We start from the raw sequence: 57671 nt of genomic DNA, 5'->3' as shown, positions 1-57671 counted from the left end.
GTCTTCCTGGACGAACACGTCCACGCGGCCTAGACCCTCGCAGCCGAGTGCGGTGAACGTACGGACCGCGAGGTCTCGGACCTGGGCGGCAACATCGTCGGAAAGCTCGGCTGGACAGGACAACTCGGCCGCAGCATCATCGACGTACTTGGCCTCGAAGTCGTAGAAGTCGTACTCGCCCGAGGCAATCGCGATCTCGCCGGGGAACGAGGTGCGGGCTGGTGCACCCGCCCGGCCACCGAGCACAGCACATTCGATTTCACGTCCGGAGATGCCGGTTTCGATGAGGACTTTGGGGTCGTGCTTGTGGGCCTCCGCAAGCGCTGCGTCAAGCCCGTCAAGACTGTCCACCTTGGAGACGCCAAGCGAGGACCCGGCGCGTGCAGGCTTCACGAACAGCGGGAACTCGAGTTCGCTGATCCGCGCCAAGACTCCGGCGCGGTCGGACTCCCATTGCCCCGGGAACACGGTCACGAACGGTGTGACAGGGATGCCGTGACCCTCAAGAACGACCTTCATGTAGTGCTTGTCCATGCCCACGGCGGACGCGATCACGCCAGCGCCGACGTAACGTTGGTCGATGAGGTCGAGCAGCCCCTGCAGGGTTCCATCCTCACCGAACGGGCCATGCACGAGCGGGAACACCACATCAACGTGGCCGAGTCCGCGGACCTGGCCGTTGTTTTCCAGCACCCGGAAGTTTGAGTTGCCCTGCGCGAGTGGCAGCAGTATCTCGGTGCCGTTGTCGGCGACAAAGGGCAGGCCAGTGTCGTCGGTCTGCACATCGGTAAGGTCATCGTCCAGGAGCACCCATTGGCCCTGTTGGGTGATGCCCACGGGAATCACGTCGAAGCGCGAACGGTCGATCTCCTTCAGAACCGAGGACGCGGTGATGCAGGAAATCGGGTGTTCGCCCGAACGTCCTCCGAAGAGGACCATGACGGTAGCTCGCTGAGACACTTGTCGCAGCCTTTCTCGGTGTCGTCGACGCGCGGCGATGTGAATATTACAACGTGGACATCTAAGCCATCGGGTGAGACTTTACCGGAGCTGCAGGCGTAATCTCATGTGTATGACTGCCGATAAGCAAAATCTCACAAGCTCCACCCATATTTCCGACGAGTCGGTTACGCCCATCCCCGCGTCTCAGGTTGGCAGTCCCCACAGTTCAGGCAGTTCCAGCGATGTTGACGCTGGTGCGTATCAAGGGCCTAGTATCGCTGGACAGGCTGCTGCGGGCAGTAACGAGCAGGGCGGGCACAGTCACCCTGAAGGGCTCTCCCCAGCAACTCTCGCGGTGGTCTCTGGGCGCCCTGACAAAGTACAGGGCGGTCCGGTCAACCCGCCGATCGTCATGTCCTCAACCTACGTGTCCCAGGGTGTGGCCGCTCCCGGTGAACTCCTGTACACCCGCATGGACACCGAGACGTGGCAACCGTTCGAGCAGGCAGTCGCTGACCTCGAACAGTCCACCAACCCCGGAATCGTGTTTGGCTCTGGCATGGCCGCGATCGCTTCAGTGCTCTCGCTTGTGCCGCACGGCGGAAAGCTGGTCGTGCCGCGCCACGCCTACCAGGTGACCCTGGGATTCGCACAGGATCTTGCGGACCGGAACAACGTCGAGGTTGTGAAGGTGGATATCGCGGAGACCGAGGCAACCATCTCAGCCTTTGACGGTGCGGACCTGGTGCTCCTCGAGTCCCCCACGAATCCAATGCTTGAGGTCGCAGACCTTCCCAGGCTCATTGATGCGGCTCACTCCGCAGGCGCACTCGTCGCGGTGGACAACACCTTTGCCACCCCTCTGCTACAGCGCCCGCTCACGCTCGGAGCGGACCTGGTGCTCCACTCGGCCACCAAATACCTGGCGGGCCACTCGGACGTGGTTCTCGGCATTGTCCTGACCGATTCTGAGCACCTGCACCAGACCATTCGCGCCTATCGCACGCTGCACGGTGCGATCGCTGGTCCGTTCGAGGTATGGCTGGCCCTGCGGGGCTTGCGCACGCTCGCTCTGCGCGTGGAACGGGCGCAGTCCAATGCAATGGAACTCGCGCGACGGCTACAGAAGCACCCGCAAGTTGCCGAGGTGCGCTACCCAGGGCTAGCCAACGACCCGGGGTTCATCACCGCCACCCGCGTCATGGACGGCTACGGAGCGATTCTCGGTGTGGTGCCTACGGGAGGTGCCGACGAGGCCGATCAGGTTGTTGCCCGTTTGCGGGTCTGGACTCCTGCAACCTCTCTGGGCGGGGTAGAGTCCACTCTTGAGCGCCGCCGACGTTTCGCTTCCGAATCCCTCACCGTTCCCGAGAACCTGCTGCGCATGAGCGTTGGAGTCGAGGACGTTGAGGACCTGTGGACGGACCTCGACCAGGCGCTTGCCTCGTTAGCCGTTTGAGAGTGCTGAGATCAGCACTCTCAGTTAGTCAGTTAGTGCGAGTGCAGGTTTAAGCATCTTTCGATGCGGCAAATTTCGAACGCCCAGCACATCTCGAAGTGCACTCTCGTCAAACTAGGGTGCATAGATTCGCACTCTCGTTGACGGGGCTTAACTACGCACGACCTGTTGAGGAGCACCTCTAGCGCCGAGGTTAAAGGCGCTTACCGCAATGATCGCGAACAGAACGACACTGCACGCCACGCCGAGCGAAGTGCGAGCAGACGATGCCTCAGCAGCCACCACATAGTCGGGGAAGAAGGCGATTGCGACGAGTAGGACACTTACGAGCGTGAAGTCTCTCGTCGAAAAAACAATCACAAGCATGCCTACAACCGTAGCTTGGAATGGCCCAAACCCTAGCGGTATCAACACCAACGTAACTGCCGCCATCCCAATCATTGAGCGGGACATGAACCAGCACAACTCGCGACCAAACAGCGCGCCGACAACAGTGGCGACAACTCCGCTCGCTAGTGGGATCACGAACTGAAACATGTACGGGTGCGTAGTCGCATATGCAGCCATCGACAAACACATAGCGGTAAATACGCCACTGAACGTTGATACGCGAACAGCCATGTTCGAGGTCATCTCAGTTTTCTTCATCCTCCACACACTACTCCCGCTGCTGACTGCGTTCAATCCCTAATCTCGGACATTCAAGACGGGACCTTGGTCCCATTTACGGCAGACGACGATCCCATATAACGTTTATTTATCCAAGCGAAAGGAAATACATGAAACGCATCACTGCACTAATCAGTGCACTAACATTCACGGCCGCAAGTTCTTTGTTTCTTAGTACATCAGCGCTCGCACAAGAAAACTCACAATTTGATGAAGTCATTTCGCGTCTACAGGATAACGATGTTCCTGAAAGCCAGATCAGCATTCTCATTGAGAAACTCGAATCTGGCGAAGACTGGGATATGTTTTCTGGAGCGGATCCTGTATCAACTGAGGTTCGCACCGTAAATGGATTCAATGAAACAATTGAGCGCTATGCCGACGGATCGTACGTCATTCATGGCATCGAGAACGCAATCCCGGGAAATTCAGAATGGGCTTCAATTTTTGCAGTTGGTAACTGTCGATCCCACGCTTCAGGGAGTGGTTTCCGGACGGCATATGATTGCCAGGCTTACGAGAGCACTCCGCTATTCGCGCTCGGATTTTACATCTCCTACACGCTCGGACAGGGGGGATTCGACTACATTATTGAGGCTTACGCCCCTTACGGGCAGGCGTACGCTGGCACGCTGAATCCTCAACCTCCGAAACTCAAAATCGGACAAAAGAAAGAAACAACCACTAGTCCCGCTTGGGCACAGATCAGCACGCAGTTCACTGCCAGTAATAACTCAAAAACAAGGCCGCTAAGCATGACCGCTACGGTCGGAAAAGACAAGGCAACCACGTACTGGACACAAAAATGAAAATTCACGTTACGACTAGGTTATTTGGTGCATTAATTATCGCTTGCACTCTTGCGCTCTCACCGATTACAGCATCCGCAGAGCAATCAACTCGCACCATCTTGTCCGAGAAAGAAGAGGATCAAATTAGGGAGTTCTGGACAAAGTATGATGTTCCAGAACAAACTCAAGAACTCCTTCTTACGAAATACTCGGAAACAGGTGCTCTTGATTCTTTCAAAGAATCTAACCCTGTCGCCACTCGGACAAAAACAATAAACGGTTCGGTCACACAGGTCGAAGAATTCAACGATGGGTCAATCAGGGTAACATCCGTTGAAATTCCATCAACCAATCTCGGAGTGTTCTCGCAACTGATCGCAGGATGCACTAACACATCCGGTAGCGGTTATGCGATTGCTAAAGGTTGCACGATCCAAACAGGGGATGGCGTCCGATACCTTAACTTCAAAGCAGATTGGGCTTCATACAGTGGAGGCAACGCTGAGATCCTCAGAACCTACAATCCGAGTGCATACGGCACCGGTGGGTCAATAACCAGTCCGAAGCGTTCATACTGGCGACCAAAGTCCACGAAGACTCAGAGCGCCCGTGCTACTTACACTTCTATCTGGACAGGCAAAGACAACCGCAGTAGCGAGACAATGCACGCAACATTGTGGCTAACTAACCGAGGGGTACCATCCGTAGGGTCTAGTTAGTTTTCTCCTCGCGATATCGTTGCACCCTAACGGATTTTCCGTTGTCTACGAATCTCGTGGGACACAGGGCAATAGGTGAGGTAAAACCGTTTCGCCACTGCCCCACCCCGCCGTTCCGGAGAACCTAATACGCACTCTTATTGACGGGGTTCAGACCCAAACCGGAGCGTACTGGAGCACGAGAGGCCTGACTAACTGAACCGGTTCGTCGGCAATCAGCCAATACAAAACGGGCTGTGCCCTGCTGGAATTCCAGCAGGGCACAGCCCATGACTATGAGACGCGAGGTCACAGATTCTCGATGACGTTCCCGCCAATCTCCGATTTCTTCGGTCTCGACAGGAGTTCTCGTGTCATGTCGTCCACAGGCAACCCCTTGTGGAGCACTGCCACCACTGCGTTCGTGATCGGCATGTCCACACCGGTTGCGACACCCAGTTCCGACACGGACCGGCACGATTTCGCACCCTCCGCGGTACCTCCGGTCACGGAGATTGCCTCGTCAAGGGTAAGCCCGCGACCGATGTGCTGCCCGAGCGTGTTGTTACGGGACAGCGGTGAGGCACACGTCGCCATGAGGTCCCCCATGCCAGCGAGTCCCGGGAACGTTGCGGGATCAGCACCGAGTTTCAGTCCAAGCCGCGTGATCTCAGCCAACCCACGGGTGATGATCGTAGCCGTGGTGTTGTGGCCGAAGCCCTTCCCCTGAGCCATGCCAACAGCCACCGCGATCACGTTCTTGACCGCTCCGCACAGTTCGACGCCCACCAGATCGGCATTGGTATAGGGACGGAAGTACGGGTTCGAGCAGGCCTGGGCAACAGTCTGGGTGTTTGCCTCATCAATACCGGAGACAACCGTTGCGGTCGGCTGCTTGGCAGCGATCTCTGCTGCCAGGTTCGGTCCCGAGACCACCACCACGCGTTCCAGTGGGATGTCCAAGACCTCGCACAGCACCTGACTCATACGCAGATCCGTGTCGAGTTCGACACCCTTCATGAGGGACACCACGATCGAGTCCCGGGGTACCGCTGGGGCGAGTGGCGCCAGAATCGTCCGGGCGCTCTGGGAGGGCACCGCCACGACAACGATCTCGGCGCCGGTAAGCGCCTCCTCGGCGTCAGTGGTAGCCGTGATGAGTGGCGATAGGGTCACGCCCTTCAACCGCTTGGAGTTCGTGTGTTCCTGGGTGATCTCCCGCGCGGTGTCCGAATCACGGCCCCAGACAACCACGGCATTGCCGGCATCCGCCAAGACCTGTGCGAAGGTGGTACCCCAGGCACCCATGCCCAAAACTACGGTCTTCATAGACTCTCATTCACTCTTCGTTGCACGCGGGTTAAAGAACTCAGCAGGTGGCGTCTCCCCGCGAGCCTCAGCAACGATGTCGGTGATTGCCCGCATGATGCGGTCCGTTGCCTCGCGTAGGACCGCAGCATCAGGTTCCTTGTCGTACAGGTCTGAGAGGTCCACCGGCTGACCCGCATGGACAGACACGGTCTGACGCGGGAACAACGTGAAGAACTTCTTACCGCGTGGCCACAAACCAAGTTGCCCCCACTGCCCTACCGGGATAACGGGAGCCTGGGTGGCGAGTGCCAGGCGTGCCACACCTGTGCGGCCCTGCATCGGCCAGCCATCGGGGTCCTTGGTCAGCGTGCCCTCCGGGTAAACGCCAACACAGTAGCCCTCCTTGAGAAGTTGATCCGCGATCTGGATGCTCTCTCCTGCACGCGAGGTACCACGAAACACCGGAATCATGCGTAGGTTACGCATGAAGTACCCGAGCACAGGCACCCGGAACAGGGATTCCTTGGCCATGAAGCGGGCCGGACGGTCAGCGTTGAACAGGTAGTGCGCGAGCGTCAACGGGTCGATTGGACTGGCGTGGTTTGAGGCAACGATGAACCCTCGGTCGTACGGCAGGTTCTCCAGGCCGGTCCATCGATAGTTTCCAACGGCGCGCATCACTGGGCGCACGATCACTCCGGCAACCCGGTACAGGCCAGTCTTACCGGTCTTGGGGTTGGTGGCGCTGAGTGCGCGGGGTGTTTCAGCGGGATTGTTCACCGGATTAGACTACCGCAGAACAGGTCGCCGCTCACCGACGATACACACTGTGATGCGCCGACTGGGTTTCCCCACCCTCATTGAGGAATCGACCGCGGAACAAGCGAACAGAAGCCACAGGTCTGGACGCCGCCAACTCGTCGCCAGGCAAGCAGCCAACCTCGCCGCGAGTGGGCTACATCCCACCCGCGGCGGACGCACATCGAGAATTAAGCCATCTCGAACTTCGCGCCGAGCGCTTCAAGTTTGCCCATGAAGTTCTCGTAACCCCGGTCGATCAACTGGATTCCCTTCACCGAGGACCGTCCCTCTGCCGCGAGCGCAGCAATGAGGTGGGAGAATCCACCACGCAGGTCAGGAACCTCGATGTCGGCGGCCTTGAGCGGGGTTGGACCCGCGATCACTGCGGAGTGGTGGAAATTACGCTGCCCAAAGCGGCATTCGGTTCCGCCCAGGCATTCCTTGTACACCTGGATCTGGGCTCCCATGCCATTGAGTGCCTCGGTGAATCCGAACCGATTCTCGTACACGGTCTCGTGGACGATGGACAGGCCGTTTGCCTGTGTCAGAGCGACCACGAGAGGCTGCTGCCAATCGGTCATGAAGCCTGGGTGAACATCCGTTTCCAGCACAATCGAGTTGAGTTCACCGCCAGGGTGATAGAAGCGGATGCCGTGATCCTTGATCTCGAACTCGCCGCCCACCTTGCGGAAGGTGTTCAGGAATGCGGTCATCTCAGGCTGGGATGCGCCCTCAACGAAGATGTCGCCCTTGGTCGCGAGTGCGGCGGAAGCCCACGAGGCTGCCTCGATACGGTCCGACAGTGCGGTGTGCGAGTAACCCTTGAGGGTTGGAACACCCTCGATGCGGATGACGCGGTCGGTACGCACCGTAATGATTGCGCCCATCTTCTGGAGCACGTTGATGAGGTCGAGGATTTCCGGTTCAACCGCTGCGTTGGAGAGCTCCGTGATGCCTTCGGCACGAACGGCGGTCATGAGCAACTGCTCGGTGGCGCCGACTGATGGGTAAGGGAGCTCGATCTTTGCGCCTTTGAGCCCATTGGGCGCGGCGAGGACGATGCCGTTCGCCTGCTTGTCCACAACGGCGCCGAACTGGCGCAGGATGTTGAGGTGGAAATCGATGGGACGATCCCCGATACGGCAGCCGCCAAGGTCAGGGATAAACGCTTCACCCAAACGGTGCAGCAACGGACCACAGAACAGGATCGGGATGCGGCTCGCACCAGCGTGAGCGTCGATATCCGCGACGTGAGCGGATTCGACGTTGCTTGGATCGAGTTTGAGGATGCCAGCTTTGATGTCGTAGTCGACCTTGACGCCATGCAGTTCGAGCAGCCCCGAGACCACTTGAACGTCGCGAATGTCTGGGACGTTGCGCAATTCGGATGCTGTCTCTCCGAGGAGTGCCGCCACCATTGCCTTGGAAACGAAGTTCTTAGCGCCGCGAACGGTGATCGTACCGTTGAGCGGGGACCCGCCGTCGACGTAAATCAAATCTGCCATGTCTTAATCGTCGCCTATCTCTGGGCTGATTACCTAACTCGAATCGGTGTGATGATCGAGCCTTCGCTGAATCAACACAAAAGTGGGGCCACGCATTCCGCGCGACCCCACTTCGCTGCAAACTTCCACCAGTCTAAACCCTCGATTGAGCCGAAAATGACCGGTTTGGCGAGGGTGGTGATTCCAGCCCATTCATCGGTTGGACCTCAGCGGATCATGGCGACCGATAGAGTGGAGTCTGCATACCGCCACCATTTGTTACGGACAAAGTAGTGCAGCGGAGCGGAGGGGTCTCGCGGAGCGCACCCCTACCGGAGCGCAACGTAAGAAAGTTCGTAACCAAACAAGCATGTGAGGGAGCCCCAATTGGGCCTGTTGAAGATTTCGGTAAAGAACGCCCGATACCAGCAAATCGAGGCGCTTCTGACCAACCGGAACAAGCGCACTCGAGCAGGTGAGTTCGTGGTGCAGGGTGTCCGCCCCATCAACATGGCGCTCGAACACGGGTGGGACATCACGACCCTGATCTATCCATCTGACCGCAAACTGTCCGAGTGGGCCCATGACATCACCCAGATTGAGTGCGACAAGATCGCGATGACATCGGAGCTCATGAACGAGCTCAGCGGCAAGGAGGATGGTTCGACCGAGGCGATCGCCCTGGTATCGCTCCCCGCGGACGACCTATCTCGCATCCCCGTGCCTCAGGACTTCCTCGGCGTGGTGTTCGACCGCCCCACACAGCCTGGGAACATCGGGACCATCGTGCGTTCAGCAGACGCCCTGGGAGCCAACGGCCTGATAGTGACCGGGCATGCGGCAGACCCTTACGACCCAAAGGCGGTGCGGGCCACGACCGGTTCGCTCTTTTCCCTCCCGGTGGTCCGGGAGAACTCCCAGGAGGTCGTGAGCACCTGGGTGGAGCAACAGCGTGCGGCAGGTGTTCCCATCGTCGTTGCCGCGACGGATGAACACGGTGACACCGATGTGTGGGACTTCGACTTTACTGTGCCCGTGCTGCTGCTCGTGGGAAACGAGACCTCTGGACTGTCCAAGGCCTGGCGGGAAGCAGCGGACGTGACCCTGTCGATCCCCATGACGGGGTCTGCCAGTTCGTTGAACGCCGGTAACGCCGCAACGTTGCTCATGTATGAGGCGCTGCGGCAGCGCTCAGCCCGCGCCTAACGCCCAGGACACAGCAAAGCGCGGCCCCTCACTCCCCGCCACAGGGAGGGTGAGGGGCCGCGCTCTATATTCAGCGTTAAGGCGACCTACGCGTTGGCTTCCTCGTCAACCGGGCGTGCAGCCTCGACGTGGAACTTCGGCTCGTGCTTCGCTGGGAGTGTCTTGGGGCGCCACGATGCACGGCTCTCCTCGAACTCGGCGATGTCAGCCTCGTTCTGGAGGGTCAGGCCGATGTCGTCCAGGCCTTCCATGAGCCGCCAGCGGGTGTAGTCGTCGATCTGGAACTGAACGGTGACATCACCTGCGGTTGCAGTGCGGTTCTCCAGGTCCACGGTGATCTCGGTGCCGGGGTTGGTCTCGATGATCTTCCACAGCAGTTCGATGTCCTCCTGCGCGCAGATACCCGCCACGAGACCCTGCTTGCCCGAGTTGCCGCGGAAGATGTCTGCGAAGCGAGCAGACAGGACGACGCGGAAACCGTAGTCCTTGAGCGCCCACACCGCGTGTTCACGGGAAGAACCGGTTCCGAAGTCGGGGCCTGCCACGAGGACCGAGCCGCTGCGGTAGGCATCCTGGTTCAGCACGAACTCAGGGTCGTTGCGCCATGCGGAGAACAGTGCGTCCTCAAACCCCGTACGGGTGACTCGCTTGAGGTAGACGGCTGGGATGATCTGGTCGGTGTCCACGTTCGAACGACGCAGTGGGACGCCGATACCGGTGTGCTTGATGAACTTTTCCATGATTCTTGTTTCTCTTTCCGGATCGGCTATCAGGCGTGTGCGAGCTCAGCGTCGCTTGCGAGGTCTGCTGGCGAGGACAGGGTTCCGCGGATCGCGGTTGCCGCCGCAACGAGTGGGGACACGAGGTGAGTGCGTCCGCCCTTGCCCTGACGGCCTTCGAAGTTACGGTTCGAGGTTGATGCCGCACGCTCGCCTGGCTTGAGCTGGTCTGGGTTCATGCCAAGGCACATGGAGCATCCGGCGTTACGCCATTCGGCACCGAAGTCCTTGAACACCTGGTCGAGACCTTCCTGCTCGGCTTGGAGGCGAACGCGAGCGGAGCCTGGCACAACCATGACGCGAACATCATCGTGCTTCTTTTGGCCCTTGATGACGTCTACGACGGCGCGGAGGTCCTCGATGCGTCCGTTGGTGCATGAACCGATGAACACCGTGTCAACCTTGATGTCGCGCAGTGGCATGCCGGCTTCGAGTCCCATGTACTCGAGTGCACGTTCAGCGGCAACGCGGTCGGTCTCATCTGCGATGTCGGCTGGGTTTGGCACGTTTGCGGACAGTGGCAGGCCCTGTCCCGGGTTGGTTCCCCAGGTGACGAATGGCTCGATGTCCTTGGCCTCGAGGTTGACCTCTACGTCGAACACTGCGTCGTCGTCGGTCTTGAGGGTCTTCCAGTACTCAACAGCTGCATCCCAGTCGGCACCCTCTGGCGCGTGTGGGCGGCCCTTGATGTAGTCGAAAGTGGTCTGGTCTGGCGCGATCATTCCTGCGCGCGCACCTGCTTCGATCGACATGTTGCAGATGGTCATGCGACCTTCCATCGACAGGTTGCGGATCGCCTCACCGCGGTATTCGAGGACGTAGCCCTGTCCACCACCGGTTCCGATCTTCGCGATGATCGCGAGGATGATGTCCTTCGCGGTCGATCCCTCAGGGAGTTCACCGTTGATGTTGATGGCCATGGTCTTGAATGGCTGCAGCGGAAGGGTCTGGGTGGCAAGCACATGCTCTACCTCAGAGGTTCCGATACCAAATGCGAGGGCCCCGAAGGCACCGTGCGTCGAAGTGTGAGAATCACCACACACAACCGTCAGGCCGGGCATGGTCAGACCGAGTTGCGGACCGACAACGTGAACGATTCCCTGGTCTGCATCGCCGAGCGAGTGGATGCGAACACCGAATTCCTTGGCGTTGTTGCGCAGGGTGTCGATCTGCGTGCGCGAGGTCAGATCGGCGATCGGACGGTCAATGTTGAGCGTCGGAGTGTTGTGGTCTTCGGTGGCAATCGTGAGGTCAGGGCGGCGAACGGGGCGTCCTGCAAGGCGCAGGCCCTCGAAAGCCTGCGGGCTCGTAACCTCGTGAACAAGGTGTAGGTCGATGTAGAGCAGGTCGGGCTCACCATTCGTGCCACGGCGCACGAGGTGTGCATCCCATACTTTCTCAGCCAAGGTGCCGGCCATGATTTCTTCCTCTCTCGTCCGCGTCGAACTTTGGGGTTGCGGAGTTTTTTGGGGGCTCTAAACGGAGAGTCTACTTGCATTCTCGCGCCTTGAGATTGCAATATCATTCTATGGACAATTCAAGTGGAGTCGGAGTACTCGATAAAGCAGCGGCTGTGCTCGGCGCTCTCGAGGCAGGGCCGGCCACCCTCGCCCAGTTGGTAGCAGCTACACAACTAGCGCGCCCTACCGCGCACCGCTTGGCGGTTGCGCTCGAACACCACCGTCTGGTCACTCGCGACATGCAAGGCCGTTTCATCCTCGGCCCACGCCTGAACGAGCTGGCAACGGCAGCTGGTGAAGACCGTCTCCTCGCGGCAGCCAACCCTGTGCTCGCGGCTCTGCGAGACCACACGGGCGAGTCCGCCCAACTGTATCGTCGCCAAGGCGATCAACGCATCTGCGTGGCAGCCGCTGAACGTCCTGTCGGTTTACGTGATTCTATCCCCGTGGGTGCCACTTTGACCATGCAGGCAGGCTCCGCCGCACAGATTCTGCTCGCGTGGGAGGAACCAGATCGTCTACACCGCGGTCTCCAGGGCGCCAAGTTCACCGCGACCATTCTGTCGGGAGTGCGCCGCCGCGGTTGGGCGCAGTCCGTTTCGGAGCGTGAGGTCGGCGTGGCTTCTGTGTCCGCCCCGGTGCGTGGACCATCCGGTCGCATCGTCGCGGCAGTGTCGATCTCCGGTCCGGTCGAGCGTCTGAGCCGCCAGCCAGGTCGCCTGCACGCAGGCTCGGTCGTCGCCGCAGCCAACCGCCTCACCGAGGTGTTGCGTCGCGCAGGGGAGGACTCGCGTAACTCCTGATCTACCGCTGAGGGCTGGCTCGTGCTGTTGCACGGGCCAGCCCTTTTGCATGCGCACTAGCCGATAGAATCCGCTGAATGTGTAGGTTTTTACTTCACTGTGCATCAGCGATCTCTGCGCAGTGAAGTAAAAGCCTACAGATTGACGACGATACGGCAGCCACATCCCGACTCGCCTCCCAGCGTGAGCGGCGGGGAGAAGGCGACCGCTCGTCGCCAAGCAAGAACGCCCCGACCAAATACCCAAATCTCCCCAATCAGCACGGGTAAGGTGCTGCCATGACCATTGCCTCCATGCCGCGCCTTCGCACGCGCGAACTCATCTCTCTACGGCTCAGTGCACTCGGGTTACACCGTCCGCCACGTGGTAGCGGGATCGAACACAGCCTTGCACAAACGCACCGCATGCTCGCGGTGCAGGGGCAGGATCTTCCTGGCACGCTCTGGGCTATAGCGGCGCGCAGCGATACCGCGACGAGAGCCCAGGTTGAGGACCTATTCAACAGCGGACAACTCATTCGCACCTGGGTATTCCGTGGCACCTTGCACGTACTCACCCGCGAGCAGGCAGTTCGCGTCATGTCCCTCATGGGACCACGCGCGCTGAAGACCAGCACCCGCCGCCGCGCAGATCTCGGCTTGACAGAGGCCGTGATTGACCGCGCCCGGGAAACTCTCATCGAAGCGCTGCGGGACCAAGACGGACTGACCCGCGCCGAGGTCCGGCAACTATGGTCCCATGCAGGGCTGGCCCTTGAGGACGGCAGGCTTTATCACCTCATCGTCACGTGCTGCATGCACGGGGACGTTGTATGGGGCGCCATTGATGGAACCGATCAAAAGCTCTCACTCGCTCCTTGGCACACCGGTTCCGAGGGCTCTGCGCTGAAGTTCCCGCACGACGTCGACGAAACCTACGACCACATCATTCGAGGAATCATCGCCGGACGCGGGCCGCTGAGCGCAGAGGACATCTCCTATTGGTCAACCTTTGGGAAATCAGTTGTCGCACGCTCTCTGGAGCGTCTCGCTACCGACCTCACCTGGGTGACGGTCCCGCATTCGACAGTGCCGTTTGTGGCTCCCACCGAGCAGTTGGACGCGGCCCTGCCATCAAAACTTCCGGGTGCGCACCTGAACGCGGGGTTCGATGAACTTTTGCTCGGCTACCGTGACCGGTCCCCACAACTGGTTCCCGGAGACATCGACCGGATCGTTCCAGGCCGTAACGGCATGTTCAAGGCACACGTTGTGCGCAATGGTGTCGTCGCCGGAACCTGGACGCGCAAGGACCGGAGTAAAGACTCAGCCGTGTTGGTGAGCCTGTTCGATGGCCAGGCTCCAAATGCGGCGTTTGAGAAGGCCCTTGCGAGACAGGCGATTCGTTATGGTCGTTATCTTGAGCGCCCGGTATCGTTTTCTCTGGTCTAGGGACCATCCCGGCACAGACGCCTTCGCGCATACAGGTAAAGCCACCCGGTCCTCGGATGGCTTTGCTCTTGTACCCCCAACGGGATTCGAACCCGTGTTACCGCCGTGAAAGGGCGGCGTCCTAGGCCACTAGACGATGGGGGCCTTGGCACCTCAACGGTGCCGGTCACAAGAAAAGCCACTCGGTAATCCGAGTGGCTCCCTCGTATGAGTACCCCCAACGGGATTTGAACCCGTGATACCGCCGTGAGAGGGCGGCGTACTAGGCCGCTATACTATGGGGGCTTGTCAATCAGCGTTTCCGCGTTTTCGACTCCGTAATCTTACACAGAACCAGCGGGGTGCCCGCAACTCAAATGCCCGTGATGTAGCACACGGCCACGCACTCGTTGCGAGCCCATGCATTCGATCCGGCCAGGCAACCCCGCTCGCATCTGCACGCTCACGGCTGTCTAGTGCACCGGCCACCATGACGGCATCAAACCCTGCATGTGGGTTGCCCACGTCTCCACATCGGTCTCATCGCTGAGCGCCCACTCCAAGATTGCCCCGATGATGCCACCGCTGACAAAGGCCACGACGAACTCCCTGTGCTCCGGGACCTGGGTGTTCGTGCGCGTGGCGAACACATCAAGTGCGATTCTCACCCGATGCTGCATGCGTTCATCAAGGGCTAGACGCAATGCACCCGCCCACGTTGAACTCAGTACCGCCCGTAACTATCGTCAAGCACAACATGGTGATTTTCCGGGATCACCAACCAAGAAAAAACACCTTAATCCCGGAAAACCACCATGTGGCCTCTAGCCCAGCGTTTGTGTGTGGTGAAGAAGCAGGTTAGCGGCAGGGGGTTGGCAGAGTCAACGAAGCGACTCCAAGAACGAGAAAAGCCACTCAGTTTCCTGAGTGGCTTTTCTTAAACGTACCCCCAACGGGATTTGAACCCGTGATACCGCCGTGAGAGGGCGGCGTACTAGGCCGCTATACTATGGGGGCTTTGCGTTTCCGCGGTGATAACTCGTGAAGAGTTAATCGCTGGGCTACCAGGACTCGAACCTAGAATGACGGTACCAGAAACCGTTGTGTTGCCAATTACACCATAGCCCATCAGAATCGGCTTGATTCCAATGTTTTGCCAACTTTGCAGGGTTTCCCCTCGCTGCCAACAACGAAAACATTACCTGAGTTCAGGTTTAGTTTCCAAATCAAAACAACGTGGCCTGCGTTACGTTAGATGTGAACGCTTACCAACCCTGAGGTCTTCCATGTCTTTCCAGCCAGAACGCGCCCTGTCCTTCGGCTCCGCGGCCAAACTCTACGACGAGGCCCGGCCCACCTACCCCGCACAGTTCGTACAGTGGGCGCTGACCGATCTCCCGGACAATCCAAAGGTCCTTGATCTCGCGGCGGGTACCGGCAAGCTCACCCGCGTACTCCATGAGTATGTGACCGATGTCGTTGCGGTGGAGCCCGATCCGGGTATGCGGGAGCAATTTGCCGCAGCCTCCCCGAACATCCCGATTCTGGAGGGCAAGGACACCTCGATCCCGCTGCCGGATTCGAGCGTGGATGCCGCGTTTGTGGCTCAGGCCTGGCACTGGTTCGATGCCGCCGCCGCGAGCGCTGAGATACTTCGGGTGCTGCGTCCAGGTGGTGTGCTCGTGATTGCGTGGAATGTGAAGGATGATTCCATTGGTTGGGTGCGTGACTATTGCGATCTGTTTGAAATAGGTGCGCGGGCATCGCTCCCCCGCAGAACCCCTGAGGTGGCGTGGGGCGTTGCGCAGCAGAGGGATTTCCCGTGGTCACAACAGCGCACGGTCGAGCAGTTGGTTGATTTGGCCTTGTCGACGAGTTGGTCGTTGTCTCTACCCCAGTCGGCTCGGCGAGTAGTTGCGGAGAAGATCCGCGAACAGTTGCGTGCTCTCCCTGGTGCCGAATCTGAACTTGAACTCCCCTACATCACGCAGGCAAGTCGGTTCGTGGCCCCTGTCTAAGTTGTCCGAGTCGCAGAGGCACGGTGGAGTCACAACGCAGACGGTGCTGAATGGGTTCTGTTACAGGAGTTCAGTGAGCGAGGTGATCGTTGAGATTCCAGCACGGGCTACCGCGGCAGGGTCCTCGGTGTGTGCGCCTCCACGCCGCGCACCGGGGCGGTCCACCCAGATACCGGCTCCGAGTCCGGCACCCAGTGCTGCGAGTGCGTCAATGTCGGGTTCGTCGCCCACGTATGCGGTGACGCCCGGTTCGGTGCCCAGCAGACGTGTTGCCTCCTGGAAGACCCGCGGGTCAGGTTTGCCCACACCAAAGGTATCGAGCGTGACCAAAACGTCCACATCGGACAGCCCACACACGCGCATCTTCTCGGTTTGCAACGCCAGCCCTGCGTTGGTCAGAGCACCGACCCGATACCCGCGCGAACGCAACGTGTCGATCACGGTGCGAGACTCGTCGAAAGGCTTCCAGCCAGCCCGGAACGCAGCCATGAACTCGGCGTCCCAGACCTCGAAGTCATCATCGGACAGGTTGCGCCCACCGAAGGTTTCATGCAGCTGATTGGCGCGAGCCATGCGCTGTTCGCGTGCCGTCATCTCGCCGCGCGTGTATGCACGGTAGTAGCCGCTCGGGTCGGCCCGCCACAGTTCTAGCACCTTCGGCTGTTCGGCCACTCCCACACCCGGCAGGTACTTCCCGGCGATAACGTTCATGGCATGCGCGAAGGCGCCCCGCGTGTCAACGAGTGTGTCGTCGATATCGAACAGGACGCCTTCAACGGTGTTGCTGAGGATCATGAAGCGCTGGTCAGGAATTCGCGGAAACGCTTGAGGCGAACGAGTGAGGATTCGAGGCCAAGAATCTCCATGGACTCGAACAGCGGCGGCGATACCCGGCGTCCGGTCACTGCCACGCGCAGCGGCGTGAACGCGAGGCGAGGCTTGACACCCATCTCGTCAACGAGCACGCCGCGCAACGCCTGCTGTACCTCGTGCGGGTCCGAGAGGGATTCAAGGCCGGAGAGCAGCTCGATTGAGCGGTCGAGGATGTCCACGCGCTCAGCGATCTTGTCCACCTGCTTGAGCGACTCTTCGTCGTACGTGATGTCCTCATCAGCGGTGAACAGGAAACCCAGCATGCCCTTTGCCTCGCCGAGCAGGGTCATGCGCTCCTGCACGAGTGGCCCAGCCTCGGTGAGGATGCTCTGCTCGCGTTCGGTCAACGAGTCGTACGAGTCCGCCGACACGAGTCCAGCCTCGCGCAGGTATGGCGCCAGGCGGGCACGGAAGTCCTCGGCCTCAAGCAAACGCATGTGGGTTGCATTGATCGATTCGGCCTTCTTCAGATCGAATCGCGCAGGGTTGGACAGCACGTCCTTGACGTCGAACGCAGCAACCATCTCCTCCATGGAGAAGATGTCGTTGTCTGGCGCGATGGACCAGCCAAGCAGTGCAAGGTAGTTGAGGAGTCCCTCTGGGATGAAACCGCGGTCACGGTGGTGGAACAGGTTCGACTCGGGGTCGCGCTTGGACAACTTCTTGTTGCCCTCACCCATCACGTATGGGAGGTGACCGAACTGTGGCATAACCTTTGCAACGCCCAGTTCAAGGAGCGCCCGGTAGAGCACAACCTGGCGTGGAGTCGATGAGAGCAGGTCCTCGCCACGCAGCACGTGGGTGATCTCCATGAGCGCGTCATCCACGGGGTTCACGAGCGTGTACAGCGGCTGACCATTCGCGCGCACCACCACGTAGTCCGGCACGGTTCCAACCTTGAACGTCACGTCCTCGCCGCGCACGACATCGAAGAATGACACGTCCTCATCAGGCATGCGCATGCGCAGAACCGGCTCGCGGCCCTCGGCACGGAAAGCAGCCTTCTGCTCGTCGGTCAGGTGGCGGTCGTATCCGTCATAGCCCATCGCCTTCGGACGACCAGCAGCGGTGTTGCGCGCCTCGATCTCCTCCGGGGTCGAGAACGACTCGTACACATAGCCGCCCTCAACGAGTTTGGCAATAACGTCCTGATACAGATCGGAACGCTGCGACTGGCGGTATGGACCGTGCGGCCCACCCACGTTGATGCCTTCGTCCCAGTCGAGACCCAGCCAGTTCAGCGCCTCAATGATTTGCTGGTAGCTTTCCTCGGAGTCACGTTCCGCGTCAGTGTCCTCGATGCGGAAAATCAGTTTTCCGCCCGTGTGACGGGCATACGCCCAGTTGAACAGCGCGGTACGGATCAGTCCCACATGTGGGGTGCCGGTTGGTGAAGGGCAGAACCGAACGCGAACGTCGCTGCCTGTTGCCGGGGAAACGGTTGACTCGGACAAAACACACCTTTTGGTTTACGGATTTGTGTACGCGTGCGCGCTGTCGCGCACGCCGTTTAAGTTTACTGCGGGCCGCGTGCAGCCCACACGCCTGTGCCAGGTATGGCTGAGGCGTTGGATTTGCGACGAACCGGCCGGTTCGTCGGAAATCTTACGTATCAGCGGGCTACTTAGTCGTCCCAGCTGCGGCGGACGACCGGGTTGGACAGCACGCCCAAACCTTCGATCTCGCATTCGACGCGGTCGCCGTGCGTGATCGTGCCCACGCCCGCCGGAGTGCCGGTCAGAATGACGTCGCCGGGAAGCAGCGTGAACGCCTCGGAAATGTAGGAGACCAGGAACGCGGGGTCGAAAATCATGTCCTGCGTGGTGCCATCCTGCTTGAGTTCGCCGTTCACGCGGGAGCGGATCTGCACGTCCTCAGTTTTCAGGTCGGTGTCGATCCATGGGCCGAGCGGGCACGATGAATCGAATCCCTTTGCCCGCGCCCACTGGCCGTCGTTGCGTTGAGCGTCACGCGCTGTGACGTCGTTGGCAACCGTGTAGCCGAGGATATGCGAGCGGGCCTGTTCAGGCGAAACGTCCTTTGTGAGGCGTCCGATCACAATCGCTAACTCTGCCTCATAACTGACCTCTTGGGAGAAGTCAGGCAGCACGATGGGGTCGTCTGGGCCGATCACCGCGGTGTTCGGCTTGAAGAACAGCAGCGGGCTGGACGGGATCTCGTTGCCCATTTCTTTGGCGTGGTCAGCGAAGTTACGTCCCACACCGACCACCTTGGAGCGTGGGATGACGGGAGCGAGCAGGCGCACGCCGTCGCCCAGTTCGATGCGCTCACCGGTTGGCGCGATCGGGGTGTAAAGCGGGTCACCGCTCAGAACCGCAATGTATTCCTTGCCGTTCTCTGACTGAATGAATCCGTACCGGGGGTCGTCACCGGTTGTAAATCTCGCAATACGCACGCACACAAGTCTAGTTGGTCCCACTGACACTTGATACCGGACCAACCCCATCGACGCTCCCGTACACACCAGCCCAACGCCATCGAACTCAGGCATTTACCCTCGAACTCAGGCCGGAGCAGCCTGAGTTCGAGGGTAAATGCCTGAGTTCGATTACCGCAAGACCCCTATTTACGACGATTCCCTCCTGCCAGCGCGACGTGCGCAGCGTTCATTGCCGAGGGACTACATCCGCTTAGCTTTCGGTAGCGGCCAGCTTCGCGGGCCCGCTACACTCCACCCCGCTACTTTGTCCCCGGCTGAGGAGGGAATCGTCGTCAAGTTCCTATGGGCACCTGAGTGGTCTCAGACCCGCACGATGATTTCGCCGTGCGGAACCGTGAACCAGCCATCGGGCTGCTCGGCCCAGTTGCGCCATTCGTGTGCGAGTTCCTCGAGTGCGACATCGTCAGCGAGTCCGGCTTCCTTGGCCTGTACTGCGAAGTTTGACTCAACGCACCGTTCGGCCCATAGACCACCCCACCACTGGCGGGTCTCAGGCGTTGCATAGCACCACGAGGATGCGGATGGAGAGAGTTGATCGATGTTCGCTCCGGCGGCGATGAACCAGTTCAAAAGGTACCGACCAGCATCCGCCTGGTAGCCGTATGCATTGGTGACCTCGTGATAGAGGGTGTTCCACTCGTCAAGGCCCGGGCTTGAGGGGAACCAGGACATGGCGGCGTAGTCGGATTCGCGCACGGCGATGATCCCACCTGGCTTGACCACGCGAAGCATCTCGCGGATTGCGGCAACAGGGTCGGACAGGTGTTGCAGCACCTGGTGCGCATGCACGATATCGAATGCGCCATCTTCGAAGGGCAGTTCATAGGCGTTGGCCTGCTGGAACTCCACGTTGGTCACGCCCAGTTCGGTGGCATGAGCACGTGCGTCTCCAAGAACTATCTCGGCCGCGTCAACGCCGATGACCTTTCCGGGGGCCACCAACTGTGCAAGGTCAGCGGTAAGGGTGCCTGGGCCGCAACCCACGTCCAGGATGCTGAGGTTTTCGCGCAGCAGCGGGGCAAGGTAGGCGGCAGAGTTCGCCACGTTACGCCAACGGTGCGAACGCAGGACTGATTCATGGTGTCCATGTGTGTAGGACTCGGACTCGCGCTCTTGCTCGCTATGGTCTGCGCTGGGGGCGCTATGCACGTCGTTGTGCGTCTGGTCCGCATGTGACATGTGGTGGGTGTCAAGTTCAGTCATAGTTCGACGTTAGAAGCCTTCGCCAAAATATGAACCTCCCTTCTCACTATTCGGTCACAAAACGATAACTTTCATCCAAAATCTTGAGAACATCTTACCTAGTGAGGCAATGTTTCACCGGTTGATGTGAAGCATCACACCCGATCACATCGTGAAGACAGAACTGTCCACTTGTTCACATTGTGAGCATCGCCGTCGCAGTAGAGTTACTACATGAGCACTTATCTGAGCCACCCTTTGTTCACGCACGCCCCATCTGACGCTCCTGAGCAGCGCCGCCTTGGAAAATCCGGTCTGACGGTTTCCGCAATCGGCTTGGGCTGCAACAACCTTGGCCGCCCACAGACCGCAACCGAGGACCTTGAGGTTTCGTCAACCGTGGTCAACGCCGCAATCGATGCGGGGATCACGTTCTTTGACGTCGCCGACGTGTACGGCAGTGAGCCGGGTGTTTCCGAGGAATTCCTTGGCAAGGCGCTCGGCTCCCGACGCGATCAGGTCATAGTGGCCACGAAGTTCGGCATGGACGCGGCAGGCAAGAATGGGCTGGACCTCAAGGCTCGGGGATCACGCAAGTACATCATGCAGTCGGTGGAGGCATCCTTGCGCCGACTCGGCACGGACTACATCGACCTGTATCAGTTCCACACGCCGGACCCCCTGACCCCCATCGACGAGACACTGCGCGCGCTGGACGATCTAATTACCGCCGGGAAGGTCCGCTACATCGGCCACTCCAATCGTGCGGGCTGGCAGATCGCCCAGGCGGAGTACGTGGCCCGGGAACTGGGCACGCACCGGTTCGTGTCCACCCAGAACCACTACAACCTGATTGACCGACGTGCGGAACTCGAGGTCACTCCGGCTGCTCGCGAGTTCAGCCTCGGTGTACTCCCCTACTTCCCGCTCGCGAACGGTCTACTCACCGGAAAGTACACGAGCGGTCACGCACCAGAGGATGGACGTCTCACGCGCATCAAGCCGGGCATGCTCGAGACCGCCCCATGGGAAGCACTCGGGCAACTCGCAGACTTCGCCCGTGAACGCGACCTTACCGTCGTCCAGGTGGCGTTCTCGTGGCTTGCAGCCCAGCCGACAGTCGCCTCCGTCATCGCTGGGGCAACCAAGGTTGAGCAGATTGAGCAGAACTCGCAGGCGATCGTTCCCCTCTCGCAAGAGGACCTCGCTCACATCGATGAGATCTTCCCTGCCCCAAACAAGATCGCACTGTTCTAGACCTTAAGCGTCAACAACCCCAACAGGCAGTCCCACCTGCGTAGTCCGCAGGCGGGACTGCCTGTCTCGTCGTAAATCACAGCGCCCCACCTTGGGCTGCGCCTGCACCGCAACCTACGCTAGTGAGGTGACCGTCCTCGCCCCGCACACGACCCTCGAGCCACGCGAATGGCGCGCAATCGCGCGCGCTCACGCTGCCCGCGCCGACGAGTTGACGGCACGATGGCGCGAGGCACACGACGCGGGACGTAAGCACGAGATCGAGGACTTCCTGTTCTCCTACTATCCGATCCGCCCAAGCCGGTTGCGCACCTGGGCGGCCGGTGCAGGAACGATTCTGCTTGGCGACGAGTCGGACAGCCATGTCAGCGACGAACTGTCCCAGCGGGCATCAGCACGCTGGTTCACCGTGCGTGACGGTGGGGTGACACTCGACGTCGACTCATTCATGGCTGACCGTGGGAGCACGGTGAGGTACATCCATTCGGTCTTGTCCGGAACCGCGTCACGGCCAACGAACCTGGGCTGCTTCGGGCTGCATGAGTGGGCGATGGTGTATCGGCAAGACGAGACCCGCCATGCACTTCCGTTGCGGCTTGGCGGCGCTGGAACCGATCAGGTCGTCGAGGACCACAAGATTCGGTGCACCCACTTTGACGCGTTCCGCTTCTTCACACCCGAGGCTGCGCCTCTTAACCGATTGCAACCAACTCGTGAACTGCAACCTGTGATCGAGCAACCTGGCTGCCTGCACGCAAACATGGACCTGTACAAGTGGGCGTGGAAACTCAGTCCTGCTGTTCGCGGTGACTTGTTGCTGGACTGCTTCGAGTTGGCCCGCGATATCCGCTACCTAGACATGCAGGCTTCACCCTACGACGTGTCAAAGTTCGACCTACCTCCCGTCCGGATCGAAACCGAGGACGGAAAAGCCACGTACCAAGAGGCTCAAGCTCAGTTCGCTCAGCGGTCAGAGCCACTGCGGGCACGGCTGATTGAGGTGTGCGAACACCTGATGGCTGGCCTGTAGGCTTAAACCCATGACTGAGTTGCCTGGACAACCCGAACTTTCTGAGGTCAACGGCCTGAACCAACAAAACGATCTTGATGCGTTGGACGATTTACCCGAGTTCGAAACCATGTACCTTGAAGTGCAGCCTCGTCTTGACGGCTCACGCCCCAACGTGGACGAGGTACTCGCGTTGTTCCGTGAACGCCGGATCGTAGGCGTTGCCGTTTCAGGTTCACGTTTTGGGTTGGACACCCCGGTCATCGCAAAGGTCGCCGTGACCATGGCATCAGACGCGCCCGTTGTCCTTGAGGTGTCTGATACCGGTGATCTGATGCCAGGCCGATTCACCGGCGATGCATGCCAATCGCTCGCTGACGCTTTGAACGCGGTTGTTGTGGCGGATGAGTATGTGCAATACTCCCCTGGCGCATACACACCCGGGCCATCGCAGAGCAACGACTCTCCAGACGACCGCGAGCCGGAGTTCATCGAGTTGGACCCACGCAGGCAATCCATCGAACAACCGCCCGGATTCCCAAACGAATGGCGCGTATCGCCGCACAAACTTAATTCGCGTGGCATTGTCTTTGTGTCAGGGGCCAGTGAATTCACCGCGGAAGCAATCGCACATGACACCGGGACAGTGGTTCGCTCCGCTGAGATTGCTGGCGGCAGGCTTATAGGGCTGCCTCGCGGGGTTGTGGAGCTTCCAGTCGAACCCACGGATGATTCACGCATGCCGGTCGTGCTGTTCGCGCAGGCAGGCGAGGCCAAGTATGTTCATCTGGTCTTGGGCAAGGGTAAGAAACGGTTGCGGATGACGGTTGCCAATCTGCCTCACTTCTCTTCGGAACTCGTAGACCAGGAGGGCGGCCCTGCCGCTCTTCTACTTGGGCTCATCACGCAGCCTGGCCTGGTTGCGGGTCCGGTCCAGTTTGACCATCCGGCATTTCCCTACGCGCTACTCCCCGCCTACGAGCGGCTCACTGACCCAGCGAACACTCACGCCTTCTTTGGCGAAGTAGCTGAACTACTCGGTATCCCGCCTGAAGTTTCACAGTGCGCGGACTCGGGGTGTGAGTTGCCATCCACAGGGCTGCGCGAACATGATGGGGATGTTGCGCCTCGTAAGCGTGGCTGGTTCCGCCGCTAACCAGGTTCTTCTGCACAGCGCACCACTCACGACGCCACGTTGTGGCGCTTGGATATTGCCGCCTATACCAGCGGCGTCGTACGCGGCTAGGATGCATTCATGCCTGTAATCCCCGATATTTACGCAGACCTGGAACACTATGGTTTGACCGTCATGGGTCTGTGTGTCGAACCTCGCGAGGATGGTTCACATGTCAGTGTTGCAGAGGTCTCCGCTTACCTCGCCGCACGTAGTGTTCTCGCCACGCTCACGAGCGGAGCACTATTTGGCACCTGCTCAAGCGTCGTGGTCAATGTGCTCATCCACACCGCTGAGAGCACGGATCAATCCGCGATTGCGATCGCTTCGCACGATCAGAAGATCGCTCGTGGGCAGTCGGCTGAGGAGTTCGTACTCGGCCTATGCCATTCTCTGGGTGCGCCGATCACCATCGATGATGAAGTGCGGTTTCATCCCGGCGCGACAGAACCTGTTGCCGTTGATCCCGAACAGGAGCCTGTTGAGCACAGTCGTGCGCTCACGGTGTTTCGAGGTGCGGTTCCTCACTCGGCATATCAGGCGCTGCTGCTCCTAGAGGGTGAGGGAGCCTATGGCATCGTCGCAGACCATCAGTTGGTGATCCCCGCACGGGGCTACACCGCCATCCCTCAGGATTTTGGCTTCCACCGCGAACCACTCCCAGCTTTCGTGTTCTCTCAACAGGGGGAACGCCGATTCGTGGCCCTACACATGGCAACGAACAAACCTTTTGCCATCGGTATCAGCACTGCGCACCGCTACGAACAGGTTCTCTCTGTCGCGAAGGACTCAGACGTTGCACGGGTCATCGAGCTGATCTCAACCAACCCACTCGTCTTGATTGATGAGGACCTGCCCCACCGCCCCAAACGCCGTGGACCACGGACCACCAGACGTTCCCGTGATCTGGTGGAGTCCCATCGGACCTTCGACACTCTTTCGTCGCGAGCAGAGGAACTCGCGCAGACCGCTCCCAGCGAGTTCTTCGCAACAGTTGCGGAGGCTGCAGGCCTCCCACGAGACGTGATTCAAGCGCTACGGGAATTCGAGGAGCAACCGTCCGACTCGTCGCCAAGCGCACTCGGTCAAATCCCTCTGACTCCTGTGGCCGCCCTGCCCGAGGGTTGGTGGTTGAGGTTTCGAGTGGTTGCGGCCATGTACACCCTCCTGTTTGCACTGCCACCTGGGCGATCCGGAACCTTCATGGCATTCGTACAACGCCTGCGTGGCAAGATCTCCACTCAGGTCATCGCCGCAATCGTGTTCTCAGCGTTCAGTATCGGATGCGGGCTATTAGCTCTGTGGCCAAGTGTGGTCGCAGAGGATGGATTTGAGAACCCTGTTCGGATCTTCGCCGCGGTCTCGGCTCTGTTCTTCCTTCAGGCCAGCGCGTTTGCTTGGAGTGCAATTGGGAAGTTAGCCGGTGCCAAAGCCCTTCTGGATCAGGCACGTAAGGATGGCGTACTGCCGTACTAACGTCCGGACTGATCACCCGGTGCCGTTACTGCAGCAACCTCAGCCTGATGGTCCTTGGCTCCTTCGGCCCAGACATCGCCAGGCACGTCGCCCGGTAGAAGAGGGTTGCCTTGACCGACAAACCGCTCGTTGATTCGTTCGGTTCCCACACGACCCTCATAGTCCTTGAGCGTGCCACGGAACCAGCCGAACAGCAATGTGATCGAGATGAGGTTGACGGTTGCCATGAGCGCCATGACCACGTCAGCAACGTCCCACACGGTCGCGAGCGCGAGGATCGAGCCGAGTCCGACACCGAGGATCACGAGCAGTCGGAACGCAATGATGCCACGACCGTGAACACCCAGGTAGTTGAGGTTGACCTCGGCGTATGAATAGTTACCGAAGATGGTGGTGAAAGCGAAGGCAAACACGATGAACGAGGTCAGCCAGCTTGCCCAGTCTCCCAGCGAGGTGACGATCGCGGCATTCGTCAGCGCCGCACCAACGCTTGAGTCGCCGATGTTGGACAGATCGTATGCGCCGGACGAGAGGATCATGAAGGCCGTCGCCGAACAGACGATCATGGTGTCGATGAACACGCCCACAGATTGGATCAAACCCTGTTTGACCGGGTGCGAGACGGTTGCCGTCGCCGCCATGTTCGGCGCCGACCCCATACCAGCCTCGTTGGAGAACAGGCCGCGCTTGGTACCGTTGAGCATCGCGGCAAGGATTCCTGCGCCGAAGCCCACGACGGCTTCGTCCAAGCCGAACGCCGAGCGGAAGATCAGCCCGAGAATCTCCGGAAGTTGTCCAACGTTGAACAGCACGATCCCCAGCGCGATAAGCACGTAGAGTCCGGCGATGATTGGCATGTATCGTGCCGAGAACCGGGCAATCGGTCGGATACCGCGCAGCAGCAGCGGGGCGCCGAGCAGCATCAGCGCGATTGCCGTTACCCACTGTGGCACCCCGTGGTTCGTGTTGAGGGTGTCGGAGATCGTGTTGGCCGCAACCATGTTGAAGGCGAACCCGTACGTGAACGTCAGCACCACAGCGAACACGATGGCGAGCCAGCGCTGCTTCAGCCCGGTCTTGATGTAGTAGGCGGGTCCACCACGATACGAACCGTCTGCGTTGCGCACCTTGAACACCTGCGCGAGTGTGGCCTCAACGAATCCAGTGGCCATGCCGAGGAACGCGACAACCCACATCCAGAAGATCGCTCCCGGTCCGCCCAATGTCAACGCAATGGCCACCCCGACGATGTTGCCGATTCCGACACGCGAGGCCATCCCGGTTGCGAATGCTTGGAAGGACGAGATCCCACCCGCGGCCTCTTCTCTGGCAACGATTGCTTTCCACATGCGCCCAAAGTGGCGAACTTGCACGCCCTTGGTTGCGATGGTGAAGAACAGGCCCGCTCCCACGAGCACATAGATCAGCCAGTAGGAATACAGGAAGTCGCTGATCGTGGACAGCACGGCAGCCTCCTGCGCGAGGAGGATCTGTTCTGCGTTCATTGATTTCCTTACGGTCGCAGGTGTGCACGGGTCTCCCTGCGCACAGTGTTCGATAGGGTGTCGGATCTTCGCGTCCAGGCGAATATGCCTGCGTAAACATTACGGTGTGAGTGCCCAAGTTTCGATTCAAAGCCCGCTTTTACACCCCATCACCGCGTTTGAAAGTCCCCGAAACGGCATTCGGAGAGTTCCACTACCTTTGAGAGTTACCTAAAGTGCACTCACAGATACTGTGAGTGCACTTTAGGTAACTCTCAAACAGAACAGAAGTTTGCGAGTGCGCAAAAGGAGGCTTGCTTGAGTTTCCGGTGTAGATAAGTTCACTCTCGTTTCGGTTTACCCAACAAGAACACGCCAAAGTACGCCCCTCAGTGACGGATTGGCGACGAGCCGACCAGTCCCACAGCACTTCTCCCGACCCAGCAGGGCTGGGGCGGGAGGTGGTCGGGTTCCGAGCCATATCGTCGCCAATCCGAACTCTCCATGCTGGCCCACACCAACGCTGTTGCGTTGACATTCACGTTGGGGTGCCGGAAATTTCATGCTCGATCTGAGAAGATCGAACTGTGAAGCGACTGGTTTTCCTTGATGTAGATGGCACACTGCTCACCCACGATCAGGAGTTACCAGACTCCGCGCGCAACGCGCTCACTCGTGCGGTTTCGCTGGGACACCGACTGGTGTTGTGTACGGGCCGCACTCGACCGGAGATCTATCCGTTCCTGTGGGATCTGGGAATGAGTGGACTGGTTGGCTGCAATGGAGCGTACGGCGAGGTGGACGGTCGGGTTCTGTTCAACGATCAGATCCCGAACCAAGACGTTGCGGAACTATCCGCGTGGTTTGAGGCCAACAGAGTGGACTGCCTGTGGCAGACGGGTGTGGAGTTGCACCCCAGCCGAAACTTCCTGGATCGGTTCCGCACATCCGGCGACGCGGGCCGGTCGATTGCTGGGAACTGGAGTGCCTTTCTCGCACAGATCGAACCAGCATTGCGCACCGGAGTGCCACAGACGGCGGCCAAAGTGACGTTCTTCATCCCATCCGACTCCCCTATCCGACTTTCTGACGTACAAGGACGGTTCGGGGCACGGTTCTCGATCATTCCCGGGTCGCTGCCGCAGGAACAGGGCGAGACCGGCGAGCTCACGGCACTCGGCATGAACAAGTCGGTGGGCTTAACCAGGATCGCAGAGCATTTCGGGGTGCCTGTGGAAGAGACCATCGCAATCGGTGACTCTGCGAACGACATTGAGATGCTCGCCGTTGCGGGAACCGGTGTTGCCATGGGAAATGGCACGGCCCAGGCTCAGGCCGCCGCCGATTGGATAACCTCATCCATCGAACATGACGGCCTGGCCCTGGCCTTCGAAAAGTTGGGACTCCTCGACTAACGCGAGCTACACCGCGAGAGCCGCCTGCCTACGCAGGTGCACGGAGACAGTTGCACCCAAAACGAGTTCGGCACCTTCACGGGCTGGGACCTGAGCGTGCAGGAGCAGTCCGTCTGCGCTGCGAACCGCGACTGAGGCGACCGATCCGAGGTAGTGGAACTGTTCGATGACGGCGGTGTTGCTGTGCCCGACCGGTGCATCAGTGGCTTCGATAGCGATGTTTTCGGGACGAACCAGAACGGTTTGCGCATCAGTAGCGGACCACTCAAGCAGGGGAACCCGACCGTAAGCCGTGACAGCTTGGCCCGTCTCAACGGTGCATGGGATGTCGTTGACCTGGCCAATGAACCGGGCCACGAACTCCGATTCTGGGCGCTCGTAGATTTCCTGTGGCGCACCGATCTGGGCGATCTTGCCCTGATACATGACCGCCACCCTGTCTGCCATCGCAAGGGCTTCCTCCTGATCGTGGGTCACGAACAGGGCGGTGATGCCGCTGTCGAGTTGGAGTGCACGGATCTCTTCACGCAACTGCACGCGTACCTTGGCGTCGAGCGCTGAGAGCGGCTCGTCGAGAAGCAGCACCTTCGGATCAACCGCGAGCGCTCGGGCAATCGCGACACGTTGGCGTTGACCACCTGAGAGTTGGTGTGGGAAGTGCTCGGCGTGTCCGGTCAATCCGACCATGTCCAGGTAGCGGGTTGTGTTCTCGGTACGCTCACGTGGGGAGATCTTGCGGATCTTGAGTACAAACTCAAGGTTTTGGCGGACCGTCATGTGGGGCATGAGCGAGTAGGCCTGGAACACCATCGCCATGTCCCGCTTGTGTGCGGGCAGATCGGACACGTCCGCATCGTCGATGACGATGGTTCCGGCATCGATGTCCTCTAGCCCGGCGAGCGCGCGTAGGGCCGTGGTCTTTCCGCAGCCCGATGGTCCGAGCAGTGCAACCATCTCTCCCGGCTCGATTGTCAGGGAGAAGTTCGATAGTGCGGTCACCGACCCGAAGTTACGGGTGATCGACTGCAGTTCCACGCGAGAGGCGTTGACGTTGACCGTATGACTCCGCACAGAGGTGGGCCGACCTGCTACGGAAGTGTCGGCGGTTGTCGGCGCAGGGGTGTTGAGTGCAGTCATTGTGAGATTACTTTCGCTGGGGTTTTGGGCGTTGAGGGGACGCGGTTCACAAGCAGATCCATGACAACAAGAAGCACCGTGGTCACCGCGAGCGCCAGGAAGGACATTGCAGCGGCTACCTGGCTGTCCGAGAGGTTGATGACGAACAGCGCGGTTTGCAGGTTGTCCTTGGCGAGCAGTCGCGCCAGAGTGAACTCGCCCAGCACAACCGCACAGGAGAGGAACGACGCAGACACCAGCGCAGCGCGGATGTTGGGGACGATGACGCGGAGCATCACGGTGAACCAGGAGGCTCCAAAGGACCGGGCCGCTTCCACGAGGGTTTTGAGGTCCATGGCGCGCAGTCCCGCATCGAGTGAGCGGTAGGAGAACGGAAGGACCAGGATCACGTAGGCGAAGGAAAGCCAGATCGCGCGTGAGTCCAACACCTGGGTCGAGATGAATCGGTACACCGGGGTGAGTCCCACCACGAGTACGACGGCTGGGATGGTCAGCGGCAGCAGGCACACAAACTCGACAAAACGCGAGAACTGTTTTCCGCTCAGGCGCACCCACACCATGGTGGGGAGCAACAGCGCGACCATGATGACCACGGTGATGGCGCACATGATCAGCGAGTTGGTGAGGCCAACCCACAGGTTCTCAAGGGTCGTGTACTCGCTGGTCCGGCCCGCGAAGATCTTCTTCCATGCATCGGCGTTCACAGCGCCGGTCAGTGGAAAACGGAAGGAGTATTCCACGAGCGAAACCAGTGGAATTGCCATCAGGAACAGAGAGACTACGTAGACGACTCGTCGAAAAGCGGTCTGGCGGCGTAAAGCCGCCTTACGAGCACCCACGCGAGCCGGAGCTGGGGTGTCGACTAGGGCGCTCACTGCTCCCACCTCGCTGTCTTGCGTTGCAATGCCGCGTAGCCGGTCATGATCAGTGCGATCACGAGGATCATGCCGAGCGCCAGAACCTGCGCATATGCGTTCATGTTTGTGTTGTTCTCATTACGTATCGCGGATTCAATGGCCATCGGCACGATGATCGTCTGTTGTGAGATGAGGGCTGCGGCGGTTGCGAAAGCGGAGAACGCGTTTGCAAACAGCAGCAACAGCGAACCGAGAAATCGTGGCGCCAAGATCGGTCCGGCGACACTGCGCCAGAACGTGGCGGTGGTGCCGCCGAAGCTCATCGTGGTTTCGCGCCATTCGGTGCGTAGGCCGTCCACGGCGGGCAGGAACACGATCACCATCAACGGGATCTGGAAGTAAATGTAAACCAGCACGATACCGGCCATGGAGGACAGCAGATTAGACGGGACGTTCACGCCGATCAGTCCTTCCATGAGGCGGGTGACCATACCGTTCGTGCCGAGCATCGCGATGAAGGCGAACGCCAACATGACGCCACCAAACTGTGCCAGCACCGAGTTGAATGCGGTGATGATACGGCGGCTGACACTCCCCTGTGGTGCCGTGGACAGCGCATAGGCGATCACCGCACCAAGGACGGCCCCAATGATCGCGGTCACAAGCGCAAGCCACGTCGTGGTCCAGAAGATCTTGGCCGTACGAGCGTTGAGCGCCTGCACAATGCCCTCGAGCGTGAATCCACCATCGCGAGCCGTGAATGCACCGATGATGACCAGTGCGGTCGGGAGCAGCAGGAAAACGCCCGTGTATGCGACGAATGGGAGTAGCGGGGCGTTACGGATCAGGCTTTTCAACCCCGCGCCAACCGTACGGCCCGAAGCCGGTGGTGCGGCTGCTGGTTCGGTAACGCCCGCGGGGCGGACAGAATCTGCCCGCCCCGCTGGTGTAATCGTTGCAGTCATCAGGAAACCGCGTTGTCCCACTCAGCCGCGAGGAACTCGTTGGCCTTTGCAGCTTCCTCCTGGGTTGGGGTTGCTGGTTCACCCGGAACCTCAGGAAGAGCCTTCGCTGCTTCAGGGTCCAGCGTGCCGTCTGCCTCGAGTGCGTCGAACATGACCGGCTGGGCACCGCCCGCTAGCCACTGGTTCTGGACCTCTGGGGAGAACACGTATTCCTGCCATAGGCGCGCTGCCGCTGGGTTTGGTGCGTCCACGTTGATCGCCTGGTTGTAGTAGGAGACGATCTCTCCGCCTTCTGGCACGAAGACCTGCCAGTCCACGCCCTTTTCAGCGAGACGCTTCTGAGTTGAGAGCTGGTTGTAGGACCAGTCGAAGACTACGCCGTGCTCACCAGCGTCGATGGTTCCCGCAGTAACGTCCTTGAGGTTCAAGGTGCCAGCATCTGCAAGCTTCTTGAAGTAGTCGAGGCCAGGCTGCAGATCCGAGAAGGTTCCGCCAGCAACACGGTTAGCCATGAGGAAGCCGTTGAATGCCGCGCCTGCTTCGGCTGGCTTACCGTTGACCGCTACCGATCCTGCGAACTTGGAGTCGGTGAGTTGGTCCAGCGAAGTGATTTCGCCGTACTTGGTGGCGTTGTAACCAACCGCCATGACACCGGTGTAGTCGTTGACCCACAGACCGGTCTCTTCCTTGTTCTCAGTAGGAATCTTGTCCCAGCCCTCGACCTTGTATGGTGCGAAGTAAGCGGTTGACTCCAGAGTTACAGCAGTGCCAAGGTCAAACACGTCAGGTGCCTGGTCGGTTCCCTTGTTTGCCTCCGCAGCCTGGATCTCTTCCTTCGAGGAAGCGTCTGGCAGGATCGAGTTGACCTTGATGCCGTACTTGTCCTCGAAGCCCTTCTTGATTGCGCCGTAGTTGGCCCAGTCGTCCGGGAGCGCAATGACGTTGATCTGGCCTTCGGCCTTCGCTGCCTCGATCAGTGCGTCGAGTCCGCCAAAGTCGGCTGCCGAGGTGGCGGTGGCAGCTTTGGTGTTGTCCGCTTCGTTCGCCTGCGGCGAGTCCGAGCAGGCCGTGAGGGCGAGGCCGAGGACTGCCGCAACAGTGATGCCGCGTGCGAGCTTGTTCAAGCGCATGAGTTTTCCGTTCGTTGCCCGCCGCGTTTCGGCGGGAAGTCTTAAGTGCAGTTACACGGTGAATCGCGAAGATTTACGACGTGTGGCTCACGTACGAACGGTTTATGAATTTGAGTTCACTTTTACGCGCAACTTGGTGTCTTTTTAGTGTCGCGGTCCGGTTCGCCCCACTTTTTCCGTTTCGCCGCGTTAGGTTTCCCCACGCACTCTCATTGGCTTTTGGCGCACTCGCAACTCAACCTTCCCTTTGAGTTACCAAAAGTGCACTCGCAGTATGTACGAGTACGGATAAGTGCGCTCTCAAAGGTATGGCTGATTGACGACGATCCGGTCGCTTTCCCACCTCGCCTTCCGACCCAGCCGGGCTGGGTCGGGAGTGTTGGACTAGACGCGGCTGACTCGTTGGCAATCTGCGTCATGGCTTTGGGGTTTACCGGTGGCACCTGAAACAATGAAGGCAATGTCTACTTCACCGCTCGCCGCCGCCCTGTCCGCGATTTCTGACCCGTCGGACCCAGACCAGATTCTCGACGCATTCGTGCAGTTCGCTCAGTCGCGCGGGCTGTCGCTGTATCCGGCTCAGGAGGAAGCGATCCTGGAGTTGCTGGACGACAAGCACGTCATCTTGGCAACCCCCACTGGTTCTGGTAAGTCGCTCGTCGCCATGGCCGCGCACTTTATTGCGTTGGCCCGCGGTCAGCGCACGTTCTATACGGCACCGCTGAAGGCGCTGGTGTCGGAGAAGTTCTTTGATCTGGTCTCGGTGTTCGGTTCCCAGAACGTCGGTATGACCACGGGCGATTCCGCCGTGAACCCCGATGCGCCGATCATCTGCTGCACTGCGGAAATCCTCGCTAACCAGGCGTTACGTCGCGGTGGACCCGAGGCATTCGATCCGGGCGTGGACCAGGTGGTCATGGACGAGTTTCACTTCTATGCAGACCCGCAGCGCGGCTGGGCATGGCAGGTGCCACTCCTTGAACTGCCAAACGTGCAATACCTGCTTCTCTCCGCGACCTTGGGAGACACCGAGTTCTTCCGCAAGGATCTGTTCGAACGCACAGGCCGCGAGGTCGTTGAGGTCTCCGGCGTGGAGCGTCCGGTTCCGCTGCACCACACCTACGTTGTCGAACCACTGGGCGAGCTGATCGAGGAATTGGTCTCAACCCACCGTGCGCCCGTGTACGTCGTGCACTTCACGCAGAAGGACGCAGTCGACCGAGCCCAATCACTGCTGTCGATGAAAATCGCGTCCAAGCAGGACAAGGAAGCTATTGCAGCGGAACTCGGCAACTTCCGATTCGGTTCCGGATTCGGCAAGTTGCTCTCAAAGTACCTGCGCGCAGGTATCGGCGTGCACCACGCCGGGATGCTCCCCAAATACCGCCGCGTGGTGGAGCGTCTAACCCAAAAGGGATTGCTCAAGGTCGTGTGCGGCACCGACACCCTCGGAGTGGGGATCAACGTGCCGATCCGCACCGTTTTGCTGACCTCGCTGGTCAAGTTCGACGGCGAACGCATGCGCCACCTCACTGCCCGCGAGTTCCACCAAATCGCTGGCCGCGCCGGACGCGCTGGCTACGACACCGTTGGCGAGGTACTGGTCATGGCCCCGGACCACGTGATCGAAAACAAGAAACTGCTGGAGAAGGCCGGGGACGATCCAAAGAAACTCAAGAAGATCGTTCGTAAGAAGGCTCCGGTCGGTCATGTGAACTGGACTGATTCCACCTTTGAGAGGCTTGTGGCGGCTCCGCCGGAACCACTAACCTCGCAGTTCTCCGTCTCGCACGCCATGATCTTGAACGTGTTGGCCCGTACCGATGAGGATGGGCGTCCGGTTGACCCAGTGAACTCGATGCGTCATCTGCTGCTCACCAACCACGATCAAGAGTCCCGCAAACGCGAGCACATCCGCCAAACCTTTAGGATCTACCGGTCGCTGCGACAGGCCGGGATCGTGGAGAAGGTCAAGATCCCCACTGGAGTCGTGGGTGGGCACTCGCGTTACAAGATCCAGTTGGCCGTTGACGTACCCGACAACTTCGCGCTCAACCAGCCGCTCTCCCCGTTCGCGGTTGCGGCAATGGACCTGCTGGGCGTCGACTCCCCCACCCACGGGTTGGATGTGCTGTCCGTGATCGAGTCAACCATGGAGGATCCTCGTCAGGTCCTCTACGGTCAGGAGCGTGCCGCCAAATCAACGGCAATCGCGGAGATGAAGGCCGAGGGCGTCGAATACGACCAGCGCATGGAGTTACTCGAAGGCATTTCGTGGCCAAAGCCACTTGAGGAACTACTCCAATCGGCGTTCCACACCTACAAGCACACCAACCCGTGGGTGTCAGGTATGGAACTTTCGCCCAAGTCGGTGGTGCGTGACTTCCTTGAAAAGGCCCAGACCTTCTCCGACTTCATCTCGCGCTACCAGCTCGAACGCTCGGAGGGTGTGGTGCTCAAGTACCTCGCGGACACCTACCGCACCATGACCCAAACGGTTCCCGTGGAACATCGCACCGACGAGGTGGAGGCCATCACCGAATGGCTCGGCGAGCTCGTGCGTTCCGTTGACTCGTCCCTGCTTGACGAGTGGGAACGCCTGTCCAACCCTGATGAGGCGATCCAAGAGATTGAGCCAGACTTCCTAGAGGACGAACCGATTCGTGCAATCAGCGGCAACCCGCGCACGTTCAACATCCTGCTGCGCAACGCCATGTTCCACCGTGTGGAGTTGTTGTCCCGCGAAGACTACGACGCGTTCGATGCCCTTGCCCCAAAGGACGGCTGGAACGGAGACGACTGGGCGGACGCGGTTGACCCGATGTTCGAGGAATACGGAGACGACGCAATCGGGATTGGCCCAGATGCACGGGCTCCGCAACTCCTGCAGATCACGCGCGGTGTGGACGGCAACGAACGCCTGTGGCAGGTACGTCAGGTCCTTGATGACCCCAACAAGGACCACGACTGGGCGATCACGGCTCTCGTTGACCTAGACCGCTGCGACGGTGCCGGAGAGGTTTTGCTGTCAATCCAACAGGTTGGACCCTCCATCTAGGCAAGGGTGCCGTTCTCGAATTGCTCCCTTGTGAGCGTGGCCTGCGCACAGTGTCGCAACTCGCCGCCAAGAGGCATCCAGTTGGGCAGCACCACGGGTTCGCGGAAGCCAACCCGGCGGGCAACAGCCCACGACGCATCGTTGTCAGCATCGGCGCACCACTTCACCACCCGAGCGTCGAGCGACTCGAATGCCCAGGCCAGCACAAGCTCAACGGCACGGGTCATGATGCCTCGACCGCGAGCGTCAGGGTGCAGAATCCAGCCGACCTCGTAGCGACCGTCTCCGTGCGGCCACACACCGACGTTTCCGCAGAACAGAGATTCCTGCGCCGAGAGATCATCAATTGCGAACTCGAACCGCTTGCGCTCGTTCCATGACTTCTCCACAAACTCGGCGAGGAACCCACGAGCATTCTCAACGGTGTAGGGGTTTGGCAGTGGAATGAACCGCTGTGATACCTCGTCCTGGCTCTGCTCCACAATGCGGTCAATGTCGTCGTAATCGTGAGCGCGCAGTCGAACCCCGTCGCCTTGAAGGACGGGAACGCACTGTGGGAAATGTTGCGGCTGTTCAGGGGTTGGCCCGGTTGTCATTCATCTACCTTACGTCCTGCCTCAACCAGTAGTGGTCAGTCTTAGAATGAAAAGCATGGCCAAGAAGAACAAGCACAACTCCGCAGGTACTCAGGCGATCCTTGCGTTGGAGAAGGCTGGCGTTGCACACACCGTTCATCCATACGAACACGACCCACACTCGGATCTCGGCTACGGGCTCGAAGCCGCCAAGGCTATCGGCGCGGACCCCCGACAGGTGTACAAGACCCTCATGGTCTCGGTCGATGGCAAACTCGTGGTTGGCGTGGTTCCGGTTGACAGCAAGCTCGATCTCAAGGCCGTTGCAAGCGCGGTGGGTGGCAAGAAGGCCACGATGGCGGATGCCACGGTCGCAGAACGTGCAACCGGCTACGTTGTGGGTGGGATCTCGCCGCTCGGCCAGAAAACCAGACACACCACGATTGTCGACGAGTCGGTTCTGTCCCACGGCACGGTATACGTTTCGGGTGGTCGCCGCGGGTTGGATGTTGGTCTCGCCCCAGCGGATTTGATTACGTTAACAGCGGCTAAGACCGCGCCCATTGGGCGCGACTGACCCCACTACCCCGCGCAACTGGGTGCTGGATGATGACCGGCTCGTCGCCAATCGGCCAACTGTGCCTGAGAGTACGCATATCTGCACTCTCAGGCACTGCGAGTGCAGATATGCGTACTCTCAAAAAAGAGAGTTCCGTTGAGAGTGCGCTTTTCGTCACCCTCAACACTGGGTTCTCCGTGCCAGACCCTCAGTGCTGGTAGCCGAATCTACGCGGGTCGTTTGTGGAAACAATCTGCTTGCCGAGCGGCATGAGGGAGATCGGGACCATCTTGAACGATGCGATCCCCATCGGAATGCCGATGATGGTGATGCACAGGGCAATACCAGACATGATGTGACCGATAGCGAGCCAGATACCGGCAAAGATCAGCCAAATGATGTTGCCAAGCGTCGAGAACGCGCCCGCGTTCGGGTTGTCCACGACCTCGCGGCCAAATGGCCACAACACGTAATTGGCCATGCGAAATGAGGCGATTCCAAACGGAATTGTCACGATCAGGATGCAGCAGATGATTCCGGCAATCGCATATCCGACCGCCAGTCCGAATCCTGCGAAGACGAGCCAAATGATATTCAACAGCGTGCGCATGCCTTAACTCTAAGTCTTGGGCGAACGCACGGTCATTCGATTTAACGCACGCCACAAACGCCACTACGATTGATACAGGACTTAACCCGTATTCACGGCGCGGATCGCGCTGGACATTCATCGCTAGAGAAAAGAGTTCCCGTGGGACTGTTTAGCCGCAAACGCCGTGGTCCGGCACTTCCCGAAGGCGTCACCGAGGCCTGGTCCGAAAAAGACGCAGCAGTCGTCATCACCATTCCGTTCGATGCGCGCGGCATCCCCGGCGAGGTGGCAGATCGCCTATCTGACGATGTCATCGCCACGATCAGCGCGATCCAGAACGGCGAATTCGGGTACAGCATTCCAGAGGGTTTCACCGGAGCGCGAGTCCGCGTCGAGGTCAACACCGGTGCCACGCCGCTGACTGAAGTACCACTGCACACGATTGAGATCCTGCGCGAACGCCTGGGTCAGTCCATGGAACTTGAGGTTGTCACCGACCCAGAGGCTATTGCGCGCGCCAAAGCCGAGGCGGAGGCGGCAGCCGCGCAAAAGGCCGCGGCGCCTGGCATGCGAGACCTACCCCGGTACGACGAAAACGGCAAGAAACTCTCACTGTGGGAGTCCATGAAGCTCGCTGCCGAACAAGCAGCCGACGCTCAGACCGCAGCCGTGGCGGCAGCCGCACCGAAAATCGAGCCCCGCGCCGACCTCGCGCCAGCACAGTTCGTATGGTCCGACGAGGACAACGCGTTGCGCGCCGACATCGTGCTCCTCGGAGAGGAACACGCGGATTCACAAACCGCAGTAGACATCAACTACCTGGTCGAATCGACCCTCGCGACTCTCGGCACCGATGAAGTCACCTCGCAGATCCCCGAATCAAACACTGACTACGAGATCTGGCTGACCGTTGCCGTCAACGATGATGCCGTGGGCCCACTGACCCGTGGGAAACTGCGCGAAGGCGAGGAACAGTTCGAGGGCACTCGCGTGGACTTCGTGGTCATGTATGAATCCCGCGAGATGATCGAGGACATGCTTGCAGGACCGACTGAGTCCTAAACCTCAGACGTCCTCAAAGAGCAAGGAATGAGGCTCCGAACCCGATGATAGGGTTTCGGAGCCTCATTCCTTTGGACTCTGTGTTGTTTCAGCCTTTGTGTTGTTTCAACAAGGTGATCTGAATCCGAGCGCTGCCCACCGCGCGGACCTCGTGCAACAGCCTTGCTTCGAGGTGAATCAGCCCACCCGCCTCAAGGAGATTCTCCTGGCCGTTCACCACGAACACCACGGAACCCTCAACCACCTGCACGATGATCGGAAAGGGTGCCATGTGTTCCGTCAGCACCTGCCCTTCATCAAGGGCGATGTGCACGACGCGGGCGCTCGGCGAATCAAACAACGTGTGCGGAACAATTCGATGACTCTGATATGGTGCATCGCTCGCGATCTCCGCGAGACTGGACGCCGGCAGAACAACGTCTCCCACTGCCTTCGAGCCCGGATGTGGCTTGTGTTCTGACACCTTTGCTCCCTCTCATTCCCTATGTGGACGGGTTCACGGAACGCGCTTGAGCCACTCCTCCGTACCAAACTTGGTTTCCACGAGTTCGCGCGCACGTTCACGTTCTGCCTCAGTCACTTCAGACTCGATCGTCTTGTACCGGGAACGGAAATGCTCAAGGAAGCTCTCAATGATTGCTTCACGAGTCATACCGGTCTGCGAGCGCAGCGGGTCAACACGCTTCTTCGCGGATTTGATGCCCTTGTCGGAGAGCTTTTCCCGGCCAATCCGCAGCACGTCAAGCATCTTGTCGGCATCAATGTCATACGACATCGTGACGTGGTGCAAGACTGTGCCGCCCGCGAGGCGTTTCTGTGCTGCACCGGCGATCTTTCCCTGTGCGGAGGCAATGTCATTGAGTGGCTTGTACACGGCGTTGATTCCAACCTCAGCGAGTGCCTCAATAACCCAGGTGTCGAGGAACTTGTAGGACTCTTCAAAGGACATGCCGTCCACAAGCGAGCCGGGGACAATAAGTGAGTAGGTGATGGTGTTACCAGGCTCGACGAACATTGCGCCGCCACCGGTGATACGACGCACCACAGTCACGTCGTGGCGCTGGGCCGCCTCTTCGTCGACCTCGTTGCGGTAGGACTGGAACGACCCAATGATCACTGCGTTGGACGCCCATTCCCAGATGCGCAACATCGGGCCACGTGTGCCTGCCTCCACAAACTCGGTCTGGGCCTGATCGAGGGCCACTTGCATCTTCGGATGCTCGGGGCGGTCGTGAATGACCTCAAAGGTGTGATCAGCCCATGTGGTTGCGAAACCGAGTGCTCGGCGGGTTACCGTCGCGATAGCGCGCGCATCGAACCCGAGCATCGTGATGTCTGGGGTGAGAGCGTCCTCAACGGCCTTGCGGATCTCCGCGAAACTGGCATCTGCGCCAAGTCCCTCAACCGCCTGGTTGAGCGTGATGATCGCCTCGTCGGGTTCAAGGAAGAAATCACCGCTCAGGGCAACATTTTTCAGTTTCCCATCGACCACATCGAGGTCAATCGCTACGAGTTTTCCACCGGGTACTTTGTATTCAGCTCTCACGCTCTAAGCCTACGCCGTCCTGCTGAGGTTTTTGCTGAGCTACAGCACCCCACTTGGTGATTTTCCGGGATTAGGGTTGTTTTTCTTAGTTGGTGATTCCGGAAAATCACCATGGTGGTCCAAGCAGTGCAGGGCGTGCGAACTGAGAGTTACAGCGGGTTCACACCCGCGTGGATGAGGCCGTAGATCGCTGAGTCGGTCAGGGCCTCCCACGATGCCTCAAGGAGGTTGGCGCCAACGCCGACCGTGGACCATGCAGTTTGGCCGTCCGTTGCTTCAATGAGCACGCGGGTGATCGCGTCAGTTCCGTGCTCTTGATCGAGGATGCGGACCTTGAAGTCGATCAGGTCGAACTTCGCGGTCTCTGGGTAGGCCTTCTCCAGGGCGAGGCGCAGCGCCGCATCGAGGGCATTAACCGGGCCGTTTCCTTCGCCGGTCACAACGATTCGCTCCCCGCCAATGAGGAGCTTGACCGTTGCCTCCGATACCGCTTCGGTACCCCGACGGCCTTGACGCTCCACAATGGCTCGCCAGCTTTGCACCTGGAAGTATTCGGGGCGTTCGCCCGTGACCTCTTCAATCAGCACGAGTTCAAACGATGCATCAGCCGCTTCATAGGTGTATCCGCTGGCCTCAGAGTGCTTGACACGATTAGTGATAGAGGTCAGAAGTTCCGGCTTATCGGACAGATCGAACCCGAGTTCCTTGCCCTTCAGTTCGATCGAGGCACGCCCAGCCATGTCGGACACGAGCATGCGCATGTCGTTGCCCACCAGGGTTGGGTCGGTGTGCTGGTACAGGTCCGCGTCAACCTTGATCGCTGAGGCATGCAACCCTGCCTTGTGCGCGAATGCACTCGCCCCTACATAGGGCTGGCGGGCGAATGGCGAGATGTTCGTGATCTCGGCGATTGCGTGCGAGATGCGGGTCGCATCATCGAGGTTCCCTGCGAGGACCTTGCGATCGTATTTCAGTTCGAGGTTGGCAACGGTTGTCACGAGATCGACGTTTCCGGTGCGTTCACCGTAGCCGTTGATTGTGCCCTGGAAGTGTTCGCAGCCTGCATCGATTGCAGCGAGGGTGTTGGCTACCGCGCACCCGGAGTCGTTGTGTGCGTGCATGCCGAGGATGCCTTCGCCGCCCGTGGCCTCGCGGATTTCACCGACGATGTCGGTCACCCAGTGCGGGAGCATTCCCCCGTTGGTGTCGCACAGGCACACCACTTCAGCGCCCGCGCCGAAAGCTGCAAGGACCGCGTCGCGGGAATATTGCGGATCAAAACGGTATCCGTCGAAGAAGTGTTCTGCGTCAATGAATACGCGGCGTCCTTCGGCCCGGAGGAACTGCACGGTGTCCTCGATCATCCGCAGGTTCTCGGGACCATCGGTTTTGAGTGCACGTTCAACGTGACGGATGTCAGATTTGGCTACCAGAGTCACCACTGGCGCCTGAGAGTCCAGGAGCGCGCGAACCTGCTTATCCTCACTCGCTCTAACGCCGACCTTACGGGTCGCACCAAATGCCGCGAGAACTGCATTCTTGAGGTTGAGCTCGGTGGCTGCACGGGCAAAAAAGTCCGTGTCCTTAGGGACCGCACCGGGCCAACCACCCTCAATGAATCCCACGCCCAGTTCGTCGAGTAGCGGCGCAATGGCTAGTTTGTCCGCAACATTGAGGTTGATGCCTTCTTGCTGGGCACCGTCTCGAAGAGTGGTGTCGTATACGTGGAAGTTCACGGCGGTCTCATTTCAACGCGAAGTTTGGGGGCTTAGTTCTATTGTGCTCTGATCGTGTCCGGCCGCGGTGGTGTGGGCGACGCCAGTGTTGCTGTCCGCGTTGTGTGCGGGTTCAACAAGTATGTGTAGCACTGTTGCGATTGTTGGTATTACCCAACAAAAAAACCTCCCAGAAACAGCGCGGGAGGTTTGCACGTTCGCTGCAGCGGGATTGCCGCTGACCGAACGCGCTAACGAATAATAATGACGTGCCACAGTGCCATGCCTCACATTGTCCCATATCTGGGCGAGGATGCAAGTGGCTGGGCTGGCGCTGCCCACCCAAAAAACCGACGAAACCAGTCGTTATATGTGGGTGGTTACGTCGGTTTTTGGCTCGGTAGTGCCTTGCACTACTGATTGGCGACGATCCGGCTAGTTGCGTTTTTGGCTACGACACTTGCGACCCTGCCTGTTACTGAGTAACATCATCAACAGTTACTCAGTAACACTCCTAGTCACTCTGAAGAATCTAATCGCTCTAAGAAAAGAAGGCGCACCATGTCTGTGAAGCACGGTCTACTCACCATCCTCACCGAACACGCCCTCGCCGGATATGACCTGCGCAGCGAGTTCGAACAGCGCACGGGCGGCACCTGGCCACTCAACATCTCGCAGATCTACTCCACCTTGCAGCGCCTCGAGCGCGACGGATTGGTCGAATCCACCGCTGATGACTCCGATGCAACCCTGTGGAACATCACCGATGCGGGCCGCGCCGAAGCCGAGAACTGGTGGTACACCGCCACTGCGCGGTCAACGCCAAGCCGCGAAGAAGCGAGCATCAAGGTAACCCTCGCGATCACGTCCCCATACGTAGACACCGCCCAGGTCATCCGCACGCAACGCACCGAATCACTGCGAGCACTCCGCGACTACACCAAACTCAAGAGCAAACTCGGCCCCATCAACTCACTGTCCCGCGAAGATCTCGCGTGGGCGATGCTCCTCGACTCCTACATCTTCACCCTCGAAGCCGAACTACGGTGGCTCGACCACGTCGAATCGCGCATCGCGATGGGGTTCGCCAACCTTGCTCCCGCGACACCTTCCGCAACAGGACCCACCCAAACGGGCGGGCTCGTCGCCAATGGAACCAAGAAGGACAACCAGTGAGCTACGCGATTGAAGCCTCCGGGATCACCCATACCTTCCCCGATGGGCAGTCACCGCGAGTCGTCCTCGACTCGGTCGATCTGCGCGTGGCGCCCGGCGAACTCGTCGCGATCATGGGGCCTTCAGGGTCGGGAAAATCCACCCTCCTGAATATCGTGGCCGGGCTGCTTGAACCCGAAGCGGGAAATGTCCTCGTCGCAGACACCCTACTGCGCTCCGCGACCACTGCGGAACGCACAATCTTACGCCGCCAAGCGTTCGGGATCGTGTTCCAACGCAACAACCTCGTTGACGCGCTCACGCTCGAAGAAAACGTGGCACTGCCCCTCGAACTCAACGGGATCAACCCGCGCATCGCACTCAAACAGGCCCGACTCATCCTCGATGACCAAGGCCTCGGCGATGTGGCACGACTGTTCCCCGCTCAAGCGTCAGGAGGGCAACGCCAACTCACCGCGGTCCTCGCAGCGCTCAGCTCCAAACGCCACATCCTTCTCGCCGACGAACCCACAGGCGCGCTCGACACCGCCTCGGGTGATGAGGTCATGCGGCTCATCCGCAACCACATCGATGCCGGTGCATCCGGACTACTCGTCACCCACAGCGCCCGCGACGCAGCGTGGGCCGATCGAGTGGTCTACCTACAGGATGGAGCGATCTCGTCCGACACGGGAAGCTCGCATTCCTTCGGTTTCCCCACCAGCACGCAGAGCAGCCTCAGCGACTTCCCCACCACGGACGGCACCCCATGAACCGCATCACCGAGAACCTGCCCACACCGATCAGACTTGGGCTGCGCGACCTTAACCAAAACAAGTTCGCCACGCTGGCGTTGATCCTCGTGTTGACGGGACTCATCAGTTTTTTCGTGCCCGCGCTGCTCAGCGACTACGTGGGTGGTTGGCGTTGGAACAGCGACACCATCGTCAGAAGCCACGAACGTTTTAGTCAGTCTGCGGAAAAGGAACAGCACCCCGACCTCCAAGCAGCCTGGCAGGCCGACAGCATCGACCCTGCCATTGATGGAGCGGCCTACGGACTCGAAACTGTCCGCGTAGCAGCCGACACACTGTTTTTCCCAGACTTTCAAGAACCCGAATACGACGAAGCAGAGATAAGCCTCCCGGTTTACGTGTACGCCACCGACTGGGATTCTCCACGGAGCATCGTTCCGGTGACTTTCACGCAGGGCCGCGCGCCACGCTCCGGAAACGAAATCGCATTATCCACGTCGATTTCCTTCCGCGACCCTGAACTAGAGAAACTGCGGGTGGGCGATACCGTGCGAGTCTCAACGCAGATGGAGCCTGACGCAGACAGCCGGACATTTAACATTGTTGGGCTCTATGAGCAGCAGTGGGGCGACATATCACTGTTCCCAGTGCAACGGGCTGACGCAATTGTCACGCCGCACAACCAACTCGGCCACGAACTGTCTAGTGACCAGTTCTTCGCTTTCGGGCGACCGCTGTCTAACGTTGATGCATCCGGGCTTCTCCGCGAGATCTCCCGCCTCTACGCGGTCAACGAATTAGGCAACTACGACTGGGCTATCGCAAACCTGGTTGACAGTAAGGACCTGCGCCGTCAAGCAGTCGAAACGTTTCCTGTGTACTCCTTCTGGGGTACCAACGAAGCTGTCTACAGTCTTCTGATGTCGTTTGGCGCTGTGTCTTTGGTGACTGTGGTGTCGGTCCCGCTGTACTGGCAGAACGCCCGGCGCAGGAAGCTGCAGTTCGCGCAGTTGGAACGAAACGGTATGACTAGAAACTCGCGTTTGCTGAGCCGGCTTACACCCGCACTCATCGTGGGTGTGACGGCCGCGGCCCTGGGGTTTGTTGGCAGTGTTTGGCGTTTTTCTTACATGTCTTCGTCAGAGTATGTTCGCTCGGAACTGCCGCTTTTAAGCCACGGCGTAACGTTCAGTATCACGTTCTGCCTAATTTTCGGTTTGTTGCCGCCGTTGGCTGCGTCTTTGCTCGCGTACGCTGCAGAGCGCGGTTCGGCGCATTCGCTGCTGCGTGATGTTGGCGAATCGGCGGAGCAAACGTATGTTCCGGCCAGGCCATTTGACCGTAGCCGCCGGGTGGGGATCGCCCTGTGGGTGCTGGCGATACCTCTCATGTGGTTTTCTGCCCACTTCGGTGCGGAGCCAAGCAGGCTGCACAACATCCGTGATCTGGTGCTTTTGCTCGGCATGCTGTGCGGGTTTGGGCTCCTTGTCGTCGGTTTCTATTTTGTTCTTGCTGCGCTACTACCCGCCATTTCGGTTCGTGGGCGGCGCTGGCCGTTGGCTGCACGCATTGCAGCACGCGATGTTGCGGGCCGGTTGGGTTCCAGCATCAACACGATCGTGCCTGTGACCGTGCTCGTGGGGCTTGGTGTGGTGTGGTCTGTGATCTCTCGCCAACACTATTTGGAGGATTTCGAAGAAACGTACGCAGATACGCCGTTCACGGTGGCTGCGTGGCTGCTCCCGGTTGTTGTGTTGGTTCTGTTTTTCTCGTTGCTGCTCAGTAGCGACGAACTGCAGCGTTCACGTTCTGCGCTCTCTCATCAGGGTGTGCTTCCGGTTGAGGTATCGATGATTGATGGTTTCCGTGCGGTCATCTTGGCGTGTGTTGGTGTTGTTTTTGGCTTCGTGCTTGGGACGTTCGTGGGGGCGATGCTGATGGTCTTACGCGCAGAGGAATCGTTCGCGGGGTTTGACACTACTTTCAGGGTGGCGTCGCTGATGCCCACGCCGGCTACGGCGTTCATCGTGCTGGTTCCGCTTCTGCTCGCGTTCCCCGTGGGCTGGATCGCGGGGCGTCGCAACGCCCGGCTGGTCACGGCCACCGCAACCACGTAACCGCTGACAGGTGACTTGCCGCTGGGAGGCGGCAGGTTCGTCGGCAATCAGAAAAACCCACATTGACGACGATCAGGTCGCCTCAGCACGACCACTCACCTTCCAGCCACGAGCAGTTGGATGCGTGGAACCCGACCCAAACGCGAAAGTGCCCGGTCCATGACGGACCGGGCACTTTCACTATTCAACCGTTGCCCGATGAGTTAGCAGGCTGTTGAACTAGTGTGAGGTTTGGCTAGGCGAGGCGCGTCAGCCAGTTGTGGCGGTCTGGGCGACGGCCATTTTGGATGTCGGTCAGTTCCTCACGGATATCCATGGTGAACTTACCGGGTTCTCCCCCGTTGATGGTGATGTCGAAGTCATTGTCCGCAAGGCGGCCAATCGGAGTGATCACAGCGGCGGTTCCACACGCGAACGCCTCCGCGATCTCACCGGACTCAAGCATCGCACGCAATGACGCGAGCGTGATGTGTTCCTCGGACACCTTGATTCCGCGGTCCTCAATGAGTTGCAGAATCGATGAACGAGTCACACCACGCAGAATCGAACCGGACAGAGCAGGAGTCACGACGTCGCCGTTTGCCTTCACGAAGAAGACGTTCATCCCGCCGAGTTCCTCAATCGCCGGGTCTGCTTGACCATCGAGGAAGCACACCTGATCGAACCCATCCTTGGCGGCGGCGATCTGCGGCAGTAAGGATGCAGCATAGTTTCCACCGCATTTGGCTTCGCCGGTTCCACCGCGGCTTGCGCGAGCGTACTCCTGGGAGATCCAGATGTTGACCGGGTGGACACCACCGGAAAAATAGGGGCCGACGGGCGAGGAAATCACAAGATGTTCTACCTCGTAGGCTGGACGCACGCCAAGGAATGCCTCGGTCGCAATCATGAAGGGACGCAGGTACAACGCTGCTTCCTCGCCGGTAGGAACCCACTCGATATCGGTGCGAACCAGAGCCGCAATGGACCCAATGAAGTCGTCCACGCTCAACTCTGGCAGAGCGAGACGGCGGGCCGAGCGAATGTACCGCTTGGCGTTCTCCTCGGGGCGGAACGTCCACACAGACCCATCCGCGTGGCGGTACGCCTTGAGGCCTTCAAAGACTTCCTGGCCATAGTGGAACACGGCGGCTGCGGGGGCGAGCGAGAGGGGACCGTACTTCTCAATCCGACGATTGTTCCAGCCGTCGGTGTTGTTCCATGACATGCGCGCCATGTGGTCCGAGAAGACGGTGCCAAACTTTGGCTCAGCTTTCAACGCCTCGCGTTCGTCCGCAGGAAGCGGGGTATCCGTGAGGTTGATAGCGAACTGTTGGGCTGCCTCGTCAACGGAGGTGTTTAGAGTTTCGAGCTGCAAGCTCATATTGGGGCCTTTCACCTGGCGACCTCTGGTTCGGCTAATGCCACCAGTCAAAATCGACTGGCGGCATTAGAGCACAGTGGTCTCATTATAGAAGCCGAGTGCGCGGCCTTGGGTAGTCAGACGTCAGCCGCGTACGCGTGCTGCGATGTCTGCTCCTACCTCGGCCGTCGAACGGACGGCGGTTCCACGTTCTGCGAGGTCTGCGGCAACAGCGTTCTCCACGCTCTTCGACTGTTCGGTGTAACCGAGGTGGTCGAGCAGCATCGCAACCGAGAGGATCGTTGCGGTGGGGTCTGCCTTGCCTTGGCCTGCAATGTCAGGCGCGGAGCCGTGCACTGGCTCAAACATGGATGGCGTGGTGCGATCAGGGTTGATGTTTCCAGACGCCGCAAGGCCAATACCACCGGTGATAGCGGCGGCTTGGTCGGTCAAAATGTCACCGAACAGGTTGTCGGTAACGATGACATCGAAACGCGATGGGTTCGTTGTCAAGAAGATCGTTGCTGCATCAACGTGCAGGTAGTCGGTCGTGACCTCAGGGAACTCTTCGTTCACGCGCTCAACGGTACGGCGCCAGAGGTGACCGGCGTGGACCAGAACGTTGTGCTTGTGCACCAAGGTCAGGTGCTTGCGTTCACGGGCTGCTGCACGTGCGAATGCGTCACGGACAACACGCTCGATACCGAAGGCCGTGTTCACGGAGACCTCGTTGGCCACCTCGTGCGGGGTTCCCGTACGGATCGAGCCGCCGTTACCCACGTATGGGCCCTCGGTTCCCTCGCGGACGACAACGAAGTCGATCTCGCCTGGCTCAGCAAGTGGGGACTTCACGCCCTGGTATAGCTTGCCGGGGCGCAGATTCACATAGTGGTCCAGCGAGAAGCGGAGCTTGAGGAGCAATCCGCGCTCGAGAACACCCGATGGAACGGTTGGATCACCAATAGCACCAAGAAGGATCGCGTCCTTGGTGCGTAGTGCGGCGAGGTCCTCATCGGTGAGGGTGTCGCCCGTCTCATGCCAACGCTTGGCGCCGAGGTTGAAGTCAGTTGTAGCAAGCGAGACATCCGACGTGGCAAGCGCAGATTCCAGAACCGCGAGGCCCTGCTCCACTACCTCGATACCGATGCCGTCACCAGCGATTACCGCAAGATCGATGTTCTTCGTCATGAACCAATGTTAATCCTGTGGTCCATCCATCGGGATAGGACGACCACGATGTGAGCAGCGCACCCCGGACCAAATACCCATCTCACGCACCGCACAGACGCTGGGGCCTGACCGTATCGTCGCCAGGCAGCCGACATGGGCGAGCGTCCAGGCGGCCGAACCACCTAGCGGCGCGACCAGCGGCGCTCAAGCCACTCCAAAATCACTCGGGCATGCTGATATTGGTGCTCGCGCAGCGATTGCGGAACCTTGATGGCGGGTTGGTCGGCTTGGTACACGTAGTAGCTGGCGAAGCCCGCCAGAACCGCGTCGATCTGCTGATCGGTGACCCCACGGAAGACTGGGTGGCTGGCAATCTCGTGCTCAACATCGATTGTCGGGTCAATAAGTGAACAATCCAGCACGAACAACAGCGCGTCATACCAGAGCGCACCGCGAGCAGCCCACGGCCAATCCACGATCCACGCTGCGCCCTGCGCATCAATCAGAATGTTGTCCGGGCGGAGATCGTTATGCACAAGATCATTCCCCGAGGCTGCTTCCACGGCTCTCTCAGACGCCGCCCTCAACAATGGCAAGTGGGAAACAGCCCAATCGTCCATAGCACTGTACCCGGCATCAATCCTGTCCCATTGGGTGAGGGCAGGCGCAAGATCCTCCGCCACGTCTGGAAGCCCTGGAACCGCATCCACCGACGGCAACGTGAGCAACGAGTCCAACACGGCATGCATATCCGCGCGGGTGTCCGGGTACCGCCCCGCCACATCCTCGATGAGTAACGCCAGCCAACCGCTCTGCGCATATGAGCCGAGAAGCTGTGGCACCCGCGCCATGCGTGGCAGCAGACTCAATATCTCGACTTCACGTTCGTAGAGCCGATAGGTTCCCTCAAATCCCTCCCGATGGACCGCCTTCAAAAACCCACGTGCGCCATTTGCGGTCCGCACGCGAGCAGCAGTTCCCTGCGAAAACCCACCGGCCTGGTTCTCAAACTCCACCAGCGCACCGCCCAGCAGATCCTCTACGAAGGCAACCACCTCGGCTGGTAGTTGCGTCAATTCAAGTCGCGCCATTTCGCCACGCTATCACCAGATTTCCGACGAGTCCCCACTTTTTCCCACACCTCGTTTTCCAGCCCGCACAGTTTCGCACAGCCTGACCCAGCCTTCTCAGGGTGGCGTCCCCACCTAGCACCAATCGCACGCAATTCGGTGGGGCGTTTTTGGTCCGGGTGCATATAACCGTAGGGTGCACCCGGAACAAAAACGCCCCACCGATACCTAAACGCCGATAGCAAGAGCTCGCTACGTCGTACCGCTGAGAAAACTCTTCATAGCACGACAAGGGGGCTGTCCCAACCATTTGGTTGGGACAGCCCCCTTGTGAACGCTAAAGGTGCGGTTCCCATCTACGATCAACGCAATGGAATCCACCGCATTTCTCGCCCCGAGAGTGCTTGCCGCTAACTAAAGTCAGCGTGCGACGGAGCCCGCTGTACCTGTTGCTCAGGCTCACATCTACCGTTGCTCTCCGGCAGGAACTTGCTACGCAGAGTTCCTACCTACGATCAACGAGCGACGGAGCCTTCGACGTAGTCGGAGGTGTTGTCGTCGGAACGCTTGCTCCATGCGAACAGCTTGCGCAGTTCACGACCGGTAGCCTCGATTGGGTGTGCTTCACCCTTGGCACGCAGTTCCTTGAACTCTGGAGCACCGGCTTCCTGGTCGTTGATGAAACGCTCAGCGAATGCACCGTTCTGGATGTCAGCGAGAACGGCCTTCATGTTCTCCTTGACCTCAGGGGTGATCACGCGAGGACCGGAGACGTAGTCACCATACTCAGCGGTGTCGGAAACCGACCAACGCTGCTTGGCGATGCCACCCTCCCACATGAGGTCAACGATGAGCTTGAGTTCGTGGAGAACCTCGAAATATGCAACCTCAGGCTGGTAGCCGGCCTCGGTGAGAACCTCGAAGCCGTACTGCACGAGCTGCGATGCGCCACCGCACAGAACAGCCTGCTCACCGAACAGGTCGGTCTCGGTCTCTTCGGTGAAGGTGGTCTTGATACCGGCAGCACGAAGACCACCGATTGCCTTACCGTACGACAGCGCGAGGTCCCAAGCGGCACCGGAAGCGTCCTGCTCGACGGCAACGATGACTGGAACGCCACGGCCGTCAACGTACTCGCGACGCACGAGGTGCCCTGGGCCCTTAGGGGCGACCATGAGGATGTCGTGGCCAGCTTCAGGCTTGATGTAGCCGAAGCGGATGTTGAAGCCGTGACCGAAGACGAGCGCTGCGCCCTCCTGAAGGTTGGGAGCAATCTCCTGCGCGTACACGGTGCGCTGTACCTGGTCTGGGGTCAGGATGACAACGACGTCAGCTTCAGCGACTGCCTCGCCAACCGGAAGAACCTTGAGGCCCTCGTTCTCAGCCTTGGCAGCCGATGCCGAACCTGAACGCAGGCCGACGCGGACGTCTACGCCCGAGTCACGAAGGTTCAGCGCGTGTGCGTGACCCTGGCTACCGTAACCGATAACGGCAACCTTCTTGTTCTGGATGATCGACAGGTCTGCATCGTCGTCGTAAAAGAGTTCAGCCACCGGGATATCTCCTTAGGATTGTGTGGTGTTGAGTTAAGTCTAGAAAAAATCAGTGAGAACGTGTTGTACGTTCCAAGGCGCGGTCAGACATGGAGCGTGGTCCACGTGCGATCGCGACGGCTCCGGACTTCACGATCTCGCGAATTCCGTATGGTTCGAGCGCGTTGAGTAAGGCAGCGAGTTTGCCCGGGCTGCCGACAGCCTCGATTGTCACCGCGTCCGGTACAACGTCAACAACGTGTGCGCGGAAGAGTTGGACAACCTCGATGATGCCCGACCGGTTACCGCCGTCTGCCTTGACCTTGACGAGCATGAGTTCGCGGGTCACGGCTGCCTCTGGCTCGAGTTCAACGATCTTGATGACGTTGACGAGTTTGTTCAGTTGCTTGGTGACCTGTTCAAGTGGCAGTTCGTCAACATCCACCACAACCGTGACACGAGAGAGTTCCTCGTGTTCGGTTGGTCCCACTGCGAGGGAGTGGATGTTGAAGGAACGGCGGGCGAAAAGACCGGCGATGCGGGTCAGTACGCCTGGTTTGTTCTCCACGAGTACGGAGAGAGTGTGACGTGACATGTTCGTAGGTTCCCTCTCAGTCTTCGCGGTCCCACGCTGGCGAGATGCCGCGTGCATATTGGATGTCGTCGTTGGATACGCCTGCTGCGACCATTGGCCACACCATGGAGTTGCGTGACACGTTGAAGTCGATCAGGACTGGCACGTCGTTGATCTCCTCTGCACGCTTGATGGCCTCATCCACTTCGGAGAGCTTCTCAACTCGGATGCCAACACAGCCGTAGGCGTCCGCGAGTTTCACAAAGTCAGGCACGCGGCGGGTTCCCGCACCGGTGTGCAGGTCGGTGTTTGAGTACCGCTCGTTGTAGAACAGGGTCTGCCACTGGCGGACCATGCCGAGGGAGGAGTTGTTGATCAGCGCAACCTTGATCGGGATGTCGTTGATCGTGCAGGTTGCGAGTTCCTGGTTGGTCATCTGGAAGCATCCGTCGCCGTCAACCGCCCACACGGTGCGGTCTGGTGCCCCGACCTTGGCGCCCATTGCGGCAGGGATAGAGAATCCCATAGTGCCCAGACCACCCGAGTTGATCCAGGAGTTTGGGCGCTCATACTTGATGAACTGTGATGCCCACATCTGGTGCTGTCCAACGCCTGCCACGTAGATGGACTCTGGCCCGGAGATCTCCGAGAGCCGACCAATAACGTGCTGCGGCGCAAGGAGACCATCGCCCACGTCGGTGTATCCGAGCGGGTAGGTCTCGCGCCAGGAGTTGATCTGGCGCCACCATGCCTCGATGTCGGGCTTGCCGTTGGTCTCGTGTTCGCGTGCGAGTTCTGGGAGCAGTTCCGCGATGACCTCTTTCAGGTCACCCACGATTGGAACGTCCACAACACGGTTCTTACCGATCTCGGCTGGGTCGATGTCTGCGTGGACAACGGTTGCGTGGGGGGCGAACGACGAGAGTTTTCCGGTCACACGGTCGTCGAAGCGCGCACCCAGAGCAACAATCAGGTCAGCCTTCTGCAACGCGGCGACCGCTGGAACGGTTCCGTGCATACCTGGCATACCGAGGTGCTGCGGGTGGGAGTCCGGCAACGCTCCGCGGGCCATGAGGGTTGTCACTACGGCTGCACCGGACAGGTCCGTGAGCTTCCGCAGTTGCTCGCTCGCACCCGACCGAATAACTCCGCCACCAACGTACAGCACCGGACGACGTGCGCTCGCAAGGAGCCGTGCAGCCTCACGGATCTGCTTGTTGTGTGGTTTGGTGACCGGGTGATAGCCGGGCAGGTTGATTTCCTGCGGCCACGAGAAGGTCGTATTCGCCTGCATCGCAGATTTGGCGATGTCCACCAGGACGGGCCCGGGCCGACCGGACTGTGCAATGTGGAATGCCTCAGCGATAGTGCGTGGAATATCCGCTGGGTCGGTCACCAGGAAGTTGTGCTTCGTGACTGGCAGCGTGATACCCACGATGTCCGCTTCTTGGAACGCATCGGTTCCGATGAGCGAGGCGCCCACCTGTCCCGTGATCGCAACCAACGGGATCGAGTCCATGTTCGCATCGGCGAGTGGTGTGACCAGGTTGGTAGCACCTGGACCGGAGGTCGCCATGGTGACGCCGACGCGTCCGGTTGCGTGTGCGTAACCTGCGGCGGCATGTCCGCCACCCTGCTCATGGCGTACAAGGATGTGGCGGACCTTCTTCGAGTCCATCAGTGGGTCGTAGGTCGGCAGAATCGCGCCGCCCGGAATACCGAAGACGACATCGACGCCGACTTCCTCGAGCGATCGAACGATCGACTCCGCTCCGGTGACATTCTCGGTCACACCGGTGCTCGTGGAAGGTCGCGCAAACGCGGCCGGCGTTGGAGCAGGCTTTGAGGACTGGGGCTTGGCCGCAGTCTGATCGCCTTGGACCATCTGGATCTCCTGTTTCTCTAACAATATGTGGAGTTACCGGACAGGCAGGTTTTGCTCATCTGGACATCGTGTTGCCTTCAGCGTGGACCTAAGGCGGGCAATGCTGGTGTCTCTTTGCCTTATGAGCTAGAAACGTTCGTGCCACTGGCTTGTGACATGAAAAAACCCTCCACACCGGTCTGGTGTCTGGGAGGGTGCGCGCGTTGACAAAACTTGGCGGATTAGTTTCGAACCAACGCGCTAGATAACGACTAGAAGAATTGTGCAACGCATACTAGGAGGTTACGCCTTGGACCCCAGTCTTGTCACACCACCAAGACTGGCGTCTCACATTTCAATACTTTATGTTCAGATTTTCGACGAGTACCCACTTCACAGGCTCCCTCACCTCCCAGCCCGGCTGGGGAGCAGGTGGTCGCCTCCCGACCCAGCGGGCTCGTCGCCAATTACTGTGCACACTGCCCACGGACGGTTTCAGACCGATTCGCCGACTCGTCGCCAATTATCTATGTGCGACAAACAAAACGGGGTGGTTCCGTATGGAACCACCCCGAGGTGACCTTAGCGCTGCGGATCGTATTCATCCTCAAGGATGGACATGACATAGACATCGCAGAACCCGCCCTCGCCGTCAGGGGCAGCGTCCCGCAGGACACCCTCCTGCACGAAGCCGAGCGACTCATACAGCATCTTGGCACGCGGGTTAATCGCAAGCACATCGAGTGAGAACCGGTGCAACCCCAGGCCCTGCGCAGGTGGGGCGAACACAAAGTCCAGCACCAAGGCTATGGCCTCACGGCCATAACCTCGTCCACGATATTGCGGAAGCGAAATCAACCGCATGTTCGCACTGCGAGTCACCGGATCGATCTCGTTGACAACGATCTCACCGATCATCTCATCGCACACTGAGCCATCCTCGCCCGGCATGAGCGAGGTCATCGCAAAGTCATAGCGCCCCTCGCGATCCGACACCGTACGTGCCCACTCGTCGATCTCCTCGCGAGTGAATGTGCGAGTCGTACCTGTGAGACGGTTCGACTCCGCATCCTGCAACGACTCCCACATGCGCTCTGCATCCCGCTCTTCGACGGGACGCAACTGTACAAGTTCGCCAGTGAGGACTGGACCGCGTGCCATAATCGCCGCCTTAGTTGTTGATACGTTCGAGGACAAGCTCACGAACACGACCAGCGTCAGCCTGCCCCTTGGTCGCCTTCATAACCGCACCGATGATCGCACCAATCGGACCCATGTTGCCCGACTTGACCTTCTCAACGATGTCCGGCTGAGCCGCCAGAGTCTCGTCGATAACAGTCAGCAGAGCGCCATCGTCGGAAACGATCTCAAGGCCCTTTGCCACAACAATCGCCTCAGGGTTGCCCTCACCAGCAAGAACTGCTTCAAGAACCTGACGGCCGATCTTGTCGTTGATACGCTTCGCCTCGATCAGGCCTTGGAGTTCAGCGATCTGTGCTGGCGTTACCGAGACCTCAGACAGTTCGATCTCCTGCTCCTTCGCGTTGCGGGCAAGCTCACCCATCCACCACTTGCGAGCAGCAGCCGGAGCGGTGCCAGCGGCAACCGTCTCCTCAATCAACTCAAGGGCGCCAGCGTTGATCACGTCACGCATTTCAACATCCGTGAAACCCCACTCACCGATCAGGCGGCGGCGCTTGACCGCAGGGAGTTCTGGCAGAGTTTCGCGCAGTTCCTCAACCCACTCACGGCTCGGAGCCACAGGAACCAGGTCAGGCTCCGGGAAATAGCGGTAGTCCTCAGCATCAGACTTCTCACGACCCGACGAGGTCGTGTTGTTGTCCTCGTGCCAGTGACGCGTCTCCTGAATGACCTTCTCACCGGCGTCGAGAATTGCAGCCTGACGTTCAACCTCATAACGGACCGCACGTTCGATTGAACGGAACGAATTCACGTTCTTGGTCTCAGTGCGGGTGCCCAGAGGGGACTGCGGGGTCTCGCGAAGCGACACGTTAATATCCGCGCGAACGTTACCGCGCTCCATACGTGCCTCAGAGACCTCAAGTGCACGGAAGATGTCGCGCAAGGTCTGGACGTAGGCGCGAGCAACCTCAGGAGCACGCTCCCCCGCACCCTCAATCGGGCGAGTCACGATCTCCACGAGTGGGATACCCGCACGGTTGTAGTCGATCAGCGAGTACTCCGCGCCCTGGATACGACCAGTCGCACCACCCACGTGGGTGTTCTTACCGGCGTCCTCCTCCATGTGTGCGCGCTCGATCTCCACGCGGAAGATCGAGCCGTCCTCAAGCTCCACATCCAGGTAACCGTCATACGCGATGGGCTCATCGTATTGCGAGGTCTGGAAGTTCTTCGGAACGTCTGGGTAGAAATAGTTCTTGCGCGCGAACCGGCAGGTTTCAGCGATCTTGCAGTTCAAGGCCAGACCGATCTTGATCGCCGACTCGACCGCCTTGCCGTTGACCACCGGCAGCGCGCCGGGAAGACCGAGCGATACCGGGGTCACCTGAGTGTTTGGCTCCCCACCGAACTCAACCTCCGCGGCACAGAACATCTTGGTCTTGGTACCCAGCTCAACGTGTACCTCAATACCGAGAACCGGATCGTACTTTGCCACTGCCTCGTCATAGTCAACGAGCTCAACGTAGCCACTCATCACTTGACCTCCAGCTCAGGTGCCTGCGAAAGGAGCGGTCCGCCCCACTTCTGCTCAAGCGCTGCCTCAAGGGCAGCACCGATGCGGTACATACGTGCATCCTCACGGATAGGTGCGAGGATCTGGAATCCAACAGGCATGCTGTCATCCGACAGACCTGCGGGGAGAGACATTCCCGGTACGCCAGCGAGGTTCGCTGGGATGGTTGCGACGTCGTTCAGGTACATCGCAAGCGGGTCATCCAACTTCTCACCAAATTTGAACGCAGTAGTTGGTGCGGTTGGCGAGACGAGAACATCAGCCTGCTCGAATGCAGCGTTGAAGTCGCGCTGAATCAGCGTACGAACCTTCTGCGCCGAACCGTAGTAGGCATCGTAGTAGCCCGACGACAGTGCATAGGTACCGATGATGATGCGGCGCTTGACCTCGTCGCCGAAGCCCGCGCCACGAGTCGCAGCCATAACGCGCTCAGCAGTGACAGGACCCTCCTGCGGTTCAACGCGCAGACCGAAACGCATGCCGTCGAACTTGGCGAGGTTCGAGGATGCCTCAGCAGGCATGATCAGATAGTAGGCGGCAAGTGCGTGCGTGAACGAAGGACAGGACACCTCAACGATCTCGGCACCCATCCCACGTAGGAGTTCAATCGACTCATCGAAACGCGCCTGCACACCGTCTTGGTAACCCTCACCCGAGAGTTCCTTGACGATACCGATACGCACGCCCGACAAGTCTTGTTTTGCACCATCTTCCGCGGCAGCAACATAGCCGGTCTGTGGTTCAGGTAGTGAGGTGGAGTCCTTGGGGTCATGTCCACCGATGAGCTCATGCAGCAGCGCAGAGTCCAGAACCGTACGAGTCACCGGACCCGCCTGGTCAAGCGACGACGCCATAGCGATCAGACCGTAACGCGAGATCGAACCATAAGTCGGCTTGACGCCAACGGTTCCGGTGACCGCACCCGGCTGACGGATCGAACCACCAGTGTCCGTACCGATCGCGAGCGGAGCCTCAAACGCCGCAAGTGCTGCAGCGGAGCCACCACCCGAACCACCTGGGATACGTTCAATGTCCCAAGGGTTGAGCGTCCTACCATATGCGGAGTGCTCGGTCGATGAGCCCATCGCGAACTCGTCCATGTTCGTCTTACCGAGGATCGGGAGCTTTGCTTCCTTGATCTTCTCCACGAGAGTGGCATCGTAGGGCGGGATCCATCCCTCGAGCATCTTCGAGCCCGCAGTGGTCTGTACGCCATCAGTGACGACAACGTCCTTCACCGCAATGGGAACACCTGCGAGTGGGTGTAGTTCCACACCCTCAGCACGTAGACGGTCCACCTCTGCGGCAGTGGTCAGCGCATCCTCAGCAGTAACAACGATGTAGGAGTTAATGCTGTCGTCTACCGCCGCGATACGGTCAAGATATGCCTGAGTGACCTCAACGGAGGTTACCTCACCGGCTTGGAGTTTCGCTGCAAGTTCGGCAGCGGAAAGTTTGATCAGATCAGACATCATTCACTCCTCTCCCAGAATCTGCGGAACGAGGAACTTACCATCTTCACTGGCAGGAGCGGAAGCAAGAACCTTGTCGCGATCCGTGGGGGTAACAGGAACGTCATCACGGAACACGTTTGTCAGTGGAATCGGGTGGCTGGTTGCTGGGACGTCAGGTCCGACAATCTCGGACACCTGTGCAACAGACTGCACGATGACTTCCAACTCACCAGCAAGGCGGTCTAGTTCTTCGGGGCGCAGTTCGATGCGTGCCAAAGCAGCAACGCGCGCGACCTCATCACGGGAAATAGTGGACATGGTACTAGTCTAGTTTGTTTTATCGCACAAAATTGCAGGTTTTCATGTAACGACGGTGACGAAACCCGATTGGCGGCTAACGTTATAAGCCTATGAGTGTCCACTCGTGCGATAGAAAGCAATGTTCAGTCACCCATCGCGCAGGCCGGATGCATGTCATTACCTTTTGTCAGCCTCGACAAAAGCACCTCAAAGACATGTGATCGTTCTGAAGACCACGGCCGTGAACCTGGCACGAGCCTGACCC

49 protein-coding genes and 4 tRNA genes (1 of these 53 running past the window's edge) are annotated in these 57671 nt (G+C 59.4%); 17 read left to right on the top strand and 36 right to left on the bottom strand.

The window, feature by feature from the left end:
- Positions 1–960, bottom strand: the 5' portion of a protein-coding gene (locus tag ACFSYH_RS00265) for a D-alanine--D-alanine ligase family protein (RefSeq protein ID WP_377464406.1). It extends 153 nt beyond the left edge of the window; the window shows 960 of its 1113 coding nt (coding positions 1–960); its start codon is at positions 958–960; its stop codon lies beyond the left edge, outside the window.
- Between the two features lie 112 nt (positions 961–1072).
- Between ACFSYH_RS00265 and ACFSYH_RS00260 the strand changes: the two genes are divergently transcribed.
- A complete protein-coding gene (locus ACFSYH_RS00260) occupies positions 1073–2401 on the top strand; it encodes a trans-sulfuration enzyme family protein (RefSeq protein ID WP_377464405.1) in 1329 nt (442 codons plus the stop codon).
- 150 nt (positions 2402–2551) lie between these two features.
- Here the strand turns inward: ACFSYH_RS00260 and ACFSYH_RS00255 are convergent, their stop codons facing one another.
- On the bottom strand, positions 2552–3049 hold the full coding sequence (locus tag ACFSYH_RS00255) for a hypothetical protein (protein ID WP_377464404.1): 498 nt from the start codon (positions 3047–3049) through the stop codon (positions 2552–2554).
- A gap of 131 nt (positions 3050–3180) precedes the next feature.
- Here ACFSYH_RS00255 and ACFSYH_RS00250 point away from each other — a divergent pair, with 131 nt between their 5' ends.
- On the top strand, positions 3181–3879 hold the full coding sequence (locus ACFSYH_RS00250; protein ID WP_377464403.1) for a hypothetical protein: 699 nt from the start codon (positions 3181–3183) through the stop codon (positions 3877–3879).
- Positions 3880–4868: 989 nt separating this feature from the next.
- Here the strand turns inward: ACFSYH_RS00250 and ACFSYH_RS00245 are convergent.
- From ACFSYH_RS00245 to murA, 3 genes are all read right to left on the bottom strand, one after another.
- Positions 4869–5888, bottom strand: a complete 1020-nt coding sequence (locus ACFSYH_RS00245; RefSeq protein ID WP_377464402.1) for an NAD(P)H-dependent glycerol-3-phosphate dehydrogenase — start codon at positions 5886–5888, stop codon at positions 4869–4871.
- A 6-nt stretch (positions 5889–5894) separates the two neighbouring features.
- The gene (locus ACFSYH_RS00240) at positions 5895–6650 is read right to left on the bottom strand and encodes a lysophospholipid acyltransferase family protein (protein ID WP_377464401.1); all 756 of its coding nucleotides are present in this window, start codon (positions 6648–6650) and stop codon (positions 5895–5897) included.
- Between the two features lie 209 nt (positions 6651–6859).
- Positions 6860–8176, bottom strand: a complete 1317-nt coding sequence (murA, locus tag ACFSYH_RS00235) for a UDP-N-acetylglucosamine 1-carboxyvinyltransferase (RefSeq protein WP_377464400.1) — start codon at positions 8174–8176, stop codon at positions 6860–6862.
- 366 nt (positions 8177–8542) lie between these two features.
- Here murA and ACFSYH_RS00230 point away from each other — a divergent pair, with 366 nt between their 5' ends.
- Positions 8543–9361 carry a TrmH family RNA methyltransferase gene (locus ACFSYH_RS00230; protein WP_377464399.1) on the top strand — a complete coding sequence of 273 codons (819 nt, stop codon included), beginning with the start codon at positions 8543–8545 and terminating at the stop codon, positions 9359–9361.
- Between the two features lie 86 nt (positions 9362–9447).
- On the opposite strand, the gene leuD is transcribed toward ACFSYH_RS00230, so the two are convergent.
- Both leuD and leuC read right to left on the bottom strand, forming a co-directional pair.
- Positions 9448–10101 (bottom strand): 3-isopropylmalate dehydratase small subunit, encoded by a 654-nt coding sequence (leuD, locus tag ACFSYH_RS00225; protein ID WP_377464398.1) that lies wholly within the window; start codon positions 10099–10101, stop codon positions 9448–9450.
- A gap of 29 nt (positions 10102–10130) precedes the next feature.
- Positions 10131–11558, bottom strand: coding sequence for a 3-isopropylmalate dehydratase large subunit (gene leuC, locus ACFSYH_RS00220; protein ID WP_377464397.1), 1428 nt, complete (start codon positions 11556–11558; stop codon positions 10131–10133).
- A 110-nt stretch (positions 11559–11668) separates the two neighbouring features.
- Here leuC and ACFSYH_RS00215 point away from each other — a divergent pair, with 110 nt between their 5' ends.
- Positions 11669–12403, top strand: a complete 735-nt coding sequence (locus ACFSYH_RS00215) for an IclR family transcriptional regulator (protein WP_377464396.1) — start codon at positions 11669–11671, stop codon at positions 12401–12403.
- Positions 12404–12681: 278 nt separating this feature from the next.
- Positions 12682–13833 (top strand): winged helix DNA-binding domain-containing protein, encoded by a 1152-nt coding sequence (locus tag ACFSYH_RS00210; RefSeq protein WP_377464395.1) that lies wholly within the window; start codon positions 12682–12684, stop codon positions 13831–13833.
- A gap of 71 nt (positions 13834–13904) precedes the next feature.
- On the opposite strand, the gene ACFSYH_RS00205 is transcribed toward ACFSYH_RS00210, so the two are convergent.
- The 5 genes from ACFSYH_RS00205 to ACFSYH_RS00185 form a co-directional block, all read right to left on the bottom strand.
- A tRNA-Glu gene (locus tag ACFSYH_RS00205) sits at positions 13905–13977 on the bottom strand.
- A gap of 68 nt (positions 13978–14045) precedes the next feature.
- Positions 14046–14118: transfer RNA gene (locus ACFSYH_RS00200), tRNA-Glu, on the bottom strand.
- Positions 14119–14285: 167 nt separating this feature from the next.
- Entirely contained in the window at positions 14286–14480 is a 195-nt protein-coding gene (locus tag ACFSYH_RS00195; RefSeq protein WP_377464393.1) for a TetR-like C-terminal domain-containing protein, read from the bottom strand.
- Between the two features lie 276 nt (positions 14481–14756).
- Positions 14757–14829, bottom strand: a tRNA-Glu gene (locus ACFSYH_RS00190).
- A gap of 39 nt (positions 14830–14868) precedes the next feature.
- Positions 14869–14940, bottom strand: a tRNA-Gln gene (locus ACFSYH_RS00185).
- A 158-nt stretch (positions 14941–15098) separates the two neighbouring features.
- On the opposite strand from ACFSYH_RS00185, the gene ACFSYH_RS00180 reads away from it, so the two are divergent.
- Entirely contained in the window at positions 15099–15830 is a 732-nt protein-coding gene (locus ACFSYH_RS00180; RefSeq protein ID WP_377464392.1) for a class I SAM-dependent methyltransferase, read from the top strand.
- A gap of 60 nt (positions 15831–15890) precedes the next feature.
- Here the strand turns inward: ACFSYH_RS00180 and ACFSYH_RS00175 are convergent, their stop codons facing one another.
- The 4 genes from ACFSYH_RS00175 to ACFSYH_RS00160 all read right to left on the bottom strand — a co-directional run bounded on the left by ACFSYH_RS00175 (position 15891) and on the right by ACFSYH_RS00160 (position 20367).
- On the bottom strand, positions 15891–16625 hold the full coding sequence (locus ACFSYH_RS00175) for an HAD family hydrolase (RefSeq protein ID WP_377464391.1): 735 nt from the start codon (positions 16623–16625) through the stop codon (positions 15891–15893).
- Positions 16622–18157: a glutamate--tRNA ligase gene (gltX, locus tag ACFSYH_RS00170; RefSeq protein ID WP_377464389.1), complete on the bottom strand. Its 1536-nt coding sequence runs from the start codon at positions 18155–18157 to the stop codon at positions 16622–16624. Before gltX ends, ACFSYH_RS00175 begins: the two co-directional genes overlap by 4 nt.
- Positions 18158–18327: 170 nt before the next feature.
- The gene (locus tag ACFSYH_RS00165) at positions 18328–19119 is read right to left on the bottom strand and encodes a fumarylacetoacetate hydrolase family protein (RefSeq protein WP_377464387.1); all 792 of its coding nucleotides are present in this window, start codon (positions 19117–19119) and stop codon (positions 18328–18330) included.
- Positions 19120–19464: 345 nt separating this feature from the next.
- Entirely contained in the window at positions 19465–20367 is a 903-nt protein-coding gene (locus ACFSYH_RS00160) for a methyltransferase domain-containing protein (protein ID WP_377464386.1), read from the bottom strand.
- 213 nt (positions 20368–20580) lie between these two features.
- On the opposite strand from ACFSYH_RS00160, the gene ACFSYH_RS00155 reads away from it, so the two are divergent.
- From ACFSYH_RS00155 to ACFSYH_RS00140, 4 genes are all read left to right on the top strand, one after another.
- The gene (locus ACFSYH_RS00155; protein WP_377464385.1) at positions 20581–21603 is read left to right on the top strand and encodes an aldo/keto reductase; all 1023 of its coding nucleotides are present in this window, start codon (positions 20581–20583) and stop codon (positions 21601–21603) included.
- A 127-nt stretch (positions 21604–21730) separates the two neighbouring features.
- Complete coding sequence (locus tag ACFSYH_RS00150) at positions 21731–22633, top strand: 3-methyladenine DNA glycosylase (RefSeq protein WP_377464384.1); 903 nt, start codon at positions 21731–21733, stop codon at positions 22631–22633.
- Positions 22634–22643: 10 nt separating this feature from the next.
- Complete coding sequence (locus tag ACFSYH_RS00145; RefSeq protein ID WP_377464383.1) at positions 22644–23768, top strand: hypothetical protein; 1125 nt, start codon at positions 22644–22646, stop codon at positions 23766–23768.
- A 99-nt stretch (positions 23769–23867) separates the two neighbouring features.
- Complete coding sequence (locus tag ACFSYH_RS00140) at positions 23868–25262, top strand: hypothetical protein (RefSeq protein WP_377464382.1); 1395 nt, start codon at positions 23868–23870, stop codon at positions 25260–25262.
- Here the strand turns inward: ACFSYH_RS00140 and ACFSYH_RS00135 are convergent.
- Positions 25259–26767, bottom strand: coding sequence for an alanine/glycine:cation symporter family protein (locus tag ACFSYH_RS00135; RefSeq protein WP_377464381.1), 1509 nt, complete (start codon positions 26765–26767; stop codon positions 25259–25261). The two genes, ACFSYH_RS00140 and ACFSYH_RS00135, sit on opposite strands and share 4 nt — an antisense overlap.
- A gap of 566 nt (positions 26768–27333) precedes the next feature.
- On the opposite strand from ACFSYH_RS00135, the gene ACFSYH_RS00130 reads away from it, so the two are divergent.
- Complete coding sequence (locus ACFSYH_RS00130) at positions 27334–28161, top strand: HAD family hydrolase (protein ID WP_377464380.1); 828 nt, start codon at positions 27334–27336, stop codon at positions 28159–28161.
- A gap of 6 nt (positions 28162–28167) precedes the next feature.
- Here ACFSYH_RS00130 and ACFSYH_RS00125 read toward each other — a convergent pair whose 3' ends face one another.
- The 4 genes from ACFSYH_RS00125 to ACFSYH_RS00110 are packed head-to-tail and all read right to left on the bottom strand — an operon-like array spanning position 28168 to position 32250.
- Positions 28168–29298 carry an ABC transporter ATP-binding protein gene (locus ACFSYH_RS00125; protein WP_377464379.1) on the bottom strand — a complete coding sequence of 377 codons (1131 nt, stop codon included), beginning with the start codon at positions 29296–29298 and terminating at the stop codon, positions 28168–28170.
- Positions 29295–30173, bottom strand: coding sequence for an ABC transporter permease subunit (locus ACFSYH_RS00120; protein WP_377464378.1), 879 nt, complete (start codon positions 30171–30173; stop codon positions 29295–29297). The genes ACFSYH_RS00125 and ACFSYH_RS00120 overlap by 4 nt, the downstream gene beginning before the upstream one ends.
- Positions 30170–31120 carry an ABC transporter permease gene (locus ACFSYH_RS00115; protein WP_377464377.1) on the bottom strand — a complete coding sequence of 317 codons (951 nt, stop codon included), beginning with the start codon at positions 31118–31120 and terminating at the stop codon, positions 30170–30172. Before ACFSYH_RS00115 ends, ACFSYH_RS00120 begins: the two co-directional genes overlap by 4 nt.
- On the bottom strand, positions 31120–32250 hold the full coding sequence (locus ACFSYH_RS00110; protein WP_377464376.1) for an ABC transporter substrate-binding protein: 1131 nt from the start codon (positions 32248–32250) through the stop codon (positions 31120–31122). Before ACFSYH_RS00110 ends, ACFSYH_RS00115 begins: the two co-directional genes overlap by 1 nt.
- Before the next feature lie 460 nt (positions 32251–32710).
- Here ACFSYH_RS00110 and ACFSYH_RS00105 point away from each other — a divergent pair, with 460 nt between their 5' ends.
- Complete coding sequence (locus ACFSYH_RS00105) at positions 32711–35308, top strand: DEAD/DEAH box helicase (protein WP_449301326.1); 2598 nt, start codon at positions 32711–32713, stop codon at positions 35306–35308.
- Here ACFSYH_RS00105 and ACFSYH_RS00100 read toward each other — a convergent pair.
- Positions 35305–35904 (bottom strand): GNAT family N-acetyltransferase, encoded by a 600-nt coding sequence (locus ACFSYH_RS00100; protein ID WP_377464375.1) that lies wholly within the window; start codon positions 35902–35904, stop codon positions 35305–35307. The genes ACFSYH_RS00105 and ACFSYH_RS00100 overlap by 4 nt on opposite strands.
- A 55-nt stretch (positions 35905–35959) precedes the next feature.
- Between ACFSYH_RS00100 and ybaK the strand changes: the two genes are divergently transcribed.
- Positions 35960–36460 carry a Cys-tRNA(Pro) deacylase gene (gene ybaK, locus ACFSYH_RS00095; protein ID WP_377464374.1) on the top strand — a complete coding sequence of 167 codons (501 nt, stop codon included), beginning with the start codon at positions 35960–35962 and terminating at the stop codon, positions 36458–36460.
- Between the two features lie 190 nt (positions 36461–36650).
- On the opposite strand, the gene ACFSYH_RS00090 is transcribed toward ybaK, so the two are convergent.
- Positions 36651–37052, bottom strand: coding sequence for a YccF domain-containing protein (locus ACFSYH_RS00090; RefSeq protein WP_377464373.1), 402 nt, complete (start codon positions 37050–37052; stop codon positions 36651–36653).
- 141 nt (positions 37053–37193) lie between these two features.
- On the opposite strand from ACFSYH_RS00090, the gene ACFSYH_RS00085 reads away from it, so the two are divergent.
- A complete protein-coding gene (locus tag ACFSYH_RS00085; RefSeq protein ID WP_377464372.1) occupies positions 37194–38096 on the top strand; it encodes a hypothetical protein in 903 nt (300 codons plus the stop codon).
- Positions 38097–38184: 88 nt separating this feature from the next.
- Here the strand turns inward: ACFSYH_RS00085 and ACFSYH_RS00080 are convergent, their stop codons facing one another.
- From ACFSYH_RS00080 to cimA, 3 genes are all read right to left on the bottom strand, one after another.
- Positions 38185–38559 (bottom strand): AraC family ligand binding domain-containing protein, encoded by a 375-nt coding sequence (locus ACFSYH_RS00080; RefSeq protein ID WP_377464371.1) that lies wholly within the window; start codon positions 38557–38559, stop codon positions 38185–38187.
- A gap of 33 nt (positions 38560–38592) precedes the next feature.
- A complete protein-coding gene (locus ACFSYH_RS00075) occupies positions 38593–39642 on the bottom strand; it encodes a lipoate--protein ligase family protein (RefSeq protein ID WP_377464370.1) in 1050 nt (349 codons plus the stop codon).
- Positions 39643–39791: 149 nt separating this feature from the next.
- Positions 39792–41378: a citramalate synthase gene (gene cimA / locus ACFSYH_RS00070; protein ID WP_377464369.1), complete on the bottom strand. Its 1587-nt coding sequence runs from the start codon at positions 41376–41378 to the stop codon at positions 39792–39794.
- A gap of 540 nt (positions 41379–41918) precedes the next feature.
- On the opposite strand from cimA, the gene ACFSYH_RS00065 reads away from it, so the two are divergent.
- From ACFSYH_RS00065 to ACFSYH_RS00055, 3 genes are read left to right on the top strand one after another with little or no spacing between them, the layout of a single operon-like run.
- The gene (locus ACFSYH_RS00065; protein ID WP_377464368.1) at positions 41919–42533 is read left to right on the top strand and encodes a PadR family transcriptional regulator; all 615 of its coding nucleotides are present in this window, start codon (positions 41919–41921) and stop codon (positions 42531–42533) included.
- Positions 42530–43285 (top strand): ABC transporter ATP-binding protein, encoded by a 756-nt coding sequence (locus ACFSYH_RS00060; protein WP_377464367.1) that lies wholly within the window; start codon positions 42530–42532, stop codon positions 43283–43285. The genes ACFSYH_RS00065 and ACFSYH_RS00060 overlap by 4 nt, the downstream gene beginning before the upstream one ends.
- The gene (locus tag ACFSYH_RS00055) at positions 43282–45384 is read left to right on the top strand and encodes a hypothetical protein (protein ID WP_377464365.1); all 2103 of its coding nucleotides are present in this window, start codon (positions 43282–43284) and stop codon (positions 45382–45384) included. Before ACFSYH_RS00060 ends, ACFSYH_RS00055 begins: the two co-directional genes overlap by 4 nt.
- Positions 45385–45619: 235 nt before the next feature.
- Here ACFSYH_RS00055 and ACFSYH_RS00050 read toward each other — a convergent pair whose 3' ends face one another.
- The 10 genes from ACFSYH_RS00050 to gatC all read right to left on the bottom strand — a co-directional run bounded on the left by ACFSYH_RS00050 (position 45620) and on the right by gatC (position 57424).
- Entirely contained in the window at positions 45620–46747 is a 1128-nt protein-coding gene (locus tag ACFSYH_RS00050; protein WP_377464364.1) for a branched-chain amino acid aminotransferase, read from the bottom strand.
- 123 nt (positions 46748–46870) lie between these two features.
- Entirely contained in the window at positions 46871–47914 is a 1044-nt protein-coding gene (locus ACFSYH_RS00045; protein ID WP_377464363.1) for a 3-isopropylmalate dehydrogenase, read from the bottom strand.
- Between the two features lie 164 nt (positions 47915–48078).
- Complete coding sequence (locus tag ACFSYH_RS00040) at positions 48079–48987, bottom strand: phosphotransferase (RefSeq protein ID WP_377464362.1); 909 nt, start codon at positions 48985–48987, stop codon at positions 48079–48081.
- A gap of 494 nt (positions 48988–49481) precedes the next feature.
- Entirely contained in the window at positions 49482–50519 is a 1038-nt protein-coding gene (gene ilvC, locus ACFSYH_RS00035) for a ketol-acid reductoisomerase (RefSeq protein ID WP_377464361.1), read from the bottom strand.
- Between the two features lie 49 nt (positions 50520–50568).
- Complete coding sequence (gene ilvN / locus ACFSYH_RS00030) at positions 50569–51093, bottom strand: acetolactate synthase small subunit (protein ID WP_377464360.1); 525 nt, start codon at positions 51091–51093, stop codon at positions 50569–50571.
- A gap of 16 nt (positions 51094–51109) precedes the next feature.
- On the bottom strand, positions 51110–52957 hold the full coding sequence (locus tag ACFSYH_RS00025) for an acetolactate synthase large subunit (RefSeq protein ID WP_377464359.1): 1848 nt from the start codon (positions 52955–52957) through the stop codon (positions 51110–51112).
- A 561-nt stretch (positions 52958–53518) separates the two neighbouring features.
- Positions 53519–54097 carry a GNAT family N-acetyltransferase gene (locus ACFSYH_RS00020; protein ID WP_377464358.1) on the bottom strand — a complete coding sequence of 193 codons (579 nt, stop codon included), beginning with the start codon at positions 54095–54097 and terminating at the stop codon, positions 53519–53521.
- Positions 54098–54107: 10 nt separating this feature from the next.
- Positions 54108–55613: an Asp-tRNA(Asn)/Glu-tRNA(Gln) amidotransferase subunit GatB gene (gene gatB / locus ACFSYH_RS00015; protein ID WP_377464357.1), complete on the bottom strand. Its 1506-nt coding sequence runs from the start codon at positions 55611–55613 to the stop codon at positions 54108–54110.
- A complete protein-coding gene (gatA, locus tag ACFSYH_RS00010; protein WP_377464356.1) occupies positions 55613–57124 on the bottom strand; it encodes an Asp-tRNA(Asn)/Glu-tRNA(Gln) amidotransferase subunit GatA in 1512 nt (503 codons plus the stop codon). The genes gatB and gatA overlap by 1 nt, the downstream gene beginning before the upstream one ends.
- Before the next feature lie 3 nt (positions 57125–57127).
- Positions 57128–57424 (bottom strand): Asp-tRNA(Asn)/Glu-tRNA(Gln) amidotransferase subunit GatC, encoded by a 297-nt coding sequence (gatC, locus tag ACFSYH_RS00005; RefSeq protein WP_377464355.1) that lies wholly within the window; start codon positions 57422–57424, stop codon positions 57128–57130.
- Between the last annotated feature and the right edge of the window lie 247 nt (positions 57425–57671).

It is taken from the genome of Populibacterium corticicola (assembly GCF_042683685.1).
GTDB lineage: Bacteria > Actinomycetota > Actinomycetes > Actinomycetales > Cellulomonadaceae > Timonella > Timonella corticicola.
Note: the sequence above shows the minus strand (reverse complement) of the source record. Positions and strands in the feature narration are given on the sequence as shown.

Excerpts from the sequence above, each read along its gene's own strand:
- ACFSYH_RS00020 (WP_377464358.1), bottom strand. The coding sequence starts at position 54,097 with ATGGCACGCGGTCCAGTCCTCACTGGCGAACTTGTACAGTTGCGTCCC.
- gatB (WP_377464357.1), bottom strand. The coding sequence starts at position 55,613 with ATGAGTGGCTACGTTGAGCTCGTTGACTATGACGAGGCAGTGGCAAAG.
- ACFSYH_RS00105 (WP_449301326.1), top strand. The coding sequence starts at position 32,711 with ATGTCTACTTCACCGCTCGCCGCCGCCCTGTCCGCGATTTCTGACCCG.
- ybaK (WP_377464374.1), top strand. The coding sequence starts at position 35,960 with ATGGCCAAGAAGAACAAGCACAACTCCGCAGGTACTCAGGCGATCCTT.
- ACFSYH_RS00050 (WP_377464364.1), bottom strand. The coding sequence starts at position 46,747 with ATGAGCTTGCAGCTCGAAACTCTAAACACCTCCGTTGACGAGGCAGCC.
- ACFSYH_RS00245 (WP_377464402.1), bottom strand. The coding sequence starts at position 5,888 with ATGAAGACCGTAGTTTTGGGCATGGGTGCCTGGGGTACCACCTTCGCA.
- ACFSYH_RS00025 (WP_377464359.1), bottom strand. The coding sequence starts at position 52,957 with ATGGTCCAAGGCGATCAGACTGCGGCCAAGCCCCAGTCCTCAAAGCCT.
- ACFSYH_RS00260 (WP_377464405.1), top strand. The coding sequence starts at position 1,073 with ATGACTGCCGATAAGCAAAATCTCACAAGCTCCACCCATATTTCCGAC.
- ACFSYH_RS00065 (WP_377464368.1), top strand. The coding sequence starts at position 41,919 with ATGTCTGTGAAGCACGGTCTACTCACCATCCTCACCGAACACGCCCTC.
- ACFSYH_RS00175 (WP_377464391.1), bottom strand. The coding sequence starts at position 16,625 with ATGATCCTCAGCAACACCGTTGAAGGCGTCCTGTTCGATATCGACGAC.
- ACFSYH_RS00115 (WP_377464377.1), bottom strand. The coding sequence starts at position 31,120 with ATGACTGCAACGATTACACCAGCGGGGCGGGCAGATTCTGTCCGCCCC.
- gatC (WP_377464355.1), bottom strand. The coding sequence starts at position 57,424 with ATGTCCACTATTTCCCGTGATGAGGTCGCGCGCGTTGCTGCTTTGGCA.
- ilvN (WP_377464360.1), bottom strand. The coding sequence starts at position 51,093 with ATGTCACGTCACACTCTCTCCGTACTCGTGGAGAACAAACCAGGCGTA.
- ACFSYH_RS00125 (WP_377464379.1), bottom strand. The coding sequence starts at position 29,298 with ATGACTGCACTCAACACCCCTGCGCCGACAACCGCCGACACTTCCGTA.
- ACFSYH_RS00140 (WP_377464382.1), top strand. The coding sequence starts at position 23,868 with ATGCCTGTAATCCCCGATATTTACGCAGACCTGGAACACTATGGTTTG.
- ACFSYH_RS00160 (WP_377464386.1), bottom strand. The coding sequence starts at position 20,367 with ATGACTGAACTTGACACCCACCACATGTCACATGCGGACCAGACGCAC.
- ACFSYH_RS00210 (WP_377464395.1), top strand. The coding sequence starts at position 12,682 with ATGACCATTGCCTCCATGCCGCGCCTTCGCACGCGCGAACTCATCTCT.
- leuC (WP_377464397.1), bottom strand. The coding sequence starts at position 11,558 with ATGGCCGGCACCTTGGCTGAGAAAGTATGGGATGCACACCTCGTGCGC.
- ACFSYH_RS00155 (WP_377464385.1), top strand. The coding sequence starts at position 20,581 with ATGAGCACTTATCTGAGCCACCCTTTGTTCACGCACGCCCCATCTGAC.
- ACFSYH_RS00250 (WP_377464403.1), top strand. The coding sequence starts at position 3,181 with ATGAAACGCATCACTGCACTAATCAGTGCACTAACATTCACGGCCGCA.
- ACFSYH_RS00090 (WP_377464373.1), bottom strand. The coding sequence starts at position 37,052 with ATGCGCACGCTGTTGAATATCATTTGGCTCGTCTTCGCAGGATTCGGA.
- ACFSYH_RS00040 (WP_377464362.1), bottom strand. The coding sequence starts at position 48,987 with ATGGCGCGACTTGAATTGACGCAACTACCAGCCGAGGTGGTTGCCTTC.
- ACFSYH_RS00100 (WP_377464375.1), bottom strand. The coding sequence starts at position 35,904 with ATGACAACCGGGCCAACCCCTGAACAGCCGCAACATTTCCCACAGTGC.
- ACFSYH_RS00110 (WP_377464376.1), bottom strand. The coding sequence starts at position 32,250 with ATGCGCTTGAACAAGCTCGCACGCGGCATCACTGTTGCGGCAGTCCTC.
- leuD (WP_377464398.1), bottom strand. The coding sequence starts at position 10,101 with ATGGAAAAGTTCATCAAGCACACCGGTATCGGCGTCCCACTGCGTCGT.
- ACFSYH_RS00045 (WP_377464363.1), bottom strand. The coding sequence starts at position 47,914 with ATGACGAAGAACATCGATCTTGCGGTAATCGCTGGTGACGGCATCGGT.
- murA (WP_377464400.1), bottom strand. The coding sequence starts at position 8,176 with ATGGCAGATTTGATTTACGTCGACGGCGGGTCCCCGCTCAACGGTACG.
- ACFSYH_RS00180 (WP_377464392.1), top strand. The coding sequence starts at position 15,099 with ATGTCTTTCCAGCCAGAACGCGCCCTGTCCTTCGGCTCCGCGGCCAAA.
- gatA (WP_377464356.1), bottom strand. The coding sequence starts at position 57,124 with ATGTCTGATCTGATCAAACTTTCCGCTGCCGAACTTGCAGCGAAACTC.
- ACFSYH_RS00145 (WP_377464383.1), top strand. The coding sequence starts at position 22,644 with ATGACTGAGTTGCCTGGACAACCCGAACTTTCTGAGGTCAACGGCCTG.
- ACFSYH_RS00215 (WP_377464396.1), top strand. The coding sequence starts at position 11,669 with ATGGACAATTCAAGTGGAGTCGGAGTACTCGATAAAGCAGCGGCTGTG.
- ACFSYH_RS00135 (WP_377464381.1), bottom strand. The coding sequence starts at position 26,767 with ATGAACGCAGAACAGATCCTCCTCGCGCAGGAGGCTGCCGTGCTGTCC.
- ACFSYH_RS00255 (WP_377464404.1), bottom strand. The coding sequence starts at position 3,049 with ATGAAGAAAACTGAGATGACCTCGAACATGGCTGTTCGCGTATCAACG.
- ACFSYH_RS00055 (WP_377464365.1), top strand. The coding sequence starts at position 43,282 with ATGAACCGCATCACCGAGAACCTGCCCACACCGATCAGACTTGGGCTG.